The organism is Litoribacter ruber (genome assembly GCF_018500185.1).
GTDB lineage: Bacteria > Bacteroidota > Bacteroidia > Cytophagales > Cyclobacteriaceae > Litoribacter > Litoribacter ruber.
In genome coordinates, this window is record NZ_JAHBGI010000008.1 from 115343 (window position 1) to 173013 (window position 57671).

Annotated in this window: 49 protein-coding genes and 1 tRNA gene (2 of these 50 running past the window's edge); 26 read left to right on the top strand and 24 right to left on the bottom strand. The window is 44.9% G+C overall.

Annotation, left to right across the window (positions count from 1 at the left end):
• Positions 1 to 856, top strand: the 3' portion of a protein-coding gene (locus KIH41_RS12315) for a sugar phosphate nucleotidyltransferase (protein ID WP_214162569.1). 47 nt of this gene lie to the left of the window's left edge; only the last 856 of its 903 coding nucleotides appear in the window; its start codon lies off the left edge, out of view; the stop codon is at positions 854 to 856.
• Between the two features lie 38 nt (positions 857 to 894).
• Here the strand turns inward: KIH41_RS12315 and KIH41_RS12320 are convergent, their stop codons facing one another.
• Both KIH41_RS12320 and KIH41_RS12325 read right to left on the bottom strand, forming a co-directional pair.
• Positions 895 to 2112, bottom strand: coding sequence for an ammonium transporter (locus tag KIH41_RS12320; protein WP_246539109.1), 1218 nt, complete (start codon positions 2110 to 2112; stop codon positions 895 to 897).
• Positions 2112 to 2423: a P-II family nitrogen regulator gene (locus KIH41_RS12325; RefSeq protein ID WP_213944410.1), complete on the bottom strand. Its 312-nt coding sequence runs from the start codon at positions 2421 to 2423 to the stop codon at positions 2112 to 2114. The genes KIH41_RS12320 and KIH41_RS12325 overlap by 1 nt, the downstream gene beginning before the upstream one ends.
• 147 nt (positions 2424 to 2570) lie before the next feature.
• Here KIH41_RS12325 and KIH41_RS12330 point away from each other — a divergent pair, with 147 nt between their 5' ends.
• Positions 2571 to 2987: a DoxX family protein gene (locus KIH41_RS12330; protein WP_213944409.1), complete on the top strand. Its 417-nt coding sequence runs from the start codon at positions 2571 to 2573 to the stop codon at positions 2985 to 2987.
• Here KIH41_RS12330 and recF read toward each other — a convergent pair.
• The gene (recF, locus tag KIH41_RS12335; protein ID WP_214162570.1) at positions 2984 to 4090 is read right to left on the bottom strand and encodes a DNA replication/repair protein RecF; all 1107 of its coding nucleotides are present in this window, start codon (positions 4088 to 4090) and stop codon (positions 2984 to 2986) included. The two genes, KIH41_RS12330 and recF, sit on opposite strands and share 4 nt — an antisense overlap.
• 170 nt (positions 4091 to 4260) lie before the next feature.
• On the opposite strand from recF, the gene pdhA reads away from it, so the two are divergent.
• The 4 genes from pdhA to KIH41_RS12355 all read left to right on the top strand — a co-directional run bounded on the left by pdhA (position 4261) and on the right by KIH41_RS12355 (position 8138).
• Complete coding sequence (gene pdhA, locus KIH41_RS12340) at positions 4261 to 5283, top strand: pyruvate dehydrogenase (acetyl-transferring) E1 component subunit alpha (RefSeq protein WP_213944407.1); 1023 nt, start codon at positions 4261 to 4263, stop codon at positions 5281 to 5283.
• 192 nt (positions 5284 to 5475) lie between these two features.
• The gene (locus tag KIH41_RS12345; protein WP_213944406.1) at positions 5476 to 6195 is read left to right on the top strand and encodes a tetratricopeptide repeat protein; all 720 of its coding nucleotides are present in this window, start codon (positions 5476 to 5478) and stop codon (positions 6193 to 6195) included.
• Between the two features lie 87 nt (positions 6196 to 6282).
• Positions 6283 to 6759, top strand: a complete 477-nt coding sequence (gene ribH, locus KIH41_RS12350) for a 6,7-dimethyl-8-ribityllumazine synthase (RefSeq protein ID WP_214162571.1) — start codon at positions 6283 to 6285, stop codon at positions 6757 to 6759.
• Between the two features lie 56 nt (positions 6760 to 6815).
• On the top strand, positions 6816 to 8138 hold the full coding sequence (locus KIH41_RS12355) for an aspartate kinase (protein ID WP_214162572.1): 1323 nt from the start codon (positions 6816 to 6818) through the stop codon (positions 8136 to 8138).
• Between the two features lie 37 nt (positions 8139 to 8175).
• On the opposite strand, the gene KIH41_RS12360 is transcribed toward KIH41_RS12355, so the two are convergent.
• Positions 8176 to 9303 (bottom strand): AAA family ATPase, encoded by a 1128-nt coding sequence (locus KIH41_RS12360; protein WP_214162573.1) that lies wholly within the window; start codon positions 9301 to 9303, stop codon positions 8176 to 8178.
• A 192-nt stretch (positions 9304 to 9495) separates the two neighbouring features.
• Between KIH41_RS12360 and KIH41_RS12365 the strand changes: the two genes are divergently transcribed.
• Both KIH41_RS12365 and KIH41_RS12370 read left to right on the top strand, forming a co-directional pair.
• Positions 9496 to 11217 carry a M14 family metallopeptidase gene (locus KIH41_RS12365; RefSeq protein ID WP_214162574.1) on the top strand — a complete coding sequence of 574 codons (1722 nt, stop codon included), beginning with the start codon at positions 9496 to 9498 and terminating at the stop codon, positions 11215 to 11217.
• 4 nt (positions 11218 to 11221) lie between these two features.
• Positions 11222 to 11560 (top strand): DUF6787 family protein, encoded by a 339-nt coding sequence (locus KIH41_RS12370; protein ID WP_213944401.1) that lies wholly within the window; start codon positions 11222 to 11224, stop codon positions 11558 to 11560.
• On the opposite strand, the gene KIH41_RS12375 is transcribed toward KIH41_RS12370, so the two are convergent.
• From KIH41_RS12375 to KIH41_RS12400, 6 genes are all read right to left on the bottom strand, one after another.
• Positions 11557 to 13329, bottom strand: coding sequence for a sodium:solute symporter family protein (locus tag KIH41_RS12375; RefSeq protein ID WP_214162575.1), 1773 nt, complete (start codon positions 13327 to 13329; stop codon positions 11557 to 11559). The genes KIH41_RS12370 and KIH41_RS12375 overlap by 4 nt on opposite strands.
• Before the next feature lie 95 nt (positions 13330 to 13424).
• On the bottom strand, positions 13425 to 14249 hold the full coding sequence (locus KIH41_RS12380; protein ID WP_213944399.1) for a TPM domain-containing protein: 825 nt from the start codon (positions 14247 to 14249) through the stop codon (positions 13425 to 13427).
• Between the two features lie 3 nt (positions 14250 to 14252).
• Positions 14253 to 14687, bottom strand: coding sequence for a TPM domain-containing protein (locus KIH41_RS12385; protein WP_213944398.1), 435 nt, complete (start codon positions 14685 to 14687; stop codon positions 14253 to 14255).
• Positions 14688 to 14698: 11 nt separating this feature from the next.
• The gene (locus KIH41_RS12390) at positions 14699 to 15289 is read right to left on the bottom strand and encodes a LemA family protein (protein WP_213944397.1); all 591 of its coding nucleotides are present in this window, start codon (positions 15287 to 15289) and stop codon (positions 14699 to 14701) included.
• 64 nt (positions 15290 to 15353) lie between these two features.
• A complete protein-coding gene (locus KIH41_RS12395) occupies positions 15354 to 19061 on the bottom strand; it encodes a PAS domain-containing sensor histidine kinase (RefSeq protein ID WP_214162576.1) in 3708 nt (1235 codons plus the stop codon).
• A 107-nt stretch (positions 19062 to 19168) separates the two neighbouring features.
• Positions 19169 to 20413 carry an aspartyl protease family protein gene (locus KIH41_RS12400; RefSeq protein ID WP_214162577.1) on the bottom strand — a complete coding sequence of 415 codons (1245 nt, stop codon included), beginning with the start codon at positions 20411 to 20413 and terminating at the stop codon, positions 19169 to 19171.
• Positions 20414 to 20592: 179 nt separating this feature from the next.
• On the opposite strand from KIH41_RS12400, the gene KIH41_RS12405 reads away from it, so the two are divergent.
• Positions 20593 to 21063, top strand: coding sequence for a Fur family transcriptional regulator (locus tag KIH41_RS12405; RefSeq protein ID WP_213944394.1), 471 nt, complete (start codon positions 20593 to 20595; stop codon positions 21061 to 21063).
• On the opposite strand, the gene KIH41_RS12410 is transcribed toward KIH41_RS12405, so the two are convergent.
• The 4 genes from KIH41_RS12410 to KIH41_RS12425 all read right to left on the bottom strand — a co-directional run bounded on the left by KIH41_RS12410 (position 21060) and on the right by KIH41_RS12425 (position 24179).
• Positions 21060 to 21494 (bottom strand): SRPBCC family protein, encoded by a 435-nt coding sequence (locus KIH41_RS12410; RefSeq protein WP_214162578.1) that lies wholly within the window; start codon positions 21492 to 21494, stop codon positions 21060 to 21062. The two genes, KIH41_RS12405 and KIH41_RS12410, sit on opposite strands and share 4 nt — an antisense overlap.
• Before the next feature lie 107 nt (positions 21495 to 21601).
• Positions 21602 to 22540 (bottom strand): protease modulator HflC, encoded by a 939-nt coding sequence (gene hflC, locus KIH41_RS12415; protein ID WP_214162579.1) that lies wholly within the window; start codon positions 22538 to 22540, stop codon positions 21602 to 21604.
• Between the two features lies 1 nt (position 22541).
• Positions 22542 to 23507: an FtsH protease activity modulator HflK gene (hflK, locus tag KIH41_RS12420; RefSeq protein WP_213944391.1), complete on the bottom strand. Its 966-nt coding sequence runs from the start codon at positions 23505 to 23507 to the stop codon at positions 22542 to 22544.
• A 57-nt stretch (positions 23508 to 23564) separates the two neighbouring features.
• A complete protein-coding gene (locus tag KIH41_RS12425; protein WP_213944390.1) occupies positions 23565 to 24179 on the bottom strand; it encodes a cytochrome C oxidase subunit III in 615 nt (204 codons plus the stop codon).
• Between the two features lie 115 nt (positions 24180 to 24294).
• Between KIH41_RS12425 and mfd the strand changes: the two genes are divergently transcribed.
• The 5 genes from mfd (at position 24295) to KIH41_RS12450 (ending at position 36007) form a co-directional block, all read left to right on the top strand.
• Entirely contained in the window at positions 24295 to 27642 is a 3348-nt protein-coding gene (gene mfd, locus KIH41_RS12430; RefSeq protein WP_214162580.1) for a transcription-repair coupling factor, read from the top strand.
• Positions 27643 to 27821: 179 nt separating this feature from the next.
• Positions 27822 to 29036 carry a gliding motility lipoprotein GldJ gene (gene gldJ / locus KIH41_RS12435; protein WP_213944388.1) on the top strand — a complete coding sequence of 405 codons (1215 nt, stop codon included), beginning with the start codon at positions 27822 to 27824 and terminating at the stop codon, positions 29034 to 29036.
• Positions 29037 to 29184: 148 nt separating this feature from the next.
• On the top strand, positions 29185 to 31617 hold the full coding sequence (locus tag KIH41_RS12440; protein WP_214162581.1) for an alpha/beta hydrolase family protein: 2433 nt from the start codon (positions 29185 to 29187) through the stop codon (positions 31615 to 31617).
• Between the two features lie 123 nt (positions 31618 to 31740).
• Positions 31741 to 34542, top strand: coding sequence for a YCF48-related protein (locus KIH41_RS12445; protein WP_214162582.1), 2802 nt, complete (start codon positions 31741 to 31743; stop codon positions 34540 to 34542).
• Positions 34543 to 34756: 214 nt separating this feature from the next.
• Positions 34757 to 36007 (top strand): cystathionine gamma-synthase family protein, encoded by a 1251-nt coding sequence (locus KIH41_RS12450; RefSeq protein WP_213944385.1) that lies wholly within the window; start codon positions 34757 to 34759, stop codon positions 36005 to 36007.
• A gap of 42 nt (positions 36008 to 36049) precedes the next feature.
• Here KIH41_RS12450 and KIH41_RS12455 read toward each other — a convergent pair whose 3' ends face one another.
• Together KIH41_RS12455 and prfA are read right to left on the bottom strand one after the other, a co-directional pair.
• Positions 36050 to 36580, bottom strand: a complete 531-nt coding sequence (locus KIH41_RS12455) for a GNAT family N-acetyltransferase (protein WP_213944384.1) — start codon at positions 36578 to 36580, stop codon at positions 36050 to 36052.
• Between the two features lie 83 nt (positions 36581 to 36663).
• On the bottom strand, positions 36664 to 37740 hold the full coding sequence (prfA, locus tag KIH41_RS12460; RefSeq protein WP_214162583.1) for a peptide chain release factor 1: 1077 nt from the start codon (positions 37738 to 37740) through the stop codon (positions 36664 to 36666).
• 131 nt (positions 37741 to 37871) lie between these two features.
• Between prfA and KIH41_RS12465 the strand changes: the two genes are divergently transcribed.
• Entirely contained in the window at positions 37872 to 38528 is a 657-nt protein-coding gene (locus KIH41_RS12465) for a Tll0287-like domain-containing protein (RefSeq protein WP_214162584.1), read from the top strand.
• 10 nt (positions 38529 to 38538) lie between these two features.
• Positions 38539 to 38748, top strand: a complete 210-nt coding sequence (locus tag KIH41_RS12470) for a PspC domain-containing protein (protein WP_213944381.1) — start codon at positions 38539 to 38541, stop codon at positions 38746 to 38748.
• On the opposite strand, the gene KIH41_RS12475 is transcribed toward KIH41_RS12470, so the two are convergent.
• Positions 38745 to 39656 (bottom strand): AEC family transporter, encoded by a 912-nt coding sequence (locus tag KIH41_RS12475; protein ID WP_214162585.1) that lies wholly within the window; start codon positions 39654 to 39656, stop codon positions 38745 to 38747. The genes KIH41_RS12470 and KIH41_RS12475 overlap by 4 nt on opposite strands.
• Positions 39640 to 41151: an FAD/NAD(P)-binding protein gene (locus KIH41_RS12480; protein WP_213944379.1), complete on the bottom strand. Its 1512-nt coding sequence runs from the start codon at positions 41149 to 41151 to the stop codon at positions 39640 to 39642. Before KIH41_RS12480 ends, KIH41_RS12475 begins: the two co-directional genes overlap by 17 nt.
• 160 nt (positions 41152 to 41311) lie before the next feature.
• On the opposite strand from KIH41_RS12480, the gene KIH41_RS12485 reads away from it, so the two are divergent.
• The 5 genes from KIH41_RS12485 to KIH41_RS12505 all read left to right on the top strand — a co-directional run bounded on the left by KIH41_RS12485 (position 41312) and on the right by KIH41_RS12505 (position 46564).
• Entirely contained in the window at positions 41312 to 43840 is a 2529-nt protein-coding gene (locus tag KIH41_RS12485; RefSeq protein WP_214162586.1) for a M14 family metallopeptidase, read from the top strand.
• 164 nt (positions 43841 to 44004) lie between these two features.
• Positions 44005 to 44079: transfer RNA gene (locus KIH41_RS12490), tRNA-Val, on the top strand.
• A 79-nt stretch (positions 44080 to 44158) separates the two neighbouring features.
• Positions 44159 to 44686: a hypothetical protein gene (locus tag KIH41_RS12495; RefSeq protein WP_214162587.1), complete on the top strand. Its 528-nt coding sequence runs from the start codon at positions 44159 to 44161 to the stop codon at positions 44684 to 44686.
• Between the two features lie 154 nt (positions 44687 to 44840).
• The gene (locus KIH41_RS12500) at positions 44841 to 45986 is read left to right on the top strand and encodes an ATP-binding protein (protein WP_214162588.1); all 1146 of its coding nucleotides are present in this window, start codon (positions 44841 to 44843) and stop codon (positions 45984 to 45986) included.
• On the top strand, positions 45983 to 46564 hold the full coding sequence (locus tag KIH41_RS12505; protein WP_214162589.1) for a DNA-3-methyladenine glycosylase I: 582 nt from the start codon (positions 45983 to 45985) through the stop codon (positions 46562 to 46564). The genes KIH41_RS12500 and KIH41_RS12505 overlap by 4 nt, the downstream gene beginning before the upstream one ends.
• A 20-nt stretch (positions 46565 to 46584) precedes the next feature.
• On the opposite strand, the gene KIH41_RS12510 is transcribed toward KIH41_RS12505, so the two are convergent.
• Entirely contained in the window at positions 46585 to 48246 is a 1662-nt protein-coding gene (locus KIH41_RS12510; protein WP_214162590.1) for an amidase, read from the bottom strand.
• A 156-nt stretch (positions 48247 to 48402) separates the two neighbouring features.
• Here KIH41_RS12510 and KIH41_RS12515 point away from each other — a divergent pair, with 156 nt between their 5' ends.
• Positions 48403 to 48840, top strand: a complete 438-nt coding sequence (locus KIH41_RS12515; RefSeq protein WP_214162591.1) for a hypothetical protein — start codon at positions 48403 to 48405, stop codon at positions 48838 to 48840.
• 334 nt (positions 48841 to 49174) lie between these two features.
• Here the strand turns inward: KIH41_RS12515 and KIH41_RS12520 are convergent, their stop codons facing one another.
• The 3 genes from KIH41_RS12520 to KIH41_RS12530 form a co-directional block, all read right to left on the bottom strand.
• Positions 49175 to 49600: a hypothetical protein gene (locus KIH41_RS12520; protein WP_214162592.1), complete on the bottom strand. Its 426-nt coding sequence runs from the start codon at positions 49598 to 49600 to the stop codon at positions 49175 to 49177.
• A 1178-nt stretch (positions 49601 to 50778) separates the two neighbouring features.
• Positions 50779 to 51090 (bottom strand): hypothetical protein, encoded by a 312-nt coding sequence (locus tag KIH41_RS12525; protein WP_213944371.1) that lies wholly within the window; start codon positions 51088 to 51090, stop codon positions 50779 to 50781.
• A gap of 24 nt (positions 51091 to 51114) precedes the next feature.
• Positions 51115 to 51429, bottom strand: coding sequence for a hypothetical protein (locus KIH41_RS12530; protein ID WP_213944370.1), 315 nt, complete (start codon positions 51427 to 51429; stop codon positions 51115 to 51117).
• Positions 51430 to 51704: 275 nt separating this feature from the next.
• Between KIH41_RS12530 and polA the strand changes: the two genes are divergently transcribed.
• Positions 51705 to 54509, top strand: coding sequence for a DNA polymerase I (gene polA, locus KIH41_RS12535; protein WP_214162593.1), 2805 nt, complete (start codon positions 51705 to 51707; stop codon positions 54507 to 54509).
• 432 nt (positions 54510 to 54941) lie between these two features.
• Entirely contained in the window at positions 54942 to 56315 is a 1374-nt protein-coding gene (gene radA, locus KIH41_RS12540) for a DNA repair protein RadA (protein WP_214162594.1), read from the top strand.
• A gap of 100 nt (positions 56316 to 56415) precedes the next feature.
• Here radA and KIH41_RS12545 read toward each other — a convergent pair whose 3' ends face one another.
• The gene (locus tag KIH41_RS12545) at positions 56416 to 56703 is read right to left on the bottom strand and encodes a hypothetical protein (protein ID WP_214162595.1); all 288 of its coding nucleotides are present in this window, start codon (positions 56701 to 56703) and stop codon (positions 56416 to 56418) included.
• Positions 56704 to 56729: 26 nt separating this feature from the next.
• On the opposite strand from KIH41_RS12545, the gene KIH41_RS12550 reads away from it, so the two are divergent.
• Together KIH41_RS12550 and KIH41_RS12555 are read left to right on the top strand one after the other, a co-directional pair.
• Positions 56730 to 56960 carry a hypothetical protein gene (locus KIH41_RS12550; protein ID WP_143959345.1) on the top strand — a complete coding sequence of 77 codons (231 nt, stop codon included), beginning with the start codon at positions 56730 to 56732 and terminating at the stop codon, positions 56958 to 56960.
• A gap of 7 nt (positions 56961 to 56967) precedes the next feature.
• Positions 56968 to 57390, top strand: coding sequence for a secondary thiamine-phosphate synthase enzyme YjbQ (locus tag KIH41_RS12555; RefSeq protein WP_214162596.1), 423 nt, complete (start codon positions 56968 to 56970; stop codon positions 57388 to 57390).
• Between the two features lie 158 nt (positions 57391 to 57548).
• Here the strand turns inward: KIH41_RS12555 and KIH41_RS12560 are convergent, their stop codons facing one another.
• On the bottom strand, positions 57549 to 57671 hold the end of the coding sequence (locus tag KIH41_RS12560) for a hypothetical protein (protein WP_214162597.1). It continues 459 nt past the right edge of the window; only the last 123 of its 582 coding nucleotides appear in the window; the start codon falls outside the window, past its right edge — the gene reads right to left on this strand; it ends in the stop codon at positions 57549 to 57551.

The following is a 57671-nucleotide window of genomic DNA, read 5'->3' on the forward strand; positions in this document are numbered from 1 at the left end:
ATATGGAGGAAATAAGCAGATAGACGGATTCGGACCAAATGGGGAGACCATCATCGAGTATTCCATTTACGATGCCATCCGCACGGGTTTTGGCAAGGTAGTTTTTATTGTGAGAAAAGAAATATTGGAAGAAGTGAAGGAGAAATTTCTTCCAAAGCTGGAAGGAAAGATCGAAGTGGAATTTGTGCTTCAATCCCTGGATTCGTTTGTTCCTTCTGAATACAACAATCCAGAGAGGTCCAAGCCATACGGAACGGCCCATGCAGTGCTTTGCGCTCAAGATGTGATCAAGGAGCCTTTTGCGGTCATCAATGCAGATGATTTCTATGGACAGGAGGCTTTCAAAGTGCTTTCGCAGTTTCTGAGCAATGGCGTGCAGCCAAACCTCCACTGCATGGTAGGGTATGAGCTTCAAAACGTGCTTTCCGAAAACGGAACCGTTTCTAGAGGCATCTGCGAAACCAACGAGGAAAACCAGTTATTGGGCATGGTAGAAACGACCGATATCGGTAGAGACGGTGATAAAATCGTGACCAAGATGAACGGTGAGGCTATAGAGTTAGCGCCTACTGCCCAAGCTTCCATGAACTGCTGGGGCTTTCATCCTTCCTTTATGGAGGCCATCAACGACATGTGGTCGGAGTTTTTGAAAAACAACTACACCAATCCCAAGTCGGAATTTTATATTCCCACTGTGGCCAATCACCTGATTCAGGAAAACAAGGCTGCTGTGGAAATCCTTGCCGGCGGCAAGACCTGGTTTGGCGTTACCTACACAGACGACAAGCCTGAGGTGATCAGCTCACTTAAAAAACTTCACGAGGAAGGGGAATATCCCAAAAACTTGTGGAACTAAACACCTTCAAGCCATGCGAACAATAGCATGGCTTTTTTTTATTCCTTCCTGCCAAAATACGGATAAGCATGCATGCTGTGCTCATGGATATCAAGTCCCTCTCTTTCCACAGTTTCGGGGACCCTCAAGCCGAAGACTTTTTTGATGGCAAGAAAGAATATCAAACTGAACCCTACGCAAAATCCTCCCACAATTAATATACCCAGCCCTTGAGACAAAAGCTGGCCCAAACCAGCCTTTTCACCAATCAGCCCCACTGCCAGAGTGCCCCATATCCCACTCAAAAGATGGACAGGGACCACACCCACGGGATCATCTACTTTGATTTTATCCATAAAAATCACCCCAAATATCACCATCACCCCCGCCACAAAGCCTATCAGCCCTGCCTGCCAAATATTCATCACATCGGCCCCGGCAGTAATGGCCACCAGTCCAGCCAAAATCCCATTGAGGACCATGGTCACGTCAAAGGTTTTGAATTGGTAGTAAGAGGTAAAATGCGCCCCCACCGATGCGGCCGCAGCAGCCACACCCGTGGTGACAAAGATCCTGGAAAGCTGCCCCGGCTCTGCGGAGCCCAGGGAACCACCATTAAACCCAAACCAGCCGAACCAAAGAAGAAATACGCCCAAAGTAGCCAAGGGAATGTTGTGCCCAGGAAAAGCCTTGATTTTTCCATTGGTGAATTTCCCCAGTCTTGGCCCTACCACTATGGCACCTATCAGGGCCGCCCAGCCTCCCGCACTGTGAAGCAGGGTGCTCCCGGCAAAATCATAAAAAGGAACCTCCCAATTATCCATAAAGCCACCTCCCCACTTCCATCGGGCCACTATAGGAAAACAGAGGCCGATGTAAAAGGTGGAAAAAAGCAAAAAGGGCCGTAATTTTATCCGCTCCGCCACTCCTCCCGAAACGATAGTGGCGGAGGTAGCCGCAAACATAGCCTGAAAAATAAAATGCGTGTAGTTGGTATATTGATCATCAATAGTATCAAACCCGTCATTTCCGTCGGGAAAATAGACCCCAATTCGGAGAAGTCCTTTTAAGTCTTCGGCATGCATGATATTATACCCAATGAAAGCATAGGTAAGAATGCCAACGGAGGGGATAATGGAATTTTTATAAAGGATGTTGATCGTGTTTTTCTGCCGGGTTAACCCAGCCTCCAGGGCCGCAAATCCAATATGCATGATAAAGACCAGAATGGTGGCCATGATCATCCAGAGGTTATTTAGCATCAGGTTTTCCCCCATTACGCCTCTGTTTTGGATGGGATAAGAAATTCCCTGATTTCTACCACTGCTATTCCCACATTGGGCTCCAAATGGTTTTTTATTAAACTGATGACCTCGTCAAGCTGTTCGGAATGGATAATCAATTCGATTTTGATCCTATCAGAAAAATTTGTCGAAGAAGGCACTCCCCGATATTGCGTGCCTTTGCCTTTGATCAGGGATACATTGCTTACCTGATAAAAATTAATGTTCAGGACCTTTTCAGAGCCTATCTTATCAAGAAAGGCATCCAGCTCATCCATCGGCAAGTAAGACTCTATTTTTAGCATAGGCTTTTCGGTCATCATTATTGCCCAACTAAGCCCTAAAGGGAATTGTTTGATAAACGGCCTTGAGACTCAAACATAAATATCTTAAAATTGGTATTCTTTAAACGGAATATTTATTGCGGGGAAGTTTTTCTAAATAACACGCTCATGAAACAATTGATATTTTCCACCCGACCCTTCTTCACCGATGTTGGACTGTTGATTTTCCGCGTTGGGGTGTCATTGATGATGATGACCCATGGCTGGGCAAAGATCCTTAACTTCAGCGAAAGACTGGGCTCCTTCCCTGATCCATTGGGCATAGGGTCTGCATTCTCCCTTCAGCTGGTGATTTTTGCGGAGTTTTTCTGCGCCATCCTAGTAGCACTGGGTTTTGCCACCCGATTGGCTTTGATCCCTTTAATCATCAACATGTTCGTGATTTCCTTTGTCGTCCATGCTGGGGAGGGATTTTCGGACAAAGAATTGCCTCTCCTATTTTTGCTTTCCTGGATATTTTTATTCTTGCGGGGAGCAGGCATCTACTCCATGGACGGGCAGATGATGAAACGAAAAAAATATTAATCTTCGGCCCGAATGGTCCCGTTATCAATTCGGAAAAAGGCCTTTTCGGAATCAATAGATGCCAAAATCTGCTTGGACCTTTCCGGTCTGGCGTCGGTGATAAAAAGTTGCCCAAACTGATGGTCGGCCACCAGGCTGACCATTTTTTCTATCCTGGCATCATCCAGCTTGTCAAAGATATCATCCAAAAGCAGAATCGGCTTCACGCCCATCCCCTCTTCCAAAACCTGGAATTGGGAGAGCTTCAAGGCAATCAAATAGCTTTTCTGCTGACCCTGAGAGCCGTATTTTTTTAAGGGAAACCCATCTATTTCAAAAGCAAAATCATCCCGATGAATCCCTTTATTAGTTCTTTTCAAAGCTAAATCCCGGTGCAGGGAGTCCCTAAACACTTTTTCAAAGCCCTCCGGTTCACAATGGCTTTCATAGCCAACCGAAACCGCCTCTTTACTATCCGAAATCACCCTGTAATGATGCTCAAGCTTAGGACTGAAGTTTTCAATAAACTCCAACCTTTTCTGGGAAATCACCTTACTGAGGGAAATCAACTCTATATTATAGGGTTCCAACAATTCTTTATCAAATCTACCACCCTCAGCAAACTGTTTCAAAAGCGCGTTTCTCTGCTTGAGAAAATGCTGGTACCGCACCAGAGATTGCAGGTAATTACGGTCTAGCTGCGAAAGCATGCTGTCGACAAACTTCCGCCTATCCTCGCTTCCGCCTTTGATCAGCTGTATATCATCGGGGGCAATCATCACTACGGGAAATTGCCCGATGTGGTCACTCATTTTCTCATAGGCCTTTCCGGCCAAGACAAGCTGCTTCTTTTTTCCCGCCTCAAAAATGCACCGCAGCTCCAGATCTTTTCCCTCCCTATCAAATTCCCCTGCTATGGTAAAGAAGCTTTCATAATGCAGGATGTTTTGGGAATCAATGGAATTAAAAGCACTGCGTGTAAAGCATAGGTAATGGATGGCATCTAGCAGATTGGTTTTCCCGCTTCCGTTCATTCCCAAAAAGCAGTTGATCTCTTTTGAAAACACAGCCCTTTCCTGTTTATAATTCTTGAACTGGTTGAGCTTGATGTTTTTCAGGTGCATAAGGAATGGTTTGGGAGCATAAAAGTACATTTAATGTACCAATATAGAAAACGGAAAAGCCTTTGCTAATAGGTCCAAGGCAGGCTCCAAAACATGGAAAGGTTTTGCTAATCAGCGAAACATGGCCTATATTTGACCCGCAAACTTAGGCTATTTATACAAAATTCGATATGGCGAAGAAGAGTTCGAATAAAACCAAGGCGAAAGCAAAATATTCAAAGGAGACCTATACCTATTGGTATGAGAGCATGTTGCTCATGAGAAGGTTTGAGGAAAAGGCAGGCCAACTTTATGGACAGCAGAAGATCAGAGGTTTCTGTCACTTATATATTGGCCAGGAGGCCTGCGCTTCCGGTGCCATCACGGCACTTGAAAAGGATGACAAGTGGATCACTGCTTACCGTGACCATGCCCATCCGTTGGGACTAGGCACTGACCCGGGTGCTGTAATGGCTGAACTTTATGGCAAGGCTACCGGTACCACTAAGGGTAAAGGTGGCTCCATGCACATCTTTGACAAGGAAGTTAACTTCGTAGGTGGACACGGTATCGTGGGTGCCCAGGTGCCTATGGGTCTTGGAATCGGCTTTGCCGAAAAATACCAAGGAACCAAAAACCTTTGCATCTGCCACATGGGTGATGGTGCGGTGAGACAAGGTGCCGTCCATGAAGCATTCAACTTGGCTATGCTTTACAAAGCTCCGGTGATTTTCGTCATAGAAAACAACGGTTATGCCATGGGTACAGCCGTGAAGAGATCCTCTAACGTGGAAGACCTTTCTACCATTGGTGAGTCTTACGATATGCCTTCTTTCCCAGTGGACGGTATGAACGTGGAAGCTGTTCACGAGGCAGTAGCTGAAGCAGCGGAAAGAGCCAGAAAAGGTGATGGACCAACATTGTTGGAATTCAGAACTTATAGGTATAAAGGGCACTCCATGTCCGATCCCCAGAAATACAGAACCAGGGAGGAAGTGGAAGAATACAAGCAGCGTGACCCAATCGAGCAGGTGAAGAAAACCATTTTGGACAACAACATCCTGACCGAAGAAGAAATCGAGGCAATCAACAAGAAAGTGAAAAAGCAGGTAGAAGATGCGGTGAAATTTGCCGAAGAATCACCTTGGCCTGATGGACAGGATGCCTTCAAGGACGTGTATGTTCAGGAAGATTATCCTTTTGTGATGGAATAAATTGGCCATATAAGATATTTTAACCCCCAAAATGAAATCATTTTGGGGGTTATTTTTTTATTAGACAAAAGAATGTCCTAATATTAGGGCTTCATTTGCCAAGCTCCTTTAGTTATTGGCGAATGAGAGGGGAAATAAGATATTGCTATTAAATAAAACATCCTCTATATTTGCGACTGAAAATTAGTAAAAATGGCGAAGACAGACATTAAAAACGTAAAAGCACAACAAGAGCAGGCAAATGAACTTTTGGAAAATCCAGATGTGATTGCCGACAGGTTAGGAAGAGGAGAGGCGTTCTTGAAAGAGAATTCCAAAATTGTAGGTGGGATAATCATTGCTATTGTTTTGGTCATCGCCGGTGTTATCGGTTTTCAGATCCACAAAGCAAACCAAAACAAAGTGGCCCAAGCCGAAATGTTCCAGGCAGTATATTACTGGGAGCAGGACGAAGCTGACTTGGCTTTGAACGGTGACGGTGAGCATGCCGGTTTCCTAACTATCATTGACAAGTACAGCGGTACGGACGCTGCAAACCTGGCGCACTTCTACACCGGATCTCTTTATTTGGCCGAAGGCGAGCACCAGAAAGCCATCGATCACCTTAAGAAATTCTCTTCGAGCGACTTCTTTGTTCAGGCCAGAGCTTATGCCTTGATCGGCGATGCCCAGATGGAACTTGGACAGGTTGGCGATGCCATCAGCTCATACAAAAGAGCTGCTGATTACAAGGAAAACAAGTTTTTCACCCCTCGTTATTTGAACAAACTGGCAATTGCCTATGAGGAAAACGGTGATATCAACAATGCAATCAAGACTTACGAGCAAATCGAAGAGAAATACTTCGAGTCATATGAATTTACTGCAGCACGAAAGCATAAAGCGCGCTTAGAAGGCCTTGCCTCTAGGTAATGCTGCTGTGCAGAGCATTTTAGAGAGAGTAAGGCCCATTGGTCTTACTCTTTTTTGTTTTTACTACCCATCAAAACTCACCAACTTATGGCTACCCAACTTAAAAACCTCAGCGAATACTCATCAGGCAACATCCCGGACATCAGTGACAAGAAATTTGCCGTGGTGGTGTCAGAGTGGAATGAGGATGTCACCGAAGCCCTTTATGAAGGAGCTATCAGCACCCTGCTCAAGCATGGGGCAAAGAAGGAAAACATCTTCCGAAAAGACGTACCGGGCTCCTTTGAGCTATCGCTTGGCGCCCAGTGGACGGCCGAAATCGAGGAGATCGATGCGGTGATCTGTCTTGGCTGTGTGATCCAAGGCGAGACTAAGCACTTTGACTTCATCTGTGACGCCGTGGCCCACGGCATCACAAATGTGAGCCTTAAATACAACAAACCGGTCATCTTTGGTGTATTAACACCCAACACGCAGCAGCAGGCATTGGACCGCGCAGGTGGCAAACATGGCAACAAAGGCGACGAAGCTGCCATCACCGCCATCAAAATGCTGGGCTTTTAACCAACTATTTATTTAACCCTATCCCTTCCGTTTTCAAAAACGGAAGTCTTTCAGCTATGAAAATCATGAAATTTGGTGGCACTTCTGTCGGCAAACCCGAAAGAATGCACCAGGTCAAAGACCTCATTATTCAGGATGACTCCCCAAAAATAGTTGTCCTTTCTGCCCTTGCCGGCACCACCAACGCCCTGGTTCAGATCGGGGAGGCTTTGAGCCATGCCGACAAGAAAGGGGCAAAGCTCATAATTGACGAACTGCAAAGCCATTATGAAAGCTTCTACCTTGAGCTATTGGGAACCGATGCCGGAAGGGCCAAAGCGCTCAGCATCATCCAAGAGCATTTCGAGTTTCTGAACATTATCTTAAAAATTAACTTCAACGAGGCCATCAACCGTGACATCCTGGCACAGGGGGAACTGTTGTCCACGAAGTTGTTTTGCACCTTGCTGGATGAATTGTTCATAGATGCCGTTTTCCTGCCTGCCATCGACTTCATGAGTATAGATGAAAACCAGGAGCCGGAACTGCTCAAAATTGAGGAAAGGCTAAAGGCAATTCTGTCCGACTATCCTCACCAGAAGCTGTTTATAACCCAGGGGTTTGTCTGCAAAAACCACCGAAAGGAAATCGACAATCTAAAAAGAGGGGGAAGTGATTACACCGCCTCCCTTATAGGCGCGGCATTCAATGCCGAGGTGATCGAAATCTGGACGGACATTGATGGGATGCATAACAATGACCCCCGGATCGTAGACCAGACCAAACCGATTGCGCAGCTGTCTTTTGATGAAGCGGCTGAATTGGCCTATTTTGGAGCCAAAATTCTACACCCTGCTTCCATTTGGCCTGCCCAGATGTACAATGTGCCGGTAAAGCTGCTCAACACCATGCAACCCGAGGCTTTGGGAACCACCATTACCGCTGAGGAACAAGGGCAAGGGGTGAAAGCCATTGCGGCCAAGGACGGCATTACGGCCATTAAAATCAAATCCAGCCGAATGCTTCTGGCTTACGGATTCTTGAGAAAGGTTTTTGAAATCTTTGAGAAATTCAAAACACCGATTGACATGATTACCACTTCAGAGGTAGCCCTTTCGGTGACAATTGATGACGAAACCCATCTTGCGGAGCTGATTGCAGAATTGGAGCACTTTGGTGTGGTGGAAGTGGATCAGAACCAAAGTATCATTTGCATAGTCGGCAACATGGTCGCAGAAAGCAAAGGAACCTTGAAGGATATCATGGATGCCATGATCGAATACCCCATCCGGATGGTATCCTATGGCGGCAGCCGCCACAATGTGTCTCTGCTGGTAAATACGTCCATCAAAAATGATGCGCTCCGAACCCTCAACAAGAGCCTGTTCACCTTCAATTAAAAGAAAGCCAGCCTTCGGGTTGGCTTTTTAAGTAAAACTAGACTAACCTAGCCATCCATCTGGATAATAGTACCTCGTGGACGATATATCCACCCTCATCTTCTTCGACTACCAGCTCAAGTCTTTCCAGGGCTTTTAGGGCCGTGCCAACGGTACTGGCAGCCCCCAACCCGTATTTCAGCAGAAAATCCTTACTTTGGGGGGAATGGAGAGGCTCTTCCTTGGCTATGGCCTTAAAAAGCCTCCATTGCGTCTTGGTGAGCATTTTAGCCATGCTGCCAAACATCGCCTGGTGTTGGTTCAAAATCTCATCCAGCACCAATATTATATCCCCATCACTGACTTTCACACAGTGTGAAAACAAAAAATTGCAGATGAGCTGAATGGTGTAAGTCTGCCCTCTAGCCCATTGGTAGATTGTTTCGATTTGTTCCAGGGATATTTCTTTAGACCTTGCCTCAAAATGCCCTTGGATAAAAGGCGCATATTTTTCAAATGGTATGGGGTCCAAAGCCAACAATTGGGCGCTATGGTAAAATGGCCGGTTCTTTTCAGCAAACATACTGACCATCATTTTTCTGTGGCTGCCGCTAAATATGAACCTAATGTCTGGAAACTGCTGCACCCATGTCCTAAAAACCGCCTCTGCATGCCCGTTTTCATAGTTTGACACTTGCTGAAACTCATCTATGGCCACAACGACCCTTTTTTTTCTTTCGCTTAAAAACTGGCCTAATGCCGATAAGGAATGTTCGGAAACAGCGGTGGAATTCACCTTGAAATTGATTTCAGGAACCCCCGTAAGTGCGTTAAACCCAACAGTCACGCCCAGAATGGAAAACAGCCTCTGGATGGTAGCTGAAATTCCGGTTTTAGTCTTCCCGTATTTTTCATAAAGGGCTTGTGTAAGTGTATTTATGGCCTCCTCTACACTCCTTGTGGCTAAGAAATCTACATATAAACACTCAAAATTACCCGACTCCAATTCATCAAAAAGGCGATAAATTAAGGCAGATTTACCCATTCTCCTCCATGAATAAAGCACAATATTACGGTCATTTTGGAGATGATCAAGCATTGTGGAAAGCTCCCCTTCCCGATCACAGAAGTATTTCTTGCCCCTGTAGGAGAGAAGAGGAAAAGGGTTAAATGGTTTTTTGCTCATTTCAAGCCTATTTTATATGATAATCCACATCTAAGCATCACGTAAAGTACGTCACGCAACTTACATCACGTACTTTACGTCACGTACTTTACGTCACGCATTTTACGTCACGTAAGTTACGTTATAATCTTAGGTTTTCCAATAGGCGAAGAATGTTGGTTATTTAGTATCTTTATCCAAAATTTGGACAATATGCGTTTTTTATATTTTGCTATTTGCTCGCTAATAACTCATTCCGCGGTAGCACAAACCACACTGTACGAGGCAAGTTCAGGCAATCAAACGGCCCCGTATCCTGAGATTATTGGCTTTTACGAGGCTCTTGCCGAGACACATGAGCACGTAAAATTATTGGAAAAAGGATTAACCGACAGTGGTTTTCCCTTGCATCTGGCAATTTACGACCAATCGGGGGCATTTGACTCAGCCACATGGAAATTGGAAGGCAAGAAGATTGTCTTTATAAATAACGGCATCCACCCTGGGGAGCCAGCTGGCATAGACGCCTCTATGATGTTGCTTCGGGATTTGGCCGAGAAAAAGTTTGCCCTCCGTGAGGACATTATTCTGGCCATTATTCCGGTATATAACATAGGGGGGCATCTCAACCGCAACTCCACTACCCGGGTAAACCAAAATGGACCAGAAGAGTACGGCTTTAGGGGAAACGCCAGAAATTATGACCTAAATAGGGATTTCATCAAAGCAGACACACGAAACGCGGCTTCCTTTCATGAGATTTTCCATTTTTTGAGTCCTTTAGTCTTCATCGACACCCATACCAGCAATGGGGCAGATTATCAGCATATCATGACGTTGATTCCTACCCAGCACGATCGCATGGCCGAGCCTTTGGGAAGCTATTTGAAAACCGAAATGATACCTTTCCTCTTTGAAAAAATGGAAGAGCGGGAATATCCATTGGTCCCCTATGTCAACGCCTGGGGTGGGCCACCGGAAAACGGCTGGGTCCAGTTTAAGGATGGCCCCAGGTATAGCAGCGGCTATGCATCGCTATTTCATACCTTGAGCTTTATGCCGGAAGCCCACATGCTGAAAAGTTACAAAGATAGAGTAGAAAGCATGTATGCCCTGCTTCAGGTTTTTCTTGAGAAGGTGGAAAAGGACGGAGACAAAATATTGGCTCTGCAGCGTGAGGCCAAGGAACAAACCCGGCAAAAACCAGATTTCGGCTTTAACCACATCCCAAATCGGGAAGAGTTTGAGTTGATCAAGTTTTTGGGATTTGAGTCTGGGACAAAGAAAAGCTTAATTTCCGGCCAGGACCGTCTATACTACGACCGAAGCAAACCCTTTGAAGCAGAAGTAAAGTACTACAATACTTACGAGCCCAGCTTGACTTTGAGCAAGCCACAGGCCTATATCATTCCCCAAGGTTGGCACAATGTGATCAGGCATCTAGAAAGAAACAAGGTGAGTTTAAAAGAAATAAAAGCCGACACTATGATGAAGGTGCAGGTTTACCACATAGAGGACTTTGAAACCTCCAAAAGGGCTTATGAGGGGCACTTCAATCACAGCAAAGTGAAGGTGTCCAAAGAGGAGGAAACAGTTTTGATAAAAAAAGGAGATATCTTACTTGAAATGAATCAAGAAAGCAATCGTTTTGTTATGGAGGTCCTTGAACCGCAAGCCGAGGACAGTTTCTTTTCTTGGAACTATTTCGACATGATCCTGCAGGCTAAGGAAGGATATTCGGCCTATGTTTTTGAAGACCTGGCCGCAACGTATTTGGACGACAACCCGGAGCTTAAAAATGAGCTGGAGGAGCTCAAGGCCAATGATCCGGAATTTGCCGATAATGGCGCGGCCCAGCTTAGATGGGTATTTGAGAATAGCCCTTGGAAGGAAAAAGCACACAACCGCTATCCTATATATAGAATAGAAAATTAAAGATATGAATAAACAGAAGACATCATCACCCTCTTTCCTTCAAAAACTTCAAGCCAAATGGGGTTTGGAAAGTATGTGGCAAGTGGTTTTGGTATTGTTGGTGTTTGCCGCTACTGGGACTACCATTATGGTGATCAAAAAGCCACTACTAGATTTGATGGGCATAGATATGAGCACCGGGGGCTTTTGGAAAAGCACCCTATATTTCCTGTTTGTGCTTCCCCTTTATCAGATTGTACTTCTATTTTACGGCTTCGTCTTCGGCCAGTTTTCATTCTTTTGGGAAAAGGAAAAAAAACTGGTAAGACTTTTCAGCAGGTCAAGAAAAAAGGTGGATAGTTAATCCACCTTCATTTTTTTCCAGCCCAGCAACATAAACAAGCCACCTGCAACGGCCACCCCAGTGGAGACCATCCCTGCGGCTACATTCCCATAAATCCAAAATCCGGTGGCAAACAGGGTACAGTACACCGTAATGCATCCTGCCAGCATCAGGCTGATTTCAAATGGTAGCTGCCCTTTTTCCGGTTGGATGTCAGGGTTTCTTTGCAGAAATTTTTTCCAACCATAAGCCGCAGGGTGTACCAATTTATAGAAACCTCTGAGCACCTGATCTTTTTCCGGCTTAGTCAATAGGGTAACCAAGATCCATGAAATACTTGTGATAGTTACACCCCAAAGCAGCTTTTCATGGCTCAACAGCGCTTCAAAGCCCAATTTTTCGTGATAAAGCTCAAAATAGATGGCCACCACGAATGAAACAACCATACCCGTGATCTCCGTGAAAGCATTGATCCTCCACCAAAACCATCTCAAAATAAAGATCAGTCCCGTCCCTGCTCCAATTTGAAGCAAGATCTCAAATGCCTGCAATGCGTTCTGAAGTTCAAGAGCCAAGAAAGCGGCGAATACCATCAAAAGCACGGTACTCAGTCGGCCCACCATCACCTGTTCCTTGTCAGATGCATCAGGTTTGATGAAGCGCACATAAAAATCATTTACCACATAGGAACTCCCCCAGTTGAGGTGGGTAGAAATGGTGGACATGAAGGCGGCGATTAGAGAAGCGAGCACTATGCCCAACAGGCCTACAGGCAAAAAGGTAAGCATGGCGGGATAGGCCAGGTCATCATTCAGCTTGTCATCCGGAAGGTGCGGGAAAGCCACCTTTAAATCACTTATTTCAGGAAATACTATTATCGAAGAAAGGGCGATAATTATCCACGGCCAAGGCCGGAGTGCATAATGGGCGATATTGAAAAACAAGGTGGCTCCAATTGCATTCTTTTCATCTTTGGCAGAAAGCATCCTTTGGGCAATGTAGCCCCCACCTCCCGGCTCAGCACCAGGATACCAAGTGGCCCACCACTGCACCGCAATGGGCACAATCAAAAGCGGGATCAGCGTAGTGGAATCGGAAAAATCCGGAAGCAGGTTAAGCTTATCCGAAACCTGTGGGTTGGAAAACAAGGCATCCAGGGAGCCTATTTCAGGTTGTTGCAAAATATACCAAGCCGCTCCAAATGATCCGGCGATGGATATAAAGAACTGAAAGAAATCTGTCAACAATACTCCCCTCAAACCACCCAAAGAGCTATAAAATACGGTTACAATGGAGGCAATCAACATGGTTTGGATAGGGGTGAGCCCCAGCATCACACCGCCTATCTTGATAGCCGCCAGAGATACAGTAGCCATAATAACAATGTTGAAAAACACTCCCAGGTAAAGCGCCCTGAAAGCCCTCAGAAAAGCAGCAGGCTTCCCGCCATAGCGAATTTCATAAAACTCCAAGTCAGTGGTTATTTTGGACCGTCTCCACAATTTGGCATAAACAAAGACTGTCAACATGCCGGTAAGCAGAAATGCCCACCAAACCCAGTTTCCTGACACCCCGTTTTTTCTTACAATATCGGTTACCAAGTTTGGAGTATCGGCAGAAAAGGTAGTGGCCACCATGGAAACCCCCAAAAGCCACCAGGGCATGTTTCTACCCGAAAGGAAAAACTCTTTGGCGTTTTTACCCGCCTGTCGGGAGGTAATCACGCCTATCAGCATGGACACAACAAAAAATGCGGCTATGATAGCCCAATCGATATTACTAATTAGCATAACAGCAGGTTAAATTAATCGGCTATATTATCATTTAAGCGCCAAACCTCAAAAGTTTACCTGCTTATATTATCAATTATATGACAAGTGGAAAATTACCAACTTCCTCCGGCACCGCCCCCTCCGAAGCTGCCGCCGCCAAAACCACCGAAGCCGCCACCCCCGCCAAAGGAGCCGCCTCCGAATGAGCCCCGACCGGATGAGAAATCCCCGTACTTGCCACGGCTTCTGCCTCCACCGAGCATATTCATCAACATCAAGGTGGTAAAGACATCCACCCCGCCTCCACGGCCACCCATGTGGTTGTTGTTGTCGCTTTTGTTTCTAATCATCGGAAGGATGACAAACAGAAATAGGAAGAACAAAAAGAAAAAGATTGCCCCTCCGGAATTACCTTGGCGCTGGGCACGGTCAGCTTGGTACTCTCCAGCTGCCAGCTTGATGATCATATCGGTGGCTTTGTCCAGTCCCTGATAGTAACCCTCCATTCTGAAATTTGGCACAATTACCTGGTCAACGATTCTGCGTGCCATCACATCGGGAATGGCACCCTCCAGCCCATAACCGGTAGCGATAAACACCTTTCGGTCTTCCATAGCTGCCAGAATCAAAACCCCGTTTTCCTTTTCCTTCGTACCTATGCCCCATCGGTCGCCCAACTGAAATGTATAATCGCTGATATCATAAGGCCCGATGGATTTGATGAGCACGATACTTACCTGGTTGCTGGTGCTGTCAGCATAGGCCACCAGCTTTTGTTCCAATCGATTGCGCTCAGAACTGGATAAAACCTCGGCAAAGTCATTTACCAGCCTGGGGGGAGATGGCACCGGAGGAAAATCACCCTCAGATTGGGCGAAGACATTTCCGAAAACCAAGAATAAGGAAAGCAATAGGAAGTATTTGGGAAATAAAGACATGTTTTATCCGAAAGAGATTTCATCAGGGAGCTCGTTGTCGTCCCCTTTTTGGTCATAAGGAAAATGCACCTGTAGTTGCTGGCCTGTCATTTCTATGCCTATACGCAAACCTTCAGTGTATTCCTTGTTTTTGAATTGGGCTAGCATGGCCTCCTTAATATCCTCCCAGAAATGTGGGGGAACCACCCGGTTGATCCCTGCATCACCAAGGATGGCAAATTTGTGATCCTCTACGGCCAGGTAAAATAGCACCGCGTTTCTGTATTGGGTTTTGTGCATCTTCAGCAATTCAAAAACCTCCGCAGCCCGATCCATCACATCTGCGGAGCAATGGTTCTCCAGATGGACCTGTATCTCACCGGAAGTGGTTCTTTCGGCCTGCTTTATCGCATCTATGATTATCTGTCTGTCCTGGGGGGAAAAGAGTTTTTCAGGCATAGTAAGTGAATTTAAAACTGTACCGTTGGAGCCTGCTCTGCACCTGCAGTGGCCTCAAAGTAGCCTTTGCGGTCAAATCCATACCATCCAGCAAATATGTTGTTGGGGAAAGTTCTCAATTCAGCATTGTAGCTTTGCACCGACTGGTTAAAGTTTCTTCGGGCTACGGCAATCCGGTTTTCAGTTCCCTCCAGTTGGGCCTGTAGGTCACGGAAGTTTTCATTGGCTTTGAGTTCCGGATATCTTTCCACACTTACCAAAAGACGGCTCAGCGCACCGCTCAATTGATCTTGGGCGCCTTGGAATTCGGCAATCTGTTCAGGAGTGAGGTTATCTGCATTCACATTTACAGAAGTGGCTCTGGCTCTAGCGTTGATTACCCCTTCGAGCGTCTCACGCTCAAAGTCAGCATATCCTCTCACCGTATTTACTAAATTGGGGATAAGATCCGCCCGGCGCTGATACTGGGTTTCCACTTCAGCCCATTGCCCGTTGATGGTTTCTTCTTTTTGTACAAACTGGTTGTAAACCCCAACGGCTTTGGTGTACATAAAAAGGCCAACTAAGGCCACCACAATAATCGGAATTAATGCTTTTTTCATATCAATGCTAAATTTCACTCAAATTTAGCAATAAACACGGAAGAAAGCCGATAGGGTTGCCTTTTTATGAGTTAATTGAGGGTTCGGTTACGGGGTCTTTGAGCGCCATGCTCTTCAGGAAAACCTTGAAAGTCGTGCCTTTTCCTAGCTCACTTTCCACGGTCAAATCACCGTCAAAAGCCCTGATTTGTTCTCTTACCAAATAAAGCCCCAGGCCCTTCCCATCGACATGGGAATGGAACCTTTGATAAAGTCCGAACAACCTGTCTCCATACCGCTCTAGGTCAAGCCCAATACCATTGTCAGAGAAAGCTATCACATGGAATTCACCCATTTTATATGATTCCACATGCAGGGCAGGCGGTCGCTCCGGGTGCTTGTACTTGATGGCATTGGTCAGGAAATTCAAGAAGAAATTTTCCAGATGCGAATAAACATAATTAATGTCAGGCGCTTCATTGAAATCTGTGGTGATTTTCACCCCAGATTCAACAATTTGCTGATAAAGGCTTCTTTCCACATTGTTGATAACATGCTGGAAGCTGAGATGCTCCACTTTTGGAACCTTCTGCTTCTTAATGGAAACCACCTCGATGAGATCCATGAGGGTGGCGCTGAGCAGTTCGGTGGAGATCTTCAGGTTCTCGATCACCTCTTTATTTTCAGGGTCAGCAGGATCTTCTTCATCGTAAAGATTCAGCAACGCCGAAATGTTGACAATCGGAGCCCTCAGATTATGGGAAACGATATATGCAAACCGTTGCAACTCTTCATTATGGGACTTTAAGTCTTTAATGAGCTTTTCCCTTTCCTTTTCGGATTTCTTGGATTCGGTGATGTTCTGGGTTACCAATAGTATCCGGTCAATTTCGCCGTCCGCATTGGTCAAGGGAACCCCACTTTTCAGATAATATTGGCCGCCATACGTGATTTCATACATCACCGTTTCACCATGGAGCACCGCATCCAAATGAGTTTTTGCCTCCACGGCTACCTCTGCTTCGTATTTGAGAAGATGAAAAGAACCGATCAGCTCCTTAGGGTTCATGCCCAGGTGCTGATATTCCTTTCCTTCGGTATAAATATACCTCAAGTCTTTATCCAGCACATCTACCGTTCCTTTCGGGAAGTTTTCGGCAATGCTTCGGTAAAGTTGCTCTGATTCTATAAGTTTTTTCTCCGCAGAGGTTCTTTCAGTGATGTCGTCAGCAAAAATCACATAATTGCTATCCCGATCATCCCCAAGGGTGACTACAGAAATTTTCAGCTCTCTATGTTCACCTTCCGGTATCGGCAGGTGGAAATAAGAGGAATAATTCTTTGACCTAGACGCCTTTGCGATCAGGCTCTTCAGCCTGATCAACTTATTTTTATCAATCAGCCTGATATCCAACAGTTGATCCTTGTTATCAATGTTGAAAATCTCCAGGGTTTTGGCATTGATCAGATTAATATTGAAATGGTTATCCACAGAGAAAATGGCATAATCGGCGCCATTCAGAATAGCCTGCTGCAGGTGGTTAGTGGTGACAAGCTCTTGCTCATACTTTACGCGCTGCATCTCCACTCCAATACGGTCACCAAGGATTTTGAGGATCTTGGAAATGTTCTCCTCATTCTCCATTGGCTTATCGTCCATAAAAGTCAATATCCCGATCTTGTTATCTTCTGCATCCAGAATCGAAATGGCCCCATAAGACACGATCTTAAGATCAGCCAGCATTTTATCCTTATAATATTCGTCAGCCACTCCATCCCTGATGATGACCGGATAGTGTTCTGCATGGTAAATCGCCGTGGAACAAGGCGTGTGTTCCAGTGGATAGTTGAAATTGGGCAATAATTGCCCAGCCTTGGCCACCGCCAGCGTGCGGATGTCACCTGACTTGGGCAAAAATTCCCCTATCATACAGTATCTGATACCCAGCCTTTGGGTGAGCAATTCGCAGAGCTTATTGAAAAACTCCGTCCCTTTGAGCTGGGCCGAAATGTCCGCTACCTTGTTTAATATATTCTGGATGAATTCCTGCTCAGTCAAATCTTCAATAGTGGCCAAAAGGATCTCACTGTTTTCAATGGATTTGACCGTGATTCTTACATAGTAGCCTATCTTATGGTAATAGGTCAAGTATGGGCCCTCATAAAAGCCTTCCCCGGTACGAAGGGCATCCTGAAACGCTTTATAAGCAGGTTTCCCATCCAAAATTTCACGCAGATCTTTTCCCACTAAAACATCCTCATTATCCAGTTTCAGCTTTTGAAGCAACCTTTTGTTCAGGCCCTGAATCTTCCCACCGGAATCAAACTGTATAATGGCCAATGGACTCTCCTCATATAGGGAGCGGTATTTTAAATAATTAAATTGAGCTTCCGTTTCTTTCTCCTTGGTATAGGTAATGTCAATGAAAAATCCCGCCCAAATGTATTCGTTTTCATACTGCTCTAGTTTGTTGGAAGCTCCATAAATCCACTTAGTCTGTCCGCTTGGAGTAATAATTCTGAAATGCGATTCGAATTTGGTCCCCGCCAAGAAAGATTCCTCATCAATTCTCAAAACTTCCTCCACATCCTCCGGGTGGATGAGTTCGATAAGGCTTTGTACAGAATCTGTGAAAACCGAAGCATCCACTTCAAAAAGCTGCTTGGACCCCTCACTCACAAACATAAACTGTCGGAATCCCCCCACGCCTCTTTTCAACATGTACACCATGCCTGGCACTACTCCGGTGAGCTCTTTGAGCTTGGACTTGTTGTCCAAAAGGTCCATCTCGGCCTGCTTAAGCTCAGAAATATCACGTATGGCTCCAAGGACAAACATTTTGCCCGTGGCAGATTGAAAAAACGGCTTGGCCAAATCATGAACATAAATATACTCCCCAGCCTTGTTTCTCATTCTGTAGACCACATCGAGGGTCTGCTCGAGATCAAGTTTTTCATCAAAACCTGTTATCAATGAACCACGATCATCGGGATGGATCAAATCAGACCAATCCAAAACTGAAAAATCCTTAAATTCGGCCTGAGTGTACCCTAATACTTTTTCAATAGCACCTGACCATCTGACTACCTTATTCCCGATTTCGTGCTCGTAATATATGGCCCCAGATTGCTGCTTGATCACCTGATCGTAAACCTCCTCATCCACGATATCCAGCTCATTGTCTGCCGAACCATAGCAAATGGAGATCATCCTGTGCCCATTTTGGAGCATTTCGGACTTTATAAACAATTGCTTGCTGAATATTTCAAACTTGGAATTGGCTTCAGATTGAAGGAAGCGCTCTAGATCATTGCTGTTCAAAAAATTGAACCTTTCCAAAAGGAAGTATTGAATCTCGCGGAGGGTGTTCAGCTTTTTCTTCAGCTGATTTTTCTCATAGCATATCACCTCCCCAGTAGGGGTAAGCAACCAGCTGAGGTGGATTTCCTTCGGTGCGGGTTGCTGAAATATCAGGATGTTGCACAGATAAGACTTGTCTTCCTGAGCAATCACGCAGCCTTCCAGCTGCGCAAAAGTAAACATGTATGGATTGAGGACAAATGGGGTGCAGATCTGAACCCCACTTCCTACTGTCGCAAACATTTTGGCAAAGAAGGGCCGGTCCAAAGTAGGCATGAGCCTCTCGAAAAAGGAATCCTGCATCTCTTTCTCACCCTCATTCAGAAATTTCTTAAGGGCTGTAGAAAGATATAGTAACTCAAAACGCTGATTTGGATGTTTTTTGAGAGTTAAAAGTATATTCTCAATATTTAAGTCGGCTTCTACCACCATTTTATCTAATCAATTACACAAGTAGTTTCCCAAAAATAGCCTATTTATCTTGACTTCAACAATTTATATTGAATATATTATTTTGTGGGAAATAGGCCATTTACTCTTTAAATCTGGCGCTCAAGCCTCAGGTCCTTTACCAAATTGACCTTGGCATCTTTAATGATCCGGTGCACCTCCACCTTGACCCTTCTGCCATCCCGGCTTCTCAACAATTCTGTGACATCGGGCAGGTTCCAAAACTCTACCGGAATGCCATTGACGGCCACTATTTCATCCCCCACCTTGAAGCCGCTCCTCTCCGCTGGGGAGTCGCTTCTGATCTGCTCAATAAAAAAGCGCTTTTCGGCTATCATCGGCATTCGGATCGTAAGCCCACTCATGTCAAACTCAAAAGGTTGCCGGTAAGCCCTGCCCCGCTTATAATAAAGCCTTTCCTGCGGATAATCATAGATGATGATTGCCCGGCTGAGCACATCCGAGCCCAAGCTGCCAAGCCTTCCCGTTTCAATAATGATATCCGAAAATTGCGTTTCATCAGGATAGGAAGTAATTATATCGTTGAACCTCAAGCGACCCACGGTCAGTTTTCTCACCCTCCCAACTTCGCCGGTCAGGTCCCCTCCTAAGCTTGTTCCGAGATCACTTTCCAAAGTCCTTTCCGGTAATACTATTTCCTCGGAGGTTTCTTGGTTCAAAAGCAGCCCATGATTTGCCCCAGTATCTATGAGCAGCTTGGCCTGCAGGGTAGGCCCAGGAGACTGCCTAATAATGCTGGTGACATAGGGCTTGCCATTCTCCAAGGTCATCTTCATTCTTTTGTAACCAAAGGGCTTCCTCCTGAATCTGTTTTCCCTGAAAAAAGTGAGGATATTGTTGTCGTAATCCACCCTTACCGGGTTAAGCTTGAAAAACTCATGCCCGATCACCCCATGAATGGGAATCCCCACCACTCTTTCCAGTTCCACAAAATCCTCATCCAAGACCAATAACGCTTGAACCCTGCCTACCACACCGTCCATTTGGATTTCATTATTGGGACTGATGGAGGCCGAGAGCACGGTTTTGCCATCGGCTCCCATGAGGTTGATCTTTCGGGAATAAAAAAGGTCAAGCTGATCGCCGATGGTTTTGCTGAAAAGCAGGTTGGACTTTACCCCGGTATCAATTAGGAAGTTTAATTTGGGTCCTCCATTGATAGAGGCAGGCAGGATGATCAGGTTGTTGTTGGAAATAAACTGCATTTCCACCCGGTTTTGCTCTTCTTCCATGAAAAACCCCGGCACCTGGCCAAAGCTTTCGAAGGCAAAAAACAATAGAAAAATGATGTATAAGAGTCTGGGTTTGATCATAATGGGTTTAATCCTGCCCATTAATATATAAATATTTTTTGTCTTCCCATTCCTAAAGCCTAATTCCCATGCAAGTTTTAGTCGATTATTTAGAATGATAGCAAATAACAGCATATTAAAACCTCCTGGTTTGAAAAAATTGAAAAATCCTGCATCTTTATTGATTATTACAATTTCTTATGGCAGAAAAGTCGGTTTTAGAAAAGGCAAAGAAGATTTTTGAAAATTTCCTCAGCAGGCAGGGGAGCCGCAAAACACCGGAAAGGTTTTCGGTGATCGATGAGCTATACGCCCTACCGCAGGATGAACACATAGACGTCGAAGGGCTGTTCCTTTTGATGAGAAACAAGGGCTACTCCATCAGTAGAGCCACTATATACAATACCCTCGACCTGCTGGTGGAATGTGGCCTGGCGGTTAAGCATCAGTTCAAAGACAAAGTGGCCCTCTACGAGCAGGCCCTTACTTACAAGCACCATGACCACCATGTCTGCAATCAATGCCGGAAGATCCGTGAGTTTTCTGACGAAAGGATCAACCTGATCAAGGAAGCCATGGGAAAAGAATTCCAATCGGCCATTTCCAGCCATTCCCTGGTTCTCTATGGGGACTGCCAGATTCCGGATTGTGAAAACCTAAAGCTCGGCTAACGGAAAAGCCGCCTATAGATAGGCTTACGGTACAAAAACTGCAAATACATGGCTGGATAAAGCAACAGGGTAAGGGGAAAAACCTTACCCTCAAAAGTGATGTTATCCACAATTTCCGTTTTTCCGTTTTTGCTCAAAAGCAGGTGCTGATGTTTCCAGGATTTTAGAAAAAACGGAAGCTTATTGCCCTCATCGATAAAGAAAAAGGTTTCCTTTCCTTCATAAGAGCGGGTAACTTTTCCTTTCCACTGCTGTTTGAAAAACCCAAAGTTCAACTCCATCTCAAACTGGTCCTCCAAATCGATCCCGTCAAAGCGCTTGATGGACACTTTTGGAAACGGGGGGCTTAATTTTTCCAGAAGGCTACTGTTAAACTGGGACTTTACCTTGCCCAAGTCCTGATTTACCAAAGTTTTGAAGCTGATTCTCATGGGATATAAAGTCAAAAATTTAATCTTTTGTTTTCCACAAAAAAAGGTCCCCTCAAGCATATTTTTACTTAAGGGGACTAATCAACATTTTATATTACACAACCTTTTTAAGGCAGCTTGTTCAGATACTTGAAAAACTCGCTATCAGAGGAAATGATCAAGCTTGTCTTATCATCCATGGACTTCTCAAAGCTCTCCATAGTTCGCAAAAACTTGTACAAATCCACCGATTGCCTGTTCTTGTTGTAAGCTGAGGCATAAATCCTGGTAGCCTCAGCATCTGCTCTACCTTTGATCTCCTCCGCCTCACGGAAGGCCTCCGACTGGATTTGTGCCAAATCACGCTCTTTATTACCTTCGATTTTTCTAGCTTCTCCCTGTCCTTCGGATCTGAATTGGTCTGCGATCCGGTTTCGTTCACTGATCATTCTATCATACACCCTATCTCTCACCTCATCCACATAGTTCATTCTTTTAAACCTGAAGTCCAAGATCCGAACTCCGAGATCGGTGGTACGCTGGTTGGCCTTTTCCAGAATGATCCGCTCGATCTGGGCACGCCCCACGTTGATATCCTCCAAAATCTCTATTTCCTCCATAAAATCCTCCGTCACCTCTGGATCTCTGTTCGTTGATCTCACCAGATCCAATAATTCATGACTAGCAATGGCATTTCTGGTTTCTCCGTCCAAAATATCGTCCAGCCTGGATTGCGCTGATCGCTCATCCCGCAGCCTGATGAAGAACTGCAGGGGGTCGGTGATCTCCCAGCGGGCATAAGTATCCACAAAGATAAACTTCTTGTCTTTGGTGGGTACTTGGTTTTTATCTCCGTCCCACTCCAAGTAGCGCCTGTCAAAAAACTGCACTTTATGGATAAATGGCGTCTTGAAGTGAAGGCCTGGGCTCGTCCTTGGCTGGCCCACGGGCTTACCAAATTGCGTCACGATAGCCTGTTGGGTTTCATCCAAAATATAAATACTGCTCGTCAGTAGAATAATAGCTACCGCCGCCAAAACTATCCAGCCAATATTATTCTTTCTCATATCAATTCTTTTTATCCAGGTTCAAGAGTGGCAATACATTGTTGCCCTTCTCATCAGTAATGACTTTGTTGCCGATTTTGGGAAGGATTTTCTCCATGGTTTCCAGATAAATCCGCTGCTTGGTCACTTCGGGTGCTTGTTGGTAAGCTTCAAAAAGCGAATTGAAACGCTCAGCCTCACCCCTTGCGCGGTTTACCCGGTTCAGGGCAAAGGCCTCTGCCAGTTGGATGGTCTCATCTGCCTCACCTCGGGCCCTGGGAATCACCCGGTTGTATTCAGCCTCCGCTTGGTTGATCAGGGTTTCCCTTTCCTGCTGAGCCTGGTTCACTGCGTTAAATGAGGGTTTTACCGGATCTGGCGGGTTCACATCCTGCAACACCACCTGGTCGATACGGATGCCGTTTTCATATTCGTCACAAAGCTCCTGTAGCAGGACTTCCACACTTGTGGCGATCTGCTGCCTACCCACAGTCAGCACCTCATTTACGGTGTGATCGCCGACGATTTTCCGCATTGCCGCTTCGGACATGTCACGAAGGGTCTTTTCGGCATTTCTCACCCTGAATAAAAATTTGTAAGAATCGATGATCCTGTATTGCACCACCCATTCTACATCGGTGAGGTTGAGGTCGCCGGTGAGCATCATGGATTCATCCCCATAGGCTGTTTTGGAATATTCCGAACGCTGATTGGCCGATTCAGTTCTGAAACCAAATTCCTGCTTCAACTGACGCTGAACAGGGATTTTATGCATGGTTTCTATTCCATAGGGGAAAATGAAATTAAGCCCTGGCTCCACCACCCGGTCAAATTCCCCAAGCCGGACCACCACTCCCTCTTCCTCGGGCCCTACAGTCTTGACGGCCGTGAAGATCCCCACCAGGATTAACAGCCCTAGCACAATTTTGCCGAGATACATCTTTATCCAGTCTGGATTGATATTGATCTCATACTCTCTTTCTGACATTTTCTAACTTATTGTTTTCGGTGAAGGTAACGATAAATTGCTTAACGCAGGTAAAAGTTAGCTAAATGAGGCAAAAATCAAAAGAAAAAGTACCACCCAAATCACATCCATAAAGTACCAGTAAATCACGAAGAGCCGGATTTTCATTTTTTCAAATGGGTTGATCATAAAAAGCATGCTTTTGAATGCATCTTTGGAAGAAAGCTTCAATTGTGCATACAGCATGCCCGCAAAAACCAGCGCTCCTAAAAGGTGAATCGCATGAATTCCCGTAAGCAAAAACAGATAACTCTCTGAGGCTACTCCTTTGAACCTCACTCCCATATTTTGCAGCTCTAGCCAACCCAAAAGCTGTAATAGTGTAAAAATCAGCCCCAACAACAGCATGCTCAGCACCATCTCCTTGAGCTTCACAAATTCATCCCGAATATATAGATCCAGCAATTTAGAAGCCGCCACCCCGCTGACAACCATCACCCCGAGACTAGCCAAAAAAGAGATGGGCACCCTAAATGCCTGCAATACGAATTGCTGCTGGAAGGAAAACACAAATGCAATGCTGAGATACAAAAATATCAGCCCGCTGCCGAACATCCCCAAATAAACCAATGTTTGGTACGGATGCATATCTTCCACTTTCTTAAACCATGTAGCCACGCCTATATCATACAATTCATATATAAAACATTTAAAAATAACATAGGTTCTGAAGTGGAAAGATAATCCATTGTAAAAAATGAATTCCTAACTTTGCACCTGCAGAATTAACCCTCAAAAACCATATACCTTGGAAAAACAGGCTTTTCTTTCCCTCTATCAACACGACCCAGTTGTCAAAACAATTGCCGCGGATCTCAAAAAGCATACTGGCGATACTTTTCACCTCAAAGGGGTTTATGGAAGTCTGGACATGGTGCTTGCTTCCACACTCTTTGAGCAGCTATCCAGCCACCAGCTTATCGTGGCCCACGACAAGGAAGAAGCGGCGTATTTGGCCAGTGACCTTTCCTCCCTGATTGACCAAGAAATCTATATTTTCCCCACTTCCTATAAAAAACCTTATCAGCATGATGAAGTGGAAAATGCGAATGTGCTGATGAGGGCCGAAATTTTGAACCTCATTTCGGACAAAGACAAGGGAAAACTTTTGATCGTAACCTATCCTGAGGCGCTATTTGAAAAAGTTATCAACAAAAAATCCCTCAAGGAAAACACCTTTACAGCCCAAAAAGGGGAAAAGGTGGATGTGGAGTTTATTTCGGAGCTTTTGACTACCTATGATTTCGAGAAAACCGATTTTGTGTATGAGCCGGGCCAATTTGCCATTAGAGGTGGGATTATTGACATCTTTTCATTTGCCCACGATGAGCCTTATAGACTTGACCTTTTTGGAAGAGAAATAGAAAGCATCCGGACTTTTGATCCGGAAACGCAACTTTCCATTGCCGAAATCGACAAGATTAACATTATTCCCAATGTACAGACCAAATTGCTTCAGGAAGTAAGGCAATCCTTTATAGAATTTCTACCAAAGGACACCATCATTTGGTTTAAAGACTTTCAGCAAAACCTGGACATGCTTGACACGGCCTATCAAAAAACTGTGGACAAGTATGAAAGTCTAACCCAGGACGGCCAACCTAAAAAGCTGCTGAATACACCTGCTGAGCTTTTTGAAAATGCAGCCTCATTCAAAAAGCAGCTTGAGCCATTCAATAAGATAGAATTTGGAAACAAGTTCTATCTGTCGGCCAAAAAAACCTACGAATTTGATGTTTCCCCGCAGCCTTCGTTCAATAAGAATTTTGACCTGCTTGTGGATAACTTGGGCGAAAACGCTGAGAAACGCTATATAAACATCATTTGCTCTGAAAGTGAAAAGCAGATCGAAAGACTGCTCAATATCTTTGAGGAGCTGGACCCAACCTTGAAAGTACAGACCCTTTCCATGAATCTCCGGCAGGGTTTTGTGGATAAGTCTCAAAAAATAGCCTGCTATACCGATCACCAGATCTTTGACCGGTACCACCGTTATAAAACCAAGGCCAAAGCCAGCAAGACAAAAGCCTTGACCCTAAAGGAACTGAAATCACTCAACCCAGGAGACTATGTAGTACACGTCGATTATGGGGTGGGCAGGTTTGCAGGATTGGAAAAGGTGGATGTCAACGGTAATTTCCAGGAGGCGGTAAGGCTGATTTTTCGGGATGACGATCTTCTCTATGTCAACATCCACTCCCTGCATAAAATATCCAAATATTCCGGTCAGGAAGGCACCGCCCCCAGTATGTCCAAACTTGGGAGCCCGGAATGGGAAAACAAAAAAAGCAAGGTCAAGAAAAAGGTCAAGGATATCGCCAAAGACCTCATCTCCCTTTATGCAAAAAGAAGAAACGCCCCTGGGCACCAATACAAGCCGGACAGTGTACTGCAAGTGGAACTGGAAAGTTCTTTCCTATATGATGACACCCCCGACCAGGCCGTGGCTACCACTGATGTGAAGGCCGACATGGAAAAGCAGTATCCGATGGACAGGCTCGTGTGCGGTGACGTGGGTTTTGGGAAAACCGAAATCGCCATCCGGGCCGCTTTCAAGGCGGTAAACGACCGCAAGCAAGTTGCCATACTGGTTCCCACCACGATTTTGGCCATGCAGCATTATCAGACTTTCAAGGAAAGGCTGCAGGACTTCCCAGTAAAGGTGGATTACATCAACCGCTTCAGGACCACCAAAGAAATCAAGGAAATCACCAAACAGGTCACTTCCGGGGAAATCGACATCTTGGTCGGCACGCATAGAATTGTCAACAAAGACATAAAATTCAGGGATCTGGGCCTTTTGGTAATTGATGAGGAGCAAAAATTCGGAGTTAAGGTCAAGGACCAGCTAAAAGAATTGAGGGTGAATGTTGATGTGTTGACATTGACAGCCACGCCGATACCAAGGACATTGCATTTCTCACTTATGGGAGCCAGGGATCTTTCTGTGATTGCCACCCCTCCCCCAAATAGACAGCCGGTAACTACCGAGATCCACACTTTTCAGGAAGAAGTGATTCGGGATGCAGTCGCATATGAAATTAGAAGAGGTGGGCAAGTGTTTTTTGTCCACAATCGGGTGGGAGAAATTGACAGTATAGCCAACCTCATTATGCGCTTGGTACCCGACGCAAAAGTGGTCGGTGCGCACGGGCAGATGGATGGCAAGAAGCTGGAGAAGATTATGGTGGACTTTATCGAGGGTGAATTTGACGTGCTGGTCTCCACCAATATTATTGAATCGGGGCTGGATATCCCGAATGCGAACACCATTATCATCAATAGAGCCCATATGTTTGGGCTCAGCGATCTACATCAAATGCGCGGAAGGGTGGGAAGAAGCAACAAGAAAGCATTCTGTTATCTTTTGACACCTCCAACCTCCGGACTTACCCCGGAAGCCAGAAAAAGGTTGCAAACCCTAGAGGAGTTTTCAGATCTTGGCGATGGCTTCAAGGTGGCCATGCGTGACCTTGACATACGTGGCGCAGGAAATCTGTTGGGTGCCGAACAAAGCGGCTTTATCACAGATCTGGGTTTTGAGATGTACCACAAAATCCTTGATGAGGCAGTTCAGGAATTGAAGGAGAATGAATTTGCTGCTTTATTTGAAGATGATTTGAAAGAAAAAGTGGAAGTTCTGGTTCAGGATTGCGTAATCGAAACCGATATGGAACTGTTAATTCCTGAATCTTATGTATCAAATATCTCAGAAAGGTTGAGTTTGTACTCAAAATTAGATAATATTAAGACTGAAGAGGAGCTGGAGAAATTTAGCGCCAGTCTTCAGGATAGATTTGGCCAAATTCCCGAAGTGGTCAAGTCTTTGCTTGAAACGGTTAGGTTAAGATGGCTGGCTGAAAAGCTGGGCTTTGAGAAATTGGTTTTGAAGAACGGGGTGATGAAATGCTATTTTGTGCCCTCCTCGAAAGAATCTTATTTCAAATCTGATATTTTTGGCAAAGTTTTGGGTTATATACAAACACAGCCTAAATTTTGTAAAATAAAGGAACACAAAAATCGTTTGTTACTTACAATCAGCGGAGTAACTTCAGTCGGCAAAGCCAAGCAATGGCTACAGGACATGAAAAGCTGAAATTTTTAAAATTTTTTCACAAGTAAAATTTTGTCATTTCAGCATATATTTATGTTAAATTTCCAAAGAATAGGAAATATTCAGGTTTTTGGGCGTTTCACAAAAAATTCTTTTAGTTGTAATACGGTTTTATAGATTATATATTAGCACTTTAATAGGCAGCAAAAATTGATTGTCAAATGATATTTGGAAACAGAAACTTAGGATTATTCTTAACTGTGCTGACCCTAGTGGCAGTGACAGCTTTGTCTTCATGCAGCAGGGATGGCAGAAGAACGGCCGGTAAGCCAGGCAAGCAAAGTGCCTCCACGGGCGCCGAGTTCAGTTTTAACGACAGAGATACCACTCAATTTAGAGTAGTACGTGTCAATAAAGAAGTAGTCGGGCCAAGACTTAAGCTTATCCAAGGCGGTCGTGCGGTGATCGGTTCACAGGAGCAAGACGTGATGGCCTTCCGAGACAATGCGGAAAGAACTGTTACCATCGCTTCATTCTACATGGATGAAACCGAGGTAACCAACCTTGACTACAAGGAATTTCTTTTTGACATGGGCAAAAGGGTCAGCCAAGACTCCATCCTTCGCCTAGAGCCAAATGAGAGAGTTTGGGCGGGAGCCATGTCCTATAATGACGTTTATTCCACCTACTATTTCCGTCACCCAGGGTTCAACTACTACCCTGTAGCAGGTGTGAGCTGGGTTCAGGCAAACGCTTACTCGGAGTGGAGAACGATAAGAGTAAACGAATTGATGAGGGAAAGAGAGAAGTTGGATACCACTTTGACTAGAAACCAACTTATCGAAAGAGGCGTGGTACTTCCTCAATATAGACTTCCAAATGAAGCGGAGTGGGAATACGCTGCAAAAGCCATGATCGGTACGCAGTATTTAGATGAAAACCAGGAAAATGGCAGAATCTATCCTTGGGATGGTAGAGGCATGAGAAACCCTTACAATGTCAAAAGAAAAAGAAGACAAGGTGATTTCTTGGCCAACTTTAAAAGAGGTCGAGGTGACTACGCTGGTATCGCAGGTGGTATGACCAACGATGGTGAAATCATCCCGACCAACGTTTATGACTTCCCTCCAAATGATTTCGGTCTTTACAACATGGCTGGAAACATGAACGAATGGGTACAGGATGTTTACCGTCCACTTTCCTTCCAAGATTTTGATGATCTTAACCCTCTGAGAAGAGATGGTATTTATGATGAAGAAGAAACTTACGGTACTTCCTTGATCGATGATAACTTCAGAGTTTACAAAGGCGGTTCCTGGAAAGATGTTGCTTACTGGTTATCCCCTGGAACAAGAAGATTTATGCACCAAGATTCAGCAACCAACCACATCGGTTTCCGTTGCGCCATGATCAGAGTAGGTGCCGAAAACAAATAAGAAAAACACAAGTAGCTTCAAGCCGGATCTTTAAGGATCCGGCTTTTTTTTTGACCATTCAGCCCGCATACCCGCCTTAGGATTAATTTTCAGCTTTCTCTTGCCAGTTTTTTATTATCTTAAAACCTTGAATTAAACCTCAGGATATATGCTTATAAAAACTACTTTCATCAGAAAAGTCAGCCTGCTCCTATGTGTGGCCTTGGGAATTACCTCCCAGATCCATGCCCAGGAAACCAGCTACCAAACCCCTCCAAGTGAAATTGAGGAATTAGTAAAAGCCCCAATTACCCCAGCGGTAACGTTTAGCAGAAGTGGGGACTTCATGTTGTTACTTGAAAGAGCCGGATATGGCTCAATTGAAGATTTGGCCCAGCCAGAGCTAAGAATCGGCGGCATCCGGATCAACCCTGCCACCAACGGACAGAGCAGGACATCATCTTTCAACAACATCAAGTTTAAAAAGATAAAAGACTCTGAGGCCCAATCCCTCTCAGGGCTTCCGGAAAACCCAAAACTGGGGAACATCACGGTTTCCCAGGATGAAAAGCACCTTGCTTTTACCCATAATACCGGCGAAGGAATTAGTCTTTGGGTAGCAGATCTATCCACCCTGGAGGCAAAGGAATTGGCAAGCAATATCGTAAACCAAGTTTACGGTCGCTCGATCCAATGGCTTCCTGACAACAAAATCCTGGTAAAAGCAGTCAATCCAAACAGAGGCGATGAGCCAAAAGCACCTTTGGCTCCAAAAGGACCGACCATCCAGGAGTCAACTGGAGATGCGGCACCTTCCAGGACATACCAGGATTTGCTCACAAACCCGCATGACGAAGACCTTTTGGCTTATTACATGGATAGCCAGCTGATGATTTTTGATCTTGACGGAGGAAAAACAGAAATCGGCGAAGCTGGAATGATCAAATCCATGAGCCCATCTCCCGATGGCGAATACATTATGGTTGAAACCATCCAAAAGCCATTTTCTTATTTGGTGCCAGCATCAAGATTCCCATACAATGTGGATATCTTGGACAGAGACGGAAACAAAGTAAAAACCTTAGCCGAAATTCCATTGGATGAGGTAAGACCCACTGGTTTCGATGCTACAGTTACTGGTCCTCGTTCCATCAATTGGAGAGCCGACAAACCAGCCACACTGTACTGGGCGGAGGCACAGGACGGCGGAGATCCCAGAAAAGACCTTGAGGAAAGAGATATCATCTTCATGCAGGATGCTCCATTCGATGGGGAAAAAACCAAGTTGGGTTCTACTTCCCTTCGTTTTGCAGGCATCAACTGGTCTGATGACAAGTTTGCGATCCTCAATGAAAGATGGTTTGCTTCCAGAAAAGAAAAACGCTCACTTATCAACCCTTCCAAGCCTGGCGAAAAAGGCAAGGTGATCATAGAGCGCTCTTATGATGATATTTACAACGATCCGGGAAGCCCACTATTTGTGGACAACCAATACGGTAGATCAGTTATCCACAGAAAAGGTGACAAGATCTTCATGACCAGTGAAGGAGGCTCGCCGGAAGGAAGCATGCCTTACTTATCCACATTCAATGTCAAAGACGGCAAAGAAGATATCATATGGAGAAGCGAAGCCCCATATTACGAAAGAGTTACAAAAGTCCTCAACACGGATGGAACAGAGTTTATTACCATCAGAGAAAGTACGGATGAGCAGCCAAACTACTGGGTGAGAAACACCAGAAAGCGAATCGCGCCAATTCAGATCACAGATTTTGAGCATCCATATGAGTCTTTAAAAGGTATAAACAGGGAGCTTGTCAACTATGAAAGAAATGACGGTTTGAATCTTTCAGCTACCATTTACACGCCCGAAGGTTATGATGCAGAAAGAGACGGCCCGCTTCCAGTTTTGATGTGGGCTTATCCACGAGAATACAAATCAGCCGCCACCGCTGCGCAGGTCAGAGGCTCCAAGCATGAATTTACCCGCCTAAACTGGGGCTCGCCTTTGTACTGGGTGACCCAAGGATATGCAGTAATGGACCGCACCGAAATGCCGATTGTAGGCGAGGGTGATGAGGAGCCTAACGATTTCTTTGTAGACCAGCTGGTGGCCAATGCCGAAGCAGCTATTGATTACATTGTGGAAAGAGGTATCGGTGACCGTGATAGAATCGCTGTAGGAGGCCACTCTTATGGAGCCTTCATGACAGCTAATTTGCTTTCCCATTCTGATCTATTTGCCGCAGGAATTGCCAGAAGTGGTGCCTACAACAGGACTTTGACACCATTTGGCTTCCAATACGAGCAGAGAACCTACTGGGAAGCTCCGGATGTGTATAACACCATGTCCCCTTTCATGAATGCCCACAAGGTAAAAACCCCGATCCTTTTGATCCACGGAGAGGCGGATAACAACTCAGGAACATTCCCTATCCAAAGTGAGCGCTATTATAATGCCCTTAAGGGACACGGCGCCACTACGCGATTAGTGTTCCTTCCGCATGAGAGCCACGGGTATGCCTCCATGGAATCTATCCTCCACACCCTTCACGAACAACATGAATGGCTGGAAAAATGGGTGAAAAACAAGAATAAATAATAATTTGAAAAGGGGCTTTAACAGCCCCTTTTTTTATGCAAATTATTTTTGGCCAAACCGCTAATTAATAAAGCATTATTTCTAAATTTATTTTTTAATTCATTTTTCCTGTTGTTTTTCTGCATGAAAAAACTTTACCTCCTCCTAGTCTTCTGCTTTTGCATCAACCTGGCCTTTTCCCAAACTTGGAGAAGAGTGTCCCATTGGGGCAATGATTACAACGCCATACACTGGGTGAATGAAGAGGTCGGTTTTATTGCGGGAAAAAATATCATCCTCAAAAGTATTGACGGCGGACTGAGCTGGGTGGAGCAGGAACCGCCTCTTAGAACCTCCATGCTTGGGGTCTCCTTTTTCAATTCCAACATTGGGATGATGGTGGGTCTGGAGGGGAAAATCTTCCGTACCACCGATGGTGGGGATAATTGGACATTAAGCGACCTGCCTTCTCAAGAAACTTTTACCAACCTCCATTATTTTTCCGAAAATGAAGTGTTGGTGGCGGGGAAAAATGGAAGAATGTTTCATTCACCCGATGGAGGAAACAGCTGGAATCAAGTCTCAGTGGCCACCAATGCAGATTTGAACTCCCTCCACTTTGTCGATAATTCCCTTGGCTATTCATCCACCTCAAATGCTGAGGTTTTAAAAACCACCGATGGTGGCCAAAATTGGAAGGTCATAAACACAGGCTTTGATTCCAATCTTAAGGACATTTATTTCGTCAATGACACCTTGGGATATACAGCGGGCACTTCTGCGACAATTCTCAAATCTATTGATGGTGGAGAAAATTGGACTTTTATCAACAGTGGAGTCGATACCGATTACACCATGGTGGCGTTCAGCAGGGTGAACCCAAACATTGGGCTCTTTGCGGGAAATGATGGATACCTCATGCGCACCACCAATGCAGGCCTCACGCTCGCTGCAGTGAATAGCCGAACTCCTCAAACCATTAACGATCTTAAATTCAGGTTCAATACCAATACAGTATTTGCAGTTTCCAATAGCGGCACCCTGACTTCCTCCACCAACAGCGGAGGCGGCTGGGCAATTCGGCTATCCGGCAATCGCAACGATTACAATGCCACCCACTTCAAGTCTGAAAACCACGGCTACATAGTAGGTGAAAATGGGTTGGTTTTATCCACAAACAATGGAGGAACCAGCCTGGCCAACCGCTCAAGGCCCATTTCTGTTTCATTTTTGAGCCTTTACTTTACGACTAATACACTGGGATACATAGGGGGGCAAAATGGGATTATCCTTAAAACCACCAATTCCGGCGGAGGATGGACCGCTCTCAATGCCGGGACCAACAGGGATATTTTTGGTCTTTATTTCTTCAACAATAATGAAGGCTACGCCATTGGAAGCCGGGGTTTTATCAGCAAAACCGAAAATGGAGGCGTAAATTGGACCACCATAGATCCAGGAAACAAGGATATCAAATACAATGACATCAAGTTTTTCAATGACAAAGTAGGTTTGATTATCGGAGAAAACGGTTTTCTTTCCAAAACTGTGAATAACGAAAAGTGGGAGCAAATCAGCTTTCCCGCTATTGAATACCTCACCTCCATAGAAATTCTCGACGAAAATGCCGCCATCATCACAGGGCATAATGGCGGATTGTGGAAAACTTCCGACCAAGGCGACACTTGGTCCAAAATTTCAACCCCATATTCCATCCATTTTAACGATGCCTCCTTCTTGGACGAACAGGTCGGATTTATTGCTGGGGATAAAGGGCATATCATAAAGACTGCCGATGGGGGTCAGAACTGGGAGAAAATCCATACTGGGACCTATCAGAACTTTACGGGAATAAGTTTTGGTGACCTCAGTACAGGTTATGCTGTTGGGGAAGCGGGTACATTCTATAAATACAGCTGTCTGGTACCTGAAAGTCCCGTCGTAATTTTTGGAGAAAACAACATCTGTGTCAGCCAGCAGGCCTATTCAATTCAAGGAACATCCGAACCTGGGGTTACTTATGAATGGCGTGTGGACGGTGGTACCATACTAGAAGGCCAGGGCGGCACCCGAATCGTAGTGAGATGGGATAGCCCAGGCCGCCATGCCGTAATGGTGCGTGGACAAAACAATTGCGGCAACAGTGCCACCAGGGCCATGGAAATAGCCGTTTCAAGTGAGCCAGGCCAGGTCAGTGAGATTATCGGGAATGGCTCAGTATGCATCAATTCATTTGAAACCTATGAAGTGGATTCGCTGATAGGAACGGAATATTACTGGGAGACCAATGGCGGAATCATACGGGAAGGCCAAGGAACTGGAAAAATTACTGTGGAATGGACCAATCTCAATGATTACAACCTAAAAGTATCCCCCGTAAATCCATGCGGAGCGGGTTCCACCGTTTCAAAGGCCATTAAAATCAACCGTGAACCGGATATGCCAAGTGAAATAAAAGGTGCCGCCATGACCGGGTTGGGAATGGAAGAGGAATATGAAATAGCCGCCATTGCTGACATGAGCTATCAGTGGCAGGTAGATGGGCCGGGACAAATTCTCTCGGGGCAGGGGACTCCCAAAATAAAAGTAAAATGGTCGGAAGAAGGTGATTTCACCCTTAGCGTAATCCCTACAAACTCCTGCGGAACCGGGGAGGCGAGGGAAAAATCGGTAAATGTGGATTTCATTACCTCCACCGAAAGGACACCGGATCTACACTGGAAAATGTACCCCAACCCATCGAATGGATCAGTTAATCTTGACCTCAATGGAATCTCAGATCCCAGGAAAATCGAAGTGATCAGCTCAACGGGAAAAATTGTTAGAGAAATCTACCTCACCAGTCCGCAGCAGCTGATTGAGCTGCAAAATTTACCGAAGGGCTTATTCACAATTCGTGTAATAGGCAGAACCCAAGATTATATTAAGAAGTTGGTAGTAAATTAACCTAAGGAGGATTCGATATTAAATGTGTTTCGCCTCAAATAAGTAATAGCCTAGCCAAATTTTATTTGGCGTGTTTAAAATAATGTATTTTTTATTTCAATTTAATAAAATTATAGATAAGCATATCTTTATTTTACAGGACATTATTTTATGACACGGGTTGCAAAATATCCCGAAAATCATGTCCTTTGCGTCAAATTAAACCCAAATAACGATGCATAATAGAGATTTCCACCCGGAGAGCTTAATGATGACCCATGGCTACAAGCCAGAACTATCAGAAGGCGCCATCAAGTGTCCTATTTTCCAGACTTCAACCTTTGTATTCAAAAATGCCGAAGAAGGTAAAGCTTTTTTTGAAGTGGCTTATGGAAAAAGGGAAAAGGACCCACACGAGGAGCTTGGCTTGATCTACAGCCGCTTGAACAATCCGGATCTGCAGATTTTGGAAGAAAGACTTTCCCTTTGGGACAAAGCCGACGAATGTTGCGTTTTTGAAAGCGGAATGTCTGCCATTTCTACGGTTATGCTAGAATTTTTGCGTCCCGGGGATGTCATTCTTTATTCCAAACCAGTTTACGGCGGTACCGATCATTTTGTCAACAAAGTATTGCCTGAGTACGGCATAAATGGATTAGGCTTCACCAGCGAGCAGTCCAAAGACGAGGTTCTGGAAATGATTAAATCCAAAGATCTCCGTTCAAAAGTAAAAGTTATCTACATAGAAACCCCCGCCAACCCTACCAATGCCCTTTTCGATATAGAAATGTGCAAGGAGATCGCTGATGAGTTATCCACACCTGATCAAGAGGTAGTGATCGTGGTGGACAACACCTACATGGGTCCTTTGTGGCAACAGCCCTTGAAGCATGGTGCCGACTTGGTGGTGTATTCTGCCACTAAATATATTGGCGGTCATAGTGACCTTATCGCCGGTGCGGTATTGGGTAAAAGTGCCCATATGCAAAGGGTGCGTAGACTGAGAACATTCCTTGGAAACATGGCAGGACCTTGGACAGGCTGGTTGCTGATGAGAAGTTTGGAAACGCTGAAGATCAGAATGACCCAACAGGCAGAAAATGCCAAGCATGTGGCTGACTTCCTACTCAACCATCCAAAAGTGGAAAAGGTATATTATTTAGGTCACCTTACAGAGGGCGACCCTTCTTATAAAACCTACAAAAACCAGCTTTCCTGTGCCGGAGCGATGGTTTCATTTGATGTAAAAGGCGGAGAAAAAGAGGCATTTAAGTTCTTAAACTCCCTCAAGCTTATGAAATTGGCAGTATCACTGGGTAGCACGGAATCCTTGGCGGAGCATCCTGCCACCATGACCCACTCTGATGTGTCGGATGAGGATAGAGACCTTCTGCATATTTCCGATAAACTCGTGAGGCTTTCCATTGGTGTAGAACATTATTCCGACATCATTTGGGATATTGAGCAAGCGTTAGAGCAAATCTAAATACGCTATAAAAAGAAAGGCCTGCAGTTAGCAGGCCTTTTCTTAAATCTTTTCCGTCTCCCTCAATCGCACATACTGAAAAAGGTCTCCCATTTTACCGTTTTTGATAAAGGCATTCTTAAGAATCGCCTCAGCCTGAAATCCCGCTTTTTCCAATACCCGCATAGAGGCTACATTGAAATCGTAGGTTTGGGAAAAAACTCTGTGGACATCGAATTTGCTGAATAAATAGTCCGTGAAAATCTTCACCGCCTCCGAAGCAATCCCTTTTCCCCAAAAAGGCTCCCCAATCCAAAAACCGACCTCCATATTGGGCCTGAGTTCATCCTTTCCCCTTTCAGATCCCACCGACCCCACCAATTGACCATCTAGCTCTATGGCAAAATTCTGAGGAGGGTTGAATTTTTGGTTGTACTCTATCCAGTATCTTGCGTCGTGGATGGTGTATGGCTGAGGATAACTGTCCCTTAGATTTTGTGCAATTTTGGGGTTGTTGGCCAAAGGATATAGTTTATGAAAATGTGTATCTTTCCAAGTGGTCAAGCTGACTCCATTTTCTCCGGTGATTCTCATATAGTAAGTGTAAGGTTGGTTTACAAAGTTCTACAGAAATAACGGCAAGCTGCTTTAATCCTTATTTAATTTGGCAACAAAACTTAATCTTCCATGCCGCCACCCTTCATCTTCTCAGCATTTTCAGCAAAACGGAGAGCTGAGATAAACTCCTCAATATTACCGTCCATGATATCAGGAAGGTTGTAGACCGTTTTATTGATCCTATGATCCGTTACCCGACTTTGGCTGTAATTATATGTCCTGATCTTATCCGAACGGTCACCGCTTCCCACCATAGAGCGTCTTTGCGCCCCTACAGCCTCATTGTGTTTGGCAAGCTCAATTTCATAAATCCTGGACCGAAGTACTTTCAGCGCTTTCTCGAAGTTTTTGATCTGCGACTTCTGATCTTGACAGGTCACTACCAACCCAGTCGGAATATGGGTAAGCCTGACCGCCGAATAGGTGGTGTTTACAGACTGCCCCCCCGGACCGGATGAACAGAAGGTATCTTTTCGCACATCATTCAAGTCGATGTTGACGTCCACTTCTTCCATTTCAGGGAGCACGGCCACCGTAGCGGCGGAAGTGTGAACCCTACCCTGGGTTTCCGTGGCCGGCACACGCTGTACCCGGTGCACACCGGATTCGTATTTCAACATACCGTACACGTCAGCCCCTGTCACGGTACTGATTATTTCTTTATAACCGCCCGAAGAGCCAAATGTTAAATCCAATACGGTAAGATTCCAACCCTGCTTTTCGCAAAAGCGCTCGTACATCCTAAAAAGATCACCGGCAAAAATAGCCGCCTCATCCCCTCCTGTACCACTTCTAATCTCCAAGATACAGTCTTTGGAGTCGTTGGGATCTTTTGGAATCAGCATCTGCTTGAGTTCTTTTTCAAGCTCGGTCTCACGCTCCCGAAGCTCATCCAGTTCGGCTTTGGCCATTTCCCTGAAGTCCGGGTCCTTTTCCTTGTCCAATATTTCCTTGGAGCTCTTGATGTTGTCCATGACCAGCTTATACTCATCATACACGGCCACCACCTTCTCCAGGTCTTTATATTCTTTGCTCAGCTTGGTATATTTGCTCATATCCGACATGGCGTCCGGCTGAATGATCAACTGGCCCACTTCTTCAAATCGCTCCTTAATCGCTGCTAACTTATCAAGCATGTTTTCTGTAGTTTGAACTTGCAAAATTAAGAAAATAAGTCGTATACCGAAGGCTATCAAAAGAATCTGGAAACCCAATTCTGACCTTTGAAGATTATCTGCTATCTTTATTTGCTCATAGAGACCAAAACATGAACAAGAAAATTCAAATCATACTATTGGCTATAGCCCTGCTCACCGCTTGTGATGACAATAGGCGAATCAATAGAGAAGATTATGAAAGCGGAAGAAGGGACCGTGAGGTAAGGAAAGTCAATGAGGCTGAGGTGACCCAAAAAGCCTTCGAAATGGGAGATGAGATCAGCACGGCAGCCCAGCAAGAATTGCTGGCCACGCTCACCAAGGTTATTGAGGAAAGTGGGGTAGCGGGAGCGGTTGAATTTTGTAACCTGGAAGCCTTGCCACTTTTGGAAAGTGTCGGACAGAAATACAATGCCAAGATTAGGAGGGTTTCCAATAGATACAGGAACCCCAATGACAGACCGGACCAAGATGAGGAAATGCTCCTTTCGGCCTACGAGTACAATGTGGATAACGACATAAAAAGTGAGCCCAATATCCAAAAAATCGAGAACGACCAGGTGTTGTTGTATACAAAAGCGATTACCATCCCAAGTCAGCTTTGCCTTAACTGCCATGGCGACCCGGAAAGCGATATAGCCCCGGATGTTTTGGCAAAAATCAACCAACTTTACCCCCAAGATAAAGCCACAGGCCACACAGAAGGGGATCTAAGAGGAATGTGGAGCATCCGCCTGCCCAAAAAAGAGGTCATCAAAAATCTATAATTATTGAAGTATGAGAAAAAGACTCACCAGATCCTTAAATGAGAGAATGCTTGCTGGAGTATGCGGCGGCATTGCCGAATATTTTGGCTGGGACCCCACCGCGGTCCGCATTGGCTACATTCTGATTTCCATTATAAGCGCGGCTTTCCCGGGCATCTTGGTTTATGTCATTCTGTGGATTGTGATGCCAGAGGATGAATTTCCTTGGAGGCAACATTAGAAAAACTGTATAGCTATACAGATCAACACCAGACTGACTGCCATGGAATAAAGAACCAGCAACCCTGATTCCTTCTCTTTACTTCCCAAAAAGGAGGCAAAAACGGTTATGTTAGCTGCAATCGGAAAAAGGGGAATAAGGGCCAGCAATTGCCTTTCCTCCTCATCCAATTTATCCACAAAAGCATACTCTAAAGCCAATATAGCTGCTGTGATGATTATTCCTCCCACAGTTCTCAAAGCCATAAATTTGTTGAGGTATTTCCAGTCAATACCCTTGATTTTTAAGTTGCTGACATTCATTCCGATGATGAGCATACCAGCAGCCGACACAATATAGCTAAAAACATCAGTCACCGGCTCAGCCTCCTCGGGCGGCTCCACATCTAATACTTTCAAAATCACGGCAATAATAAAGGCATAAAGAAACGGAACCTTCAAGGTTTTGATGATCGACTCCTTCGTGCCATTTTTGGATTTGGACACCTGATAGTAGCCAATTAAATCACCATATAGCGCGGTACCCACATAAATGGTAATCAAGCTTGTGACGGCTTGCTCGCCAAAAAGGGCCATCACGGTAGGAATCCCAAAAAACGCTACATTAAAGAATGAGAACGAGCTTTTGACCAGGTATGGATTTTCCTCTGAGGCAAAAGTTTTATTTGCAAGTAAGGCGGGTACATTCATCAGCAAAGCCAGAAAAAAGGACATCACGGGCAATACCATGATGGTATCCTCCTCGGCCTCCAATACATGATTGACGACCAAGACTGGCATCAAGACATAGATTAGCGGGCTTGTAATATATTTCTTGGGTACCCATTCCTTTTTACTAAGCCAAAAACCAAGAGGTAAAAACAATAAGTAGGGGCCAATTCCGCCCAAAAACTCAGCAATTTTCTCCATACCGAGCTTTAAATAAAATATCTTGGCATAGCGCGGCAATGGATCTCACATTATACCAGACCGCATTTACATCCAGCATCATTCCATTAAGCAAATGCCCCGTACCATAGATACCGCAGACTTTGGATTTATTGATTGCCTCCAAAGTGAGCTCATTGACCAATATGCCTCCTGAGGGATAGGGGTGGATAAGTTGCTTTTTCAGGAGGTTTTCAGTCAATGTGCAGTCCATATCTTCCACTTGGGAAGGGCTACCGGTGGCATTGATTAAGTTATCCACAGTCTTTTTGCCTTTTTCTCCAAATTCAACTTCAAATGAATTTTCATGTGGGTTAATATCCCCGATTTCGGCATGGACGGTCAAAACACCTTTGTCCATTAATGCCTTAAGTCTTTTGGCATTGCTCAAAGGCATCCCATGCCGATTGACAGCCCAGTGCGGCCCGAGCCATTTCTTAAAACGGTTTTTTTCTTCCTCAGAAAGCCAGCTCCAAAGTTTCGCCGCGTCATACCTCAAGGAATAAGCTACGTTCAAAATAGCATCTCCACCGTTTTCGGCAAGCTCAATATCTTTGGCCAGATAATCATCGGCTTTTTTGCCCAGCCTATCCTGCTCTTTCCAATCAATGGGTCCTTTTTTGACATTTTCGGCATCCCTCATGAAAAGCCTAAACAGCTCCTTTACCTTTGGTGCCCGAAAATGCTTTCTTTTGATCATATGCACATTTTTAAGTGTCAAGTATGATCTCACAATCTCATTGTTTTCTATTGGCTGCACCCTTGGCAACATTCCCTCGGGACTGAACAGGGAGATTTTTCCCTCATGACCATGATCCATTAGGGCTACCACCGCATCTATGGAGCTCAGGCTTGTCCCCAGGATACCCACATGGGCCTTTTTATCAATCTTCTCCAACATCTTATGCGCTGGCCAAGGTGAATTGATGAAATGTGGATAACGTTGAAAATCCTTGAAATTTGTAGCCTCTGGATTGCCCAGTGCCAATATCACATAATCGCTTTGGATAGGGTTACCCTTTTCCAAAATCACCTTAAACCTTTCCCCGTCCACTTCAATATCATCAGCCCTGTCACAGACCAATTCCACATTCAGATTGATGGATTTGGCTTTTTTAAGGTGGGAAGCAAACTGCTCGTGAAGGTAATCCCCGTACAAAATCCTGGAGGTGTAAGCATGGTCTATATCCCCGTTTTCCTCCTCCACGCGTCCCCGCGCCCTATAGGCATTGTCATGCAGCCATTCACTGAAGTGCTCCACCTCATCGGCAAAAATCCCCATCAGTTCGGCTTGGGTGTTGAGCAAATGGCTTTTTTCCGTGGTGCCAAAAGCCAGCCCGTAACCGACTTTCTTTGATTTTTCAATTATGGTAATGCTAAGTTGATCCTCTAACTTCTGAGTGCTAATCTGGACAAAAAGTTCAATAAAGGCCGCCACGCCGCAGGCTCCCCCGCCGATGATGCAAATATTCTTCATGCTTGGATGGTTTATGGTAATCATCTTAACCCTTTATTACCTTGCATGTTTATTTTCTCCCATTTTATTGTAGCATTTTATGATTTCTGGTTTGATTGCCTTATGGAAAGCCATTATCTTGTGCTGATTTTCTGGCCAATCCCAGCTTTACCCGTTCCTTATGAAAAAAACTTTACTGTTACTCACATTCTCCATTTTACAAGCGAGCCTTTTTGCACAGACAAAGTCCCCCGCAGAATTTTTGGGTTATGAATTGGGTGAAAGATTTACCCCTCACCATAAAATCGTCGCCTACTTTGAACATGTGGCAGAACAAAACGAAAATGTGGAAGTGTATCATTATGGAGAAACCTATGAGCTAAGACCACTTATCGTTGCTTTTATCTCTTCGGCTGAAAATATCCGTAACAAAGAGCAGATCAGGGAAGATAATCTCCGCCGGACAGGCATGATGGAAGGGAACCCCGACACCAACATCGCCATCAACTGGCTGAGCTACAACGTGCACGGAAATGAGGCTGTATCTTCAGAGGCCACCATGAAAACCCTGTTTGAACTGGTAAATCCTGAAAATAAAACCACCAAAGCATGGCTGGAAAATACCATGGTAATCATGGATCCCTGCATCAACCCCGACGGGCGCGACCGCTATGCCCAGTGGTACAACCAAAAGATGAACAAACGCCTGCAGCCCGACCAACAATCCATGGAGCACAACGAGCCCTGGCCGGGCGGCCGACCCAACCATTACCTTTTTGACCTCAACCGGGATTGGGCTTGGCAAACACAAAAGGAATCTCAAGCCAGAATTGCCCTTTACAACCAGTGGATGCCGCATGTGCACACCGATTTTCACGAGCAGAACATCGACTCTCCCTACTATTTCCCCCCGGCGGCAGAGCCTCTGCACAAGCAGCTTTCGCCCTTTCAGCATGAATTCCAAAACATGGTGGGAAGAAACATAGCCAAATATTTTGATCAGGAAAACTGGTTTTATTTTACGAAAGAGCGCTTTGACATCCTCTACCCAAGCTATGGAGACAGCTATCCCATGTATAATGGGGCAATCGGAATGACCATAGAGCAGGGCGGTTCAGGCAGAGCCGGAGTAGGGGTTTTGACCGCAGAAGGTGATACGCTAACCCTCAAAGATAGAATAGAGCACCACCACACCACAGGCTTGGCGATTTTGGAGGTCACGTCCGAAAATGTGGATAAAGTACTTTCCTCCTTCCAGGATTATTTCACGGAAAGCAAAACCGCCCCAGCAGGAAAATATAAAAGCTTTGTCATCAAAAATGTGGATAACCCAAGCAATCTGACAAAACTGCTGGATTTACTTGATAAAAACGGGATCCAGTATGGGAAAGGCAGCAGCCGTGGAAGCCTGAGGGGTTACCATTTCCAAAGTGGCGAAAACCGGTCCTTTAATCTTGAGGAAAATGACATCCTGATCAGTGCCGACCAGCCCAAGTCCATTTTGGCACAAATACTCTTTGAACCCAATCCCGTATTGGCCGACAGCATTACTTATGACATCACCAGCTGGGCACTTCCTTACGCCTATGGATTGGATGCATATGCCTTGGAGACCAATTTAAAGGTATCAGGAACTTTCGAAAAGCCAGCTTTTGAGCAGAATTCGTTAGATGGGGAGCCATTGGCGTATATCGCACCTTGGGATAATACTGCCCACGCAGCCTTCCTTGCCGCCCTGCTAAACGAAAAAATCAGGGTGAGAAATACGGGTTATGAATTTGAGATTGGAGAAAATAAATATCCTGCTGGCTCATTGTTGATAACTAGAAGAGGCAATGAAACCAAGAGGGATTTTGATGAGAAGGTACTCGAATTGGCCAACAAGCACGAGGTCAAACTCTCCACCACCCAAACCAGTTTTGTGGATAAGGGTAAGGATTTCGGTTCTCCCCACGTCCACTATATCAAACCTCCAACAGTGGCCCTAGTAGGTGGAAAAGGCACCTCTTCACTTAATTATGGAGAAATATGGCACTTCTTTGAGCAGGAACTTGATTATCCACTCGTTACGTTGGAAAAAGAACAACTAGAAAATGTAGACCTTTCTTCATATACGGTGTTGATACTCCCTGCAGGAAACTACAATATCAAGGAGGAAAAGTTGACCAAAAAACTTCAGGAATGGATGAAGAATGGCGGCAAGTTGATAGCCATGGAAAGCGCCTTAAAGCTTTTTGCTGATCAAGAGGGTTTTGGCTTGAAAAGTTATGCCACTGAGGAAGAGAAGAAAAAATGGGAGGAGAAATCTAAGCAGTGGGAAAAGGAAACCCAGACCTCTCCATTCCAAGAGGCAGAACGCATGGCCATTTCCGACAACATTACTGGAGCTGTATATGAAGTGAAGATGGACAAAACTCATCCCCTTTCTTACGGTCTAGGTGACACCTATTATACGTTGAAAAACAATAACAATAGATACTCCTATCTTCAGAAAGGGCACAATGTTGGGGTGATTATTGGCACGGAAAGCCATCGTACGGGATTTGTGGGGTATAAAGCCAAGGAAAAAGTTGCCGAATCCCTTGTAATCGGGACTGAAAAAATCGGCAAAGGTCAAATAGTATACTTTGTGGATAATCCAAGTTTCCGTAACTTCTGGCAAAACGGAAAATTGATATTGGCCAACGCTATATTTTCACCAATTCAATAAATACCTTCGAACTTCGGTCTCCCGTGTTACCAGCTAATTTTACTTGATACGTTTTGCAAGCCATTCAATTTTTGTGGAACTTCTTTTAAACCCTGACTGCCGTCAGACAGGTTTGTGTCCCCGCCGTGGCGGGTGACCCATTTGCCACCGTATTCCATCTTCCAGGGTCCTTAGCTCAGTTGGTTTAGAGCGCTGCTTTGACAGAGCAGAGGTCATCGGTTCGAATCCGTTAGGACCCACACTTTTACTTTTTAGGCTAAGGGCTTGAATAGCTGGATTTTTATACTAATTTTATAGTATGTATCTGCAACACATATTATGAAATCTTGCATAAAAATACTCTTCATTATCCTCTTGATGAGTCTGCCCTACGGTAGCCATGCCCAAAAATTCCGAAATAGCATTTATGGTGAAGTCTTAGGCAATGGACTTTTCTATTCCATCAATTATGAACGCAACATATTAGCCACGGAAAAGGTGTTTTTGAGCCCATCAGTTGGCTTTACCAGTGTGGGTAGAAATGCTACCGGCATACCTGTCATGATGCTGGCCTATTTTGGAGGAGGCAATAGTTCATTAGAGACTGGGTTGGGGTACACGGGCTTTTATAGGGAAGAGGATTTTTTAAATTATATGGTTCCAGACAAACGAACTTATTTTGAGCATTATTCCACGGCTCGGTTGGGCTACCGCTATGAAAGCCCCAAAGGTTTTTTATTTAAAGTAGCTTTCACGCCACTATATCGATTTAATACAACTTACCCCTTTCACGAAGTATACGCCCCCGACGGCCCAGCACCAAGATTTATACCTTCAGGAGGTATAGGTTTTGGTAAAAGCTTTTGACAAACGCAGGAAATATCCATGAAAATAGAAACTTTGGCTTACGATTTTCATGGATAAAAAATAATTTTACCATGAAAATCGAAAGTTGGACTTACGATTTTCATGGATAATTTTGTATCTTTACCATGAAAATCGAAAGTCAAACAGCTTTGTCATGGTTAAAGATCGTGCTATTTTTCCGCTCCTCGAGGAGTTTTTGAGTATTTTCCCTGCCGTTGGCATTTTAGGACCGAGGCAAGTGGGGAAAACTACGCTCGTCAAAAACCTTAACCTTGATCGAGAAGCTTTTTATCTTGACTTGGAAAAAGCGAGCGACAGGCTTAAGCTATCGGATCCGGAATTGTTTTTGAAAACTCACCAGGATAAAACTGTGATCCTCGATGAAATCCAGTTTATGCCCGAACTCTTTGCCGAATTGAGGAGCTTAATTGACGAAAACCGGGTGCCGGCAAGGTTTATCCTGTTGGGGTCTGCCTCCCCAGATCTTATCAGAAACAGTGGAGATTCTCTGGCTGGTAGGATTGGGTACCTTGAGTTGCCGCCATTTACCGTACAGGAAGTGGACCAAATGGATACCTTGTGGCTGAGGGGAGGTTTTCCACTTTCGTTCTTGGCAAGCTCGGAAAGGGTCAGTTTGATTTGGAGAGAAAACTTCATTAAAACTTACATCGAAAGAGACCTGGGGATGCTCGGCTTGAACACTGATCCTCGGCAGGTGGAGAAATTCTGGATGATTTTGGCCCATGCCCAGGGAAGTATATGGAATGGAGACGGGATATCAAGAGCGCTCGGTCTAACGCGGCCGACCGTAAATAGATACTTGGAGTTTTTGGAAGGCTCGTTTATGATTCGGGTACTGCAGCCTTACCACGATAATATTAAAAAGCGTTTAGTAAAAAGCCCAAAGGTTTATATCCGGGATTCCGGTATCTTGCATGCCCTTGCCGGCATCAAAGCCTTGGAGGAACTGCAGACCAGAATGCTGGTCGGGGCTTCATGGGAAGGTTTCGTGATTGAACAAATCATCAACTGCCTCGGTGATGCCTACCAATACTTCTATTACAGAACCCACCAAGGTTCTGAGTGCGATTTGGTCCTGGTAAAATCCGGGAAAGTAATGGCTGCCGTGGAGATCAAAAACTCCCTGGCTCCCAAAATCACGAAAGGATTCCGAATCAGCATGGAGGATATGCAGGCTGCAGAAGGCGTGGTAATCTACAGGGGAGAGGATGATTTCCCAATTGACCAGAACATCAACGTGATGGGACTGAAAAGCTTTATCCAAAAATATACAACATGAGCAAAAATAGATGTCCTTGGTGTTTGGGGTTTGAAGAATATATCCGCTACCATGATGAAGAGTGGGGCGTGCCGATATATGAGGACCGGGTTCACTTTGAGTTTCTGGTCCTCGAATCGGCCCAAGCCGGATTGAGCTGGTCCACCATCCTCAAAAAACGTGAAGGCTACAGGAAAGCCTTTGCGGATTTTGACTATCAAAAAGTGGCGGAATTCTCTGATGAGCATGTGGATAACTTGATAAAAAATCCAGAAATCATCCGAAACAGCCTGAAAATCAAGGCAGCCGTAAACAACGCCAAGCGTTTTATGGAAGTCCAGGATGAGCACGGTTCCTTTTCCAATTACATTTGGGGCTTTGTCGACAACCAAGTTATCCACAATTCCTGGCCATCATTGGCGGAGGTGCCTGCCACTAGCAAGGAGTCCGACGCCTTGGCAAAGGACATGAAAAAGCGGGGATTCAAATTTCTGGGCTCCACCATTCTCTATGCCCACATGCAGGCCACGGGCTTGATCAATGATCATTTGGTGGATTGCTTTAGGTTTGAGCAATTAAAAAAGCCTGGAAGAAAATAATCCTTGCAGGCTTTTTCGATTTAATTTTCACTGAAAAGTGGCGGTCTTTTTTCTTCCCACTCCGTCTTTTCCTGATAAGCCTTCCCCAGCATTATCAGCTTTTCCTCATCAAAAAGATTCGCTAAAAATGTGATGGAAGTAGGGCTTCCGTTTTCCCCGAAACCATTTGGCAGACATAAAGCCGGATGCCCAGTTAGGTTAGTTATCAGCAGCTGATTGCCTCCGTAGGTGGGCGTAATAATAACATCATACTCGCTAAAAAGCTCATGCATCTCTTCAATTAATACAGCGCGCTGTCTACTGGCTTGGATATATTCCACAGCAGGAATAAATCGCGCTGCTCTAAATAGATTCGGCCAGGCATTCTTGTGCTGGGCCACCAGTAAATCATCTTGACCACTCCTTGTAAGCTCATCAAAAGCTGCAGCCCCCTCCGCCATAAGCATTATACTCATCCCAGATGGATCCACGCTAGTTTTCAGATCAACAGGATGAAGCTCCAAACCCAGCTCTCTCAGATCTTCCAAAACCCGCTTGTCATTTTCATGGGCCTTTTCAAAAAACTTATCGAAATAACCGATCTTCAGGTCCTTGATAGATTTGGCAGCATCATAATTAAATGCAGCTTGAATAGTACTCCGGTCTCTTTCATCTTTTCCATTAATTGCTGCCAATACGATAGCATTATCCTCAGCCGTTCTTCCAATAGGTCCAACTTTATCCATAGTCCAAGATAAAGCCATGGCGCCATGCCTGCTCACCCGGCCGAAAGTGGGACGAAGGCCTGTAACTCCATTCCTCGTTGAAGGGGAAACGATTGACCCAAGTGTTTCTGTCCCGATGGCGTAGGGAATCAAACCGGCACTTACCGCAGCTGCTGAGCCAGCTGATGAACCACTCGCACCTTGCTCTAAATTCCACGGGTTTTTGGTAACCCCACCATACCAGACATCACCCATTGCCAAAGCCCCCAAGGTGAATTTTGCAAGAAGCACCCCTCCTGCCTCGTCCAACTTTTCCACTACGGTGGCCGTCTCATCGATTTCCTGATCCTTGAAAGGTGTGGCGCCCCAGGTTGTTTTAGTCCCTTTGACTGCAAACAAATCCTTGATCCCGTAAGGAATCCCGTGTAAGGGACCTCTATAATTTCCCGCTTGAATTTCCCTATCCATCTCCCTTGCCCGCTCCAGAGCCTCGTCTTCCATCAAAGTTATCAACAATTGAAGCGTATCACCATGTGTTTTGAGCCTGTCCAAAAAGATCGAAGTCAATTTTTCGGATGTAATATCCCCATTTTTGACCCATGTGGATAAAGTACTGACCGGAGTAAAAGCTATGTCTATTTCATTGATTTCCAATACACTTTTGCGTTCAAAATTCCAATCTAAGGCTTGCTGGTCAATAGACGGGGAAAAATCCTTGGGCAAGGGGTTGAATGCCATTACAGGTGCCACCTCATTAGGCAGGGTGTATTTTCTTAAGGCCTCATAGCTTTGGAGTTGCCGCTCGAGATTGCCTATCATGCTGTCTTTTTCGGCAGGGCTGAAAGACATCCCCAAAATATGTTCGGCGTGGGAAATGGTCTCAGTGGAAATTTTCTCGTAATTTTTCCCCAGCATAAAACCCAATCCCAAGAAACCAACACCGGCGACACATACCATGGTAATCACTTTATTCTTCATCGTTTAATTTTTAGATTTACACATAATCCACAGCCCAAGGACACAACTTTTCTAGATACTTTGTAATTTGCGCTTTCTCGGAATTACCGGAATAAATATAGTATAAATAACCTAAAAAAGATCCCGCTAATTTATGGGATCGAACCTTAAACCTTTATGAATCAAGCCCCTTTTCCCCAATATAGCATGACCATGCGCGGCATAGTATTAATTACAGGAATGTATACGGTCGCTTGGGGTGCATTTTTCAAATGGTTTGGAGATGCGCTCACCGGTTGGCTTGCCATGAATCCAGGTCAGGATGTGGGGTTGGGCACCAATTTATATGGAAGTGTGGGGCTGATTGTAGGTACGCTGATCTTCCTTTCCGGCTTCTACCCTATCAACTGGAAATGGCTGACATTAATCGGCATCGCTGGAAAGGCCATCATGGCCATCTGGTTCGCCGTAGTCTTCATGGACACCCTAGGCTGGAACAAACGCACCGGTTTTCACCTATTTTTTAATGAACTGATCTGGATTGTGCCATTGACGTTATCTTTTCTAAAGGCTCGGAGAGTTGAGAGCTATATGAGGAAAAGTGATTTGTACTAGGTACTATGTACTATGTACTAAGTAATTTCACAGCATCAGAGGTTTTTGGGGCATTTTGGACGGAGAAATGTAATAATCCACAGCACTATTTCTCGCCGCCCTCCTTCAGAGCTGCGCTCTTCAAATGGGGCATCAGTGAAACGTGAACATACTTCATTATTCATATTTCATTATTCATCATTCATAATTCATAATTATAAAAGCGTGGCTGAATTATAAACTACCTCGTGCAATTCCCTTGTGCCCTTTGTGGCAAATTTTTTACAGTATAAAAAAAAATTCCCTGAACCAAAATGGTTCAGGGAATTTCTCTTCATTTCACTAGCAACGCGAATTATCTTCCACCTCTACCGGATCTTACTGTACCGCCACCAGTACTTCTTGTACTCCTGGCTGGCGCTGCAGTCCTGGTTTGGGTTCTAGGAGCGGCTTGTCTAACATTACTGTTAGTCCTGGTATTTACTCTGGCATTACCCTGTCTTTGGTTTTGGGTAGCCTGAACTCTTCTGGCTTCTCTCCTAGCGTTATTTTTTGGGGCAACTTGTCGGTTACTCTGACGGTTGTTACCGTTATTAATGATTACAGGTCTTCTATCGACAATCACAGTATTTCTATAAACTCCCGGGTGGCCGTAAAAATACATATCATCATAATATCCATATCCTACTCCACCACCGCCCGCAATTCGGGCTGAACCTGTACATGAGGTCATCAAAACTGCTCCAAATACTGCGACTAATATATATATCAACTTCTTCATGGCTTCCTCCTTTTTAGTTGGTTTGTACCCATAGTAACGAGAATATTAGGCCAGAGATGTCGGATTGTCAAGCTTTTAACACCCTTTAAGACCAATCCTTTCTCGTTAACAGAATTAAACAAATATAATTTTGAATTTCCATTCTAAAACCAATCATTAACATAAAATCATCCAATATTCAAAACCATCAAAATCAGCTTTATTTGCCGATTAAATAACATAAAAGGGAGATAAATTCCACAAATTGGGGAATATCTAGAACCATTTAGATAAAATATAAGATTTTTTTAACTTGTTGAAATTTCTGTATTTCGTATTTTTAAATGGGTACAAAGTACTAGGTACCAGGTACCAAGTATTTCTAGGACAGTGCTTATTTTACACCATTTTGGGGTGGAAATGCATTTCCGTTTTATGGTCCCCGTCTCTGCCCCCCAGCCCCCTAAAGGGGGAATTTTACTCACGTTAGGAATGTATGTTAGTCCCCCCTTTAGAGTGATCTCTACGATACTATGTTGTCGCTTTGTTTCCGCGAAGTGGCCCTCGTGCAACTTCTTTTAAACTTCGTGTACTTTGTGGCCCCTTATTTCTGCGAAGAAGCCGTTGGGGTCCCTTTTTAACCCGTTGGGATAATTGCATGTGTTGTGCAACTTATCCGCAACACAGATGCAACACATTTGGGACGCCTTTTAACCGTCGCAGGTCAGTTGCATGAGCGTAGCGGGTGCGTTGCATGGGCGAAGCAAATATCCCGGAAGGTAAAGAAAATGTATCTATTGGTTATCAAATGATATTCCGCCCCATACTCCATTCCTAATTCCTAATTTCCCATTTGAATTAAGAATTAATAATTAGGAATTATTAATGAACCGCAGCAAACTCATTCTCCATTCCTAATTCCTCATTTCCAATTTGAATTAAGAATTAATAATTAGGAATTATTAATGAATCGCAGCAATCCCATTCTCCATTCCTAATTCCTCATTTCCAATTTGAATTAAGAATTAATAATTAGGAATTATTAATGAATCGCAGCAATCTTATTCTCCATTCCTAATTTCTCATTTCTAATTTCTCATTAATATCCCGTGCCCTTTCTGGCCAATTAACCGTGTATAACCAAAAAAACCGCCCAATTCCTTGGACGGCTTCATTCATATCATAACTTTCAGAAAATATTAGGCAAATATCAAGATCAAAATCAAGATCAGGATGATCGCACCGACAGAGATATATACCCCTCCGGCAAGTTGCTTAGCTTCTTTGTTAAGCTCTTTTAATTCTTTTTTGACCTCCTTTTTCTCAGCCTTGGACATATCCGAAAAATCCATTGCCTTGATCTCATCCACGCGGTTTTCGATTTCCGTCATCCTTTCTTTCTCCTCAGCAGTCAATTCGAGTTTTTCCTTCTCTTTCTTGTCTGCTGCCATAGCTGGAGCAAAGGCAGTGAACAACATCATCAGCGATAATAAATATGCTATTTTTTTCATAAGTATATTGGTTATAAGTGGTTATTAGGTCAATAGAATTAATAACAATAAGATAATGATAATGGCACCCACAGAAATGTAAACACCGCCAGAAAGCTGCTTAGCCTCTTTGTTCATTTCCTTCAACTCTTTCCTCACATCCTTACGCTCTTCTTTGGACATATCAGCGAAATCCATCGCTTTGATTTCCTCTACTCTGTTTTCAATTTCAACAAGCCTTTCTTTCTCTGCCGCAGTCATTTCCTTCTTCTCTTTATCCTTAGTAGGAGCACCCACAGCAGCTGGCACAAATGCCGTCATCAAAAACAATACTGATAAAAAATATGCTATCTTTTTCATGGTGATTAGGTTTTTTATAATTATAAAATGCAGAAAATACATTGTTTATTTATATTTAGGGATAGTTTCAATAATCAGACCATTTCCATAATCGGCTAAAATATTTTTGATGAAATTCTAAAATAATTTCACAACCCGTTCATTTTCAATAAATCAATCAGGTAAATTTATTTCCCCACTCCCCACCGGTGATAATTATCATATCCCCCTGCAATACAATTCCCCTTTCCTTTTCGTAAATTAGCCCACCTATCACCAATCCGAAAAAAACCAATATGTCTCAAAAAGGCGGTAAGAAATTATTTCTGCTGGATGCCATGGCCCTTATCTATAGAGCCCATTTTGCCTTCAGCAAAAACCCCAGAATCAATTCAAAAGGACTCAATACCGGCATCATGCTGGGATTCACCAACACCTTGCTGGAAGTGATCGAAAAGGAAAAGCCAACTCATATCGCGGTAGCCTTTGACACCAAGGCCCCTACCTTCCGCCATGAGCAGTTTGAGGCATATAAAGCCAATCGGCTCGAGCAGCCGGAGGATATTGAGGTAGGCATCCCTTGGGTGAAGGAAATCGTGCAGGGTTTTAATATCCCTGTGTTGGAGCTGGATGGCTATGAGGCGGATGATATCATCGGCACAATCGCCAAAAAAGCCGAATACAAAAGTTTTGAGGTATATATGATGACTCCTGACAAGGATTACGGCCAGCTTGTCGAGGACCATATATTTCTATATAAGCCTTCCTTTATGGGCAATTCGGTGGAAATACTGGGCCCCAAAGAGGTGTGCGATAAATGGGATATCGAAAACCCCGACCAGGTGCGGGATATCTTGGGCCTTATGGGCGACAGTGTGGATAACATCCCGGGAATCCCCGGAATAGGTGCAAAAACAGCCACCAAGCTCCTTAAACTCTACGGAACCCTTGAGGAATTGCTCAATAATACGGACCAACTCAAGGGCAAGCAAAAGGAAAACGTAATCAATTTTGGCAAGCAAGGCCTGCTTTCCAAGGAACTGGCAACCATTAATCAGGAAGTACCCATTGAATTTAATCCGAAAGATTATACTTATGATGGGCCGAATGAGGAAAAGCTAAAGGCTCTCTTTGCGGAACTGGAATTCAGAACACTTAGCAAAAGGGTGTTTGGGGAGGGCCTGAAGAAACCTCAGATCAACGTAAATGAACAACTGGGCCTTTTCACTGGCCAGCATGAGCCCAAGGAAGAGGAAAAAGAAAGTGCACCGGTAACGCCAAAGCTCATCCAAACCCTCGAAACTACCGCACACAGCTACCATTTGATCCAAACGGAAGAAGAAATCAAGGAGCTTCTGCCTTATCTGGAGGCGCAGGAAGAGCTGTGTTTTGACACAGAGACCACCTCACTGAATCCAAATGCTGCGGAACTGGTAGGGATATCTTTTGCCTATGTGAGCCTAGAGGCTTTTTTCATAGCCTTGCCGGCAGATCAGGAGAAAGCGAAGGCCTTATTGGAGCTGCTAAGACCAATATTTGAGAATGAAAAAATCACCAAGATCGGTCAGAACGTCAAATATGACCTTCTTGTGCTTAAAAATTACGGCCTGGAGCTTAGAGGGCCTATCTATGATACCATGTTGGCCCATTACCTCATCGACCCGGAAGGCAGGCATTCCATGGATTGGCTGGCCGAACTGTATTTAAATTATAAGCCTGTTTCGATCACCACACTTATCGGAAAGAAGGGCAAAAACCAGGGGAACATGCGCGATGTGGATGCTAATCTAATCGCGGATTATGCGGCAGAGGATGCGGATATTACTTTGCAGCTAAAGCATGTCCTAGATCCCAAGATCAAGGAAAACCAACTCGAAAAGCTCCTCTATGACGTGGAAGTCCCTTTGATCAAGGTGTTGGCGGCAATGGAATTTGAGGGCATCCGAATAGATACCGAGAGCTTGGCCGAGCTATCCAAAGAACTCGAGCAGGAGAGCAAAACAATTGAGCAAAAGGTGTACGAAATCGCCGGAGAGCAATTCAACCTTTCTTCTCCCAAGCAGCTTGGTGAAATACTGTTCAACAAAATGAACCTTGATCCTAAAGCCAAAAAAACCAAGACGGGCCAGTATGCCACCGGAGAGGAGGTTTTAAGCAAACTTGCCAACGAACACGAAATAGCACAGGCAATCTTGGATTACAGACAGCTGGTGAAGCTTAAGTCCACCTATGTGGATGCCTTGCCTGCTCTAATCAACGAGAAAACCGGCAGAATACATACTTCCTATAACCAGACCGTAACGGCCACAGGACGTCTTTCATCCACGAACCCCAATTTGCAAAACATCCCTATCCGTACGGAAAGGGGGCGTGAAATCCGTAAGGCTTTTGTACCAAGAGATGAAAACTATGTGATTTTGGCGGCTGATTATTCCCAAATTGAATTGAGAATCATGGCTTCCTTTGCCAAGGACGAATCGATGATAGAGGCCTTCAGATTGGGCAGGGATATCCACGCCACCACGGCTGCCAAGATCTTCAAGGTGCCCTTGGAGGAGGTGACTTCAGATATGCGGAGAAAAGCCAAAACAGCCAACTTTGGAATTATCTATGGGATCTCAGCATTTGGCCTGAGCCAGCGCCTCAATATTCCGCGCGGAGAGGCGAGTGATATTATTAAGGCATACTTTGAGGAGTTTCCGGCCGTCAAAAAATACATGGATGCCAGTATTGAAAAAGCCCACAAGCATGAATATGTGGAAACAATCCTGGGCAGAAGACGCTACTTGAGAGATATCAACAGTAGAAACGCCACCATGAGAAGCTTTGCCGAGAGAAATGCCATCAATGCCCCCATACAGGGAAGCGCCGCGGATATGATCAAAGTGGCCATGGTTCAGGTGCACAACTGGATGCAGGAAAACAACCTCAAATCCAAAATGCTCCTGCAGGTACACGATGAACTTGTATTTGATGCCCATAAAGACGAAGTGGATTTGCTCAAAAAACACATTCCCGAACTCATGGCCAACGCCATCACCATCGAAGTCCCGCTGGTAGTAGAAACTGGGACTGGGAAGGATTGGCTGGAAGCGCATTGATTGATGTACTAGGTACTAGGTACTATGTACTAAGTACATCGGAGGACCACCGCTTCTATATGCCACTTGAAAGGTTCACCCAGCGAAATCGCTGAAACGAGACCTCTCCACTCCGCAAAAGCTACAGTCGAGGTAACGAAAAAGAGCGTCAAAGCTCTGTGAAACTCAGTGACCAATCTAACTGGCTATTCTATTAAAAATAAAAACTTTGTGCGACTTCGTGACTAACTTTGTGCCCTTTGTGACCATTTATATTTTCGTTTCACATCCCCCCTGCCCCCTTTAAAGGGGGAGTTGATCCCGATGTGACCATTTAAAACATTGTCCGACTTCGTGCCTAACTTTGTGCGACTTCATGACCACTTTAATTCATAAAAAACTTTGTGCGACTTCGTGCCAAACTTTGTGTGACTTTGTGACCATTTATAAATTATGGCTAAAACTAAAACAACCTTTTTCTGTCAAAATTGCGGCTCCCAATCCCCCAAGTGGGTGGGGAAATGCCCGGCCTGCGGGGAGTGGAACACCTATGTGGAAGAAGTTATCCACAAAGACGACAACCCTAGAGGCAGCTGGAAACAGGAACCCGCAAAGCTGAAAAGGGCCTCCACCCCCAAGAAGCTCCACGAAGTCAATTTTGAGGCACAACCCAGGCTCATCACCGATGACAATGAACTCAATCGGGTACTTGGCGGCGGCATTGTGCCGGGTAGCTTGGTACTCATAGGCGGTGAACCGGGAATAGGGAAGTCAACCCTCATGCTCCAAATAGCCCTTACCCTCACCCAACAGAAAATCCTTTACGTTTCCGGTGAGGAAAGTGAATCGCAGATAAAGATGAGAGCCGACAGGATGCCATTCAAGTCAGAAAACTGCTTTGTGCTCTCAGAAACAAACACCCAACAGATTTTCCAGCAAGTGGAAGCGCTAAAACCCGAATTGCTGGTCATCGATTCTATACAGACCTTATACAGTAGTCATGTGGAGTCGGCTGCAGGTTCGGTGAGCCAGGTAAGGGAGTGTACGGGGGAATTGATGAAATTTGCTAAGGAAACAGGCACACCGGTCTTTCTGGTGGGCCATATCACTAAAGATGGCAGCATTGCGGGGCCAAAGGTGTTGGAGCATATGGTGGATACTGTGCTTCAGTTTGAGGGCGACAGGCACATGTCTTATCGGATTTTGCGCACCTCCAAAAACCGCTTTGGCTCCACCCATGAGTTGGGGATTTATGAAATGCGCGCAGAAGGCCTCAGAGAAATTTCCAACCCTTCAGAGATCCTCATATCCCAGCGAGAAGAGCAACTCAATGGGGTAGCCATTGGCGCCATGCTGGAGGGAAACAGGCCATTGCTGATAGAAATACAGTCCCTGGTCAGCCCTGCTACCTACGGCACTCCCCAAAGGAGCAGCACGGGTCACGATTCCAAAAGGCTGAACATGTTATTGGCTGTACTGGAAAAACGTGGGGGAATGCGCCTTGGCCAGCAGGATGTCTTCCTCAACGTGGCAGGCGGCCTCAAAGTCGACGACCCGGCCTTGGACCTTGCCGTGTGCGCCTCCCTCATCTCAAGCTATGAGGACAACCCTATTAGCCACGAAATCTGCTTTGCCGGTGAAGTAGGCCTCGGAGGCGAGATCCGCGCGGTAAACCGCATGGAAAGCCGCATTTCAGAAGCCGCCAAACTTGGGTTTAAAAAGATCGTGGTATCAAAATATGCAATCAAGGGGGTGGATTTGAGCAAGTTTGACATCAAGGTAGTGGCAGTGAGTAGACTGGAGGAGATGTATCAGGAGATAGTTTAAGGCTTATCATCCCTGCGGGATTGTTTATGGTTTAAGGGGTTTCTTAGAACTTCGTACTTAGGAATGGGTACAAAGTACAAGGTACCAGGTACCAAGTATTTCACAACACCAGCATCAATACGGCTGGAAGCCATTTTGCCGCATTGAGAAGCAACCCACCGCCTGTATTCTCGCCGCCCTCCCTTCGAGCTGCGCTCTTTGGATGGGGTATCAGTGGTTCGTACTTAATCACATCACGAGCGAAGCGAGCAACCGTACCCAAATACCTGGTACGTGGTACTTGGTACCTGGTACCCCAATACCCCATCAAACTTAGTACATAGTACTTCGTACCTAGTACAATTTTCAAAAACATTCCCTCTGAATTACAGGTTATTATCTTATCCATTTATTAACCCAAGTAACACAATAGCCATGGATATAGCCGCAAGAAAACTAACCATAGTACAGAGATTACTCGAAATCGATGATGAAGAAATTATCCACAACCTCGAGGACCTGCTTAACAACCTGCTGAGTCCATTGGACCCGTATAGCCCCAAAGAGATCAAGCGGGTGGCAGAAGAGGTGGAGAGATTATGCAAGAAGGGGGAATGGTTTACCACTCAGGAAATCTTAAACTATCTGACCCTTAAGAACAAGTAACCTACTGATGAAATTTTATCAAGAAACCTTAACCCTACCCTCTTATTCAAGAGGGTTTCATCTTATTACGGAGCAAATTGTTAATAACTTCAAGGAAATCAGGAATATTGAGCAGGGAATGCTCCAAATCTTCCTTAAACACACCTCTGCGGGGTTAACCATAAATGAAAATGCGGACCCGGATGTACGAAAAGATTTCGAAACCTTCATCAGGGACCTCATCCCCGATACTTACCCACACTTTATCCACACCGCAGAAGGGCCGGACGACATGCCCGCCCATATCAAAACCGCCTTCTTCGGCAACACCCTCACCATCCCCATCACCCAGGGCAAACTCAACCTCGGCACCTGGCAGGGAATCTACCTCTGCGAATTCCGAAATCGAGGAGGAAATAGGAAGCTGGTGTTGACCGCGTTTGGGAGTTAGAAATCAAAATAACCGCAGAGGACCAGAGGGCGCAGAGGAAAAAGCCTAATCTATCCCTACACGGTTATCTCCACTTCGTACTACATCCCGTGTTTATCCCGTGTTTATCGCGTGTTTAACCCATGATATAGTTAGGCATACTTAGTATCTCGTACTTCCTACTCATGTCCCCAAGGAGCATCCGGCGTATCTACCTCAGTAGTCAGATCAAATTTAACCGAGAAATGGCTGTCGCGTTCTACTCTTCTGAGGTTATAGCTGAAGTTTTCCTCGTCAAGAGT

Coding starts and splice junctions, on each gene's coding strand:
- KIH41_RS12320 (WP_246539109.1), bottom strand. CDS start 2,112: ATGGGGGAAAACCTGATGCTAAATAACCTCTGGATGATCATGGCCACC.
- KIH41_RS12325 (WP_213944410.1), bottom strand. CDS start 2,423: ATGCTAAAAATAGAGTCTTACTTGCCGATGGATGAGCTGGATGCCTTT.
- KIH41_RS12330 (WP_213944409.1), top strand. CDS start 2,571: ATGAAACAATTGATATTTTCCACCCGACCCTTCTTCACCGATGTTGGA.
- recF (WP_214162570.1), bottom strand. CDS start 4,090: ATGCACCTGAAAAACATCAAGCTCAACCAGTTCAAGAATTATAAACAG.
- pdhA (WP_213944407.1), top strand. CDS start 4,261: ATGGCGAAGAAGAGTTCGAATAAAACCAAGGCGAAAGCAAAATATTCA.
- KIH41_RS12345 (WP_213944406.1), top strand. CDS start 5,476: ATGGCGAAGACAGACATTAAAAACGTAAAAGCACAACAAGAGCAGGCA.
- ribH (WP_214162571.1), top strand. CDS start 6,283: ATGGCTACCCAACTTAAAAACCTCAGCGAATACTCATCAGGCAACATC.
- KIH41_RS12355 (WP_214162572.1), top strand. CDS start 6,816: ATGAAAATCATGAAATTTGGTGGCACTTCTGTCGGCAAACCCGAAAGA.
- KIH41_RS12360 (WP_214162573.1), bottom strand. CDS start 9,303: ATGAGCAAAAAACCATTTAACCCTTTTCCTCTTCTCTCCTACAGGGGC.
- KIH41_RS12365 (WP_214162574.1), top strand. CDS start 9,496: ATGCGTTTTTTATATTTTGCTATTTGCTCGCTAATAACTCATTCCGCG.
- KIH41_RS12370 (WP_213944401.1), top strand. CDS start 11,222: ATGAATAAACAGAAGACATCATCACCCTCTTTCCTTCAAAAACTTCAA.
- KIH41_RS12375 (WP_214162575.1), bottom strand. CDS start 13,329: ATGCTAATTAGTAATATCGATTGGGCTATCATAGCCGCATTTTTTGTT.
- KIH41_RS12380 (WP_213944399.1), bottom strand. CDS start 14,249: ATGTCTTTATTTCCCAAATACTTCCTATTGCTTTCCTTATTCTTGGTT.
- KIH41_RS12385 (WP_213944398.1), bottom strand. CDS start 14,687: ATGCCTGAAAAACTCTTTTCCCCCCAGGACAGACAGATAATCATAGAT.
- KIH41_RS12390 (WP_213944397.1), bottom strand. CDS start 15,289: ATGAAAAAAGCATTAATTCCGATTATTGTGGTGGCCTTAGTTGGCCTT.
- KIH41_RS12395 (WP_214162576.1), bottom strand. CDS start 19,061: ATGGTGGTAGAAGCCGACTTAAATATTGAGAATATACTTTTAACTCTC.
- KIH41_RS12400 (WP_214162577.1), bottom strand. CDS start 20,413: ATGATCAAACCCAGACTCTTATACATCATTTTTCTATTGTTTTTTGCC.
- KIH41_RS12405 (WP_213944394.1), top strand. CDS start 20,593: ATGGCAGAAAAGTCGGTTTTAGAAAAGGCAAAGAAGATTTTTGAAAAT.
- KIH41_RS12410 (WP_214162578.1), bottom strand. CDS start 21,494: ATGAGAATCAGCTTCAAAACTTTGGTAAATCAGGACTTGGGCAAGGTA.
- hflC (WP_214162579.1), bottom strand. CDS start 22,540: ATGAGAAAGAATAATATTGGCTGGATAGTTTTGGCGGCGGTAGCTATT.
- hflK (WP_213944391.1), bottom strand. CDS start 23,507: ATGTCAGAAAGAGAGTATGAGATCAATATCAATCCAGACTGGATAAAG.
- gldJ (WP_213944388.1), top strand. CDS start 27,822: ATGATATTTGGAAACAGAAACTTAGGATTATTCTTAACTGTGCTGACC.
- KIH41_RS12440 (WP_214162581.1), top strand. CDS start 29,185: ATGCTTATAAAAACTACTTTCATCAGAAAAGTCAGCCTGCTCCTATGT.
- KIH41_RS12445 (WP_214162582.1), top strand. CDS start 31,741: ATGAAAAAACTTTACCTCCTCCTAGTCTTCTGCTTTTGCATCAACCTG.
- KIH41_RS12450 (WP_213944385.1), top strand. CDS start 34,757: ATGCATAATAGAGATTTCCACCCGGAGAGCTTAATGATGACCCATGGC.
- KIH41_RS12455 (WP_213944384.1), bottom strand. CDS start 36,580: ATGAGAATCACCGGAGAAAATGGAGTCAGCTTGACCACTTGGAAAGAT.
- prfA (WP_214162583.1), bottom strand. CDS start 37,740: ATGCTTGATAAGTTAGCAGCGATTAAGGAGCGATTTGAAGAAGTGGGC.
- KIH41_RS12465 (WP_214162584.1), top strand. CDS start 37,872: ATGAACAAGAAAATTCAAATCATACTATTGGCTATAGCCCTGCTCACC.
- KIH41_RS12470 (WP_213944381.1), top strand. CDS start 38,539: ATGAGAAAAAGACTCACCAGATCCTTAAATGAGAGAATGCTTGCTGGA.
- KIH41_RS12475 (WP_214162585.1), bottom strand. CDS start 39,656: ATGGAGAAAATTGCTGAGTTTTTGGGCGGAATTGGCCCCTACTTATTG.
- KIH41_RS12480 (WP_213944379.1), bottom strand. CDS start 41,151: ATGAAGAATATTTGCATCATCGGCGGGGGAGCCTGCGGCGTGGCGGCC.
- KIH41_RS12485 (WP_214162586.1), top strand. CDS start 41,312: ATGAAAAAAACTTTACTGTTACTCACATTCTCCATTTTACAAGCGAGC.
- KIH41_RS12495 (WP_214162587.1), top strand. CDS start 44,159: ATGAAATCTTGCATAAAAATACTCTTCATTATCCTCTTGATGAGTCTG.
- KIH41_RS12500 (WP_214162588.1), top strand. CDS start 44,841: ATGGTTAAAGATCGTGCTATTTTTCCGCTCCTCGAGGAGTTTTTGAGT.
- KIH41_RS12505 (WP_214162589.1), top strand. CDS start 45,983: ATGAGCAAAAATAGATGTCCTTGGTGTTTGGGGTTTGAAGAATATATC.
- KIH41_RS12510 (WP_214162590.1), bottom strand. CDS start 48,246: ATGAAGAATAAAGTGATTACCATGGTATGTGTCGCCGGTGTTGGTTTC.
- KIH41_RS12515 (WP_214162591.1), top strand. CDS start 48,403: ATGAATCAAGCCCCTTTTCCCCAATATAGCATGACCATGCGCGGCATA.
- KIH41_RS12520 (WP_214162592.1), bottom strand. CDS start 49,600: ATGAAGAAGTTGATATATATATTAGTCGCAGTATTTGGAGCAGTTTTG.
- KIH41_RS12525 (WP_213944371.1), bottom strand. CDS start 51,090: ATGAAAAAAATAGCATATTTATTATCGCTGATGATGTTGTTCACTGCC.
- KIH41_RS12530 (WP_213944370.1), bottom strand. CDS start 51,429: ATGAAAAAGATAGCATATTTTTTATCAGTATTGTTTTTGATGACGGCA.
- polA (WP_214162593.1), top strand. CDS start 51,705: ATGTCTCAAAAAGGCGGTAAGAAATTATTTCTGCTGGATGCCATGGCC.
- radA (WP_214162594.1), top strand. CDS start 54,942: ATGGCTAAAACTAAAACAACCTTTTTCTGTCAAAATTGCGGCTCCCAA.
- KIH41_RS12545 (WP_214162595.1), bottom strand. CDS start 56,703: ATGGATAAGATAATAACCTGTAATTCAGAGGGAATGTTTTTGAAAATT.
- KIH41_RS12550 (WP_143959345.1), top strand. CDS start 56,730: ATGGATATAGCCGCAAGAAAACTAACCATAGTACAGAGATTACTCGAA.
- KIH41_RS12555 (WP_214162596.1), top strand. CDS start 56,968: ATGAAATTTTATCAAGAAACCTTAACCCTACCCTCTTATTCAAGAGGG.